The following is a 56,130-nucleotide window of genomic DNA, read 5'->3' as shown; positions in this document are numbered from 1 at the left end:
TTGAGGAACTCGCGCCAGGTCGCGGAACTCGCCCGCCATTTCTACCCGGGGCTGCACCAGCCCCCGATGCCGCACCGGGACGGGCCCGTTCCGGTGCTGATGTGGCGCCCGGAAACGCGCCGCCCTTTCGTGCGCTGGCTGGCTCACTATGCCGAGAATAATCGCACGCTCAAAATCGGTGTGGTGGTCAAACGCAGTCGCGAGCAGCGCAGCCTCCTGGGGGAGATCGAGCGGGAAAGCCCAGGCTTGCGGCCGCAAATATACGTCGGTGCCGCGGAAGACGAACGGTATCGGACAGTCGACCCGAACCGCCCCGGAATCCGGCTGGTGAACCGTGCGAGCGTCAAGGGCTTGGAGTTCGACACTGTGATCGTCCCGGACGCGCATCTGGACGCGGGTGACTCGTCCAGCGTCGAGGTGAAAATGTTGTACTACGTACTTGTCACCAGGACGCGCGGGGAACTATTCATCTCCTACTCGGGTGATCAGGAGCCACAGTTGTTCAAGGAGATTCCTAATCGGACGCTCATCCGGCGAGTGCTACCTGATTAGGTCGGGCCTGGCGTCAGGAGGTCTGTGAACAGGCCCCGGAGCTCGCGCACCTCGACCGCCCTTGACCTCGGGAAGCCACTTCAGGAGCCGACGATGGACAACGAACTACAGCTGATCAGCGACGGTGATGGAATAGCGGTCATCGGGAATGCGACGGACGTCGAACGCTTCCTCGTCTCGGAGGGACTGCCGTCGAAGGACCTCGGGCTACAACGCCTCAAGTCCGTTTCCGCCACCGGGGCTGTAGCAGCGCAGGCAGGTTCGGAGATCGCCGCCAACTCCGGCCGCTGGGTGCAGTTGACACAGGAGTCGGCGCAGGCCATCAAGAAGTACGGGCTGAGGGAAAGCTCGAAGTCGGGTCTCAGCACAGGTGTGGTGAAGGGGAACAAGGGGCAGATCGGGGGATTCGTCGAATTCGCGAAGGCCCCCAGGGCGCTGCTGACCAACCCGGCGATGCTCGCTGGTGCCGCGGGAATCATGGCGCAGATCGCGATGCAGCAGACCATGGACGAGATCACCGACTATCTCGTTACGATCGACGAGAAGGTCGACGACGTGCTGCGCGCCCAGAAGGACGCGGTGCTGGCCCGCATGATCGGAGTGGGCTTTGTCATCGAGGAGTCCATGACCATCCGAGAGAAGAGGGGCCGGGTCGACGAGGTCACGTGGTCGAAGGTGCAGACTGCTCCAGCGACCATCGCGGAAACCCAGGCCTACGCATTGCGGCAACTCGACGCACTCGCCGAGAAGATGGAGCGCAAGACCAAGATCGGGGATCTTGCCGCGACGGTCAAAGAGGCCGAGTCCGTGGTCCGGGAGTGGCTCGCTGTTCTGGCCCGCTGCTTCCAACTGCAGGACGCGATCGCCGTGCTCGAACTCGACCGGGTGCTGGACGCCTCTCCGGAGGAACTGGACGGGCATCGCCTCGGATTGAAGGCTGCCCGCCAGGACCGACTGGAACTGATCTCACGGTGCACCGAGCGTCTAGTGGCCCGGATGGATGCGGCTGCCGGCACAGCCAACGCGAAGGTGCTGCTGCACCCGACCAAGTCCCCGGCGGTAGTACAGGCGAGCAACCACGTAGCGGCCGGCGTCCACGACTTCCAGGGACGGCTTGGGATCGAGTCCGGTCGGCGGTCAGCGGAGGCGAGACGATGGGCGCACGCGGCCGCGGAAGTGAGGGACAAGGCGCTCGAGACAGGAGCGAAGGGCGTCGATGCGGCCAGGAGTCACGGGAACGAGACCCTCAACAGAGCCAACTCGGTCAAGGACAAACTCTCCAGTGAGATCGCCGAGCGAGCGCGTCGTCTGCGCGGGGACGAGGAAAAACGTGTTGAGAAGGCCGAGTGAGCCCTGAGCGTCAGCGGCGTTCGAAGCCCGTTCTCAACGACGGTCGAAATCTGGCTCTGGCACACATTCCGTGAAGAGGCTGGTCTGGTAGGTCACGGTCCAGAGGGTTCTGGCCGGTAGCCGGTGTCGTGACCGCGAGCATAGCCGTGTGTCGATCAAGGAACGGGTGACCGTGCTCTTTCCCCATCTGGCTCGCGTGTGCGTGCAGTAGACGCTGCGACCTGCGGTGATGCCGAGCAGAAGACGAGACAGTGCAGGCATTCTGGCCGGTCCACCGCACGAATCATCCCGTGGTTAGCGGGCTCAACCGCTAACCACCGTTCCGACCTTCACCGTTCTGACCGGCCGCTGCTGATGCCGCTCGGCCGCCTCTTGAACGGCTTGGGCGGCGTCTGGGATGGAACCTCCGGAGCCGGCCCGACCTAGGATCCGGCACGCCGGGTTCTGATGTCGCGGTAGCAGAACGCCGCGGTGATCAGGGCGGCGAACCGCAAATTGAACGTCCAGGACGTGTACGCGAACAGGACGGCGGGCAGGACGAAACGCTCCAATGTTTCGCGGACTACGCCTGCGGACAGGCCGCCCAAGTGCGCAGGTGTAGTCGACGATGGTGTGTCCGATCGGGTGGGGGCAGACGAAGCCGCGTCTGGCGTTGTGAGGGGCCGGGTTCGGCTGCCCGGCGGATTCTGCGGCCCGGGTGCTCGCTCCTGGGCGAGCTGGAGGAGTTCGGCGTGCAGCCGGTCGGTGGTCGGGCGGTGCGCCGGGTCGCGGTGCAGCAATGCTTTGAGCATCGGTTCCAGAGGTCCGGCGTGCACGGGCGGAGCGGGATCCTCGGTGGCGATGGCGACGAAGAGCGCTCCGGTGTTCGCCCCCTGGAACGGTGCGTGCCCTTCCACCGCGGTGTAGAGGGTGGCGCCGAGCGACCACAGGTCGGAGGCGGGCGTGGCATCTTGGCCGCGTACCTGCTCGGGCGCCATGTAGGCGGGGGTGCCCAGGATCGCGCCCGAGGCGGTCAAAGTCGCGTCGCCCTCGACGGCCGCGATGCCGAAGTCGGTCAAGACGACGCGGTCGTCCTCCAACAGGACGTTGGCGGGCTTGATGTCGCGGTGGGTGATGCCCGCCCGGTGCGCCGTGCGCAGGGCGTCCAGCATCTGCAGCCCGATCTGCGCGACCTGTTGGGGCGGCAGTGGCCCCTCGGTCTTCAGCAGGTCGGCCAGGGACTGTCCGCGCACCAGTTCCATGACGATCCATGGGCGCCCGTCCTCGCCGGTGACGCGGTCGTGCACAGTGACGATGCCGGGGTGCTTCAGCCGGGCGGCGGCACGCGCCTCCCGGTCCAGCCGCGCGATCCAACTCCGCCGCTGCGCGTCGTCCAGCGGCTCGGGCAGGCGCAGTTCCTTGACCGCCACCTCACGGTCGAGGTGCTCGTCGCGGGCCTGCCAGACCGCCCCCATGCCGCCCCGGCCCAGCAGACCGGTCAGCCTGTACCGGCCCGCCAGCAGCCGCCATACGCCACCTGGCGCGCCGCCTCCTGCTCCAGCGGTTCCAAGGCCCACCCCTCAGAGAAACATTCGTGTCTGACCGAGTCAGATGATCTCAAAGGGCGATCAACCATGTCTCCATCCCAGAGAACGGCTTTGTGCTGAACAGCACGGGGAGCGCACCCGGGGCCCCGGCGCTGTCGGGAAACGTTCGTTTCTCAACTCTCGCCGATTACCACGTGGCGGCGAAGGACGGGGAGCGGATCGGGTGCGCCGAACGGAGCGGCACGGCCCGGTCGAGGACGGTCGGTTCATGACCGGGAGGGGGAGCGGCTGCAGGGCAGGATCAGTAAGCGGCAAGGGCGGTCGCCGAACTGGTGCGCTGACACCGCGAGCGCACACCCGCTGGCACCGTCGCCCTGGCCGTCCGTTCCGGCTACGACACCGACGAGAGCGGGCGCCTCCACACCTGGTTCGAGCTCACCTAACGGCCAAGGGCACGCTGGCCTGCATGCGGGAATCAGGCTTGGGCCACCCAAGCCATGTGTCTCGCCCGCGCCTCCGAGGCAAGGATTTCTCTGAGCTGCTCGCCCGTTCGACCTCTAGTCTTGATTGCGTGGCAGTTGGGGCAGAGAGCGACCATCTGGATAGGGTGGTCGCGCCCCCACGTGGCTCGATCCTGGACGTGATCTACCTCAAGAATTGGGCCACCGTTCTTGGTCACGTCATTAGGCTGACCGGTGCACAGCGGGTTCTCGCAGTGACCGTCGCTTCGGATCAGCACAGCTTTGGTGGCGGCCGTAGAGCGTACAGGCTGCTCACGGGCAGTGGTTGAAGTGCGGTCGTGGTCGCCACGTTCTTCAGCGGCCTCTACAGTCCGACAGAGACGCAGATAGGCCTCCAGCTGATCCGACCCAGTAGGCGATGATACGTCAGCGCGTTCTCGGTGCAGGCCGATTTGCATCAGCAGCGCCTCTGGAGGGGCACCTTCGAAAAAACGCGTGCCGAGTGTCGTGATGGCTTCTGTCCGGGTCGATTCGCTAGACGCAATGATCTCATACACCCAAGCCATGAGGCCACAGTAGGGATCTTGTTCTTCAAGCCAGCTGATCGGTTTGCCGTGTGCGGCTGGAATGGCTCCAACATGGCCCGGCAACTCCCACAGCGCTGTATGTGCCAGCGCAACGATGGGAAACTCAGGGGTCGGCCTCGAACTCGGCTGGCCGTACTCGCGCATTAGGTAGCGCAGCTCGGCATGGGCATCTCGCCAGGGCACAAGGCGCGGACGGCGGTGTGCTGCCCTTCCGAACGCCCAGAGGAGGGTAATCGGCTGATGTCGGGCGGGTCCATCAGCGGTGCTGGCGATCCGTAGCGTCTCAAGGATCTCAATCAGGCGCCGTCGAGGTGCGATCGGCTCATCGTTGGCCACCTCGAAGCCCAGGCGTGTGAGGAGCCGGACGACTGTCTGGCGACCGCCGGAAAACTGATCGGCGGTCAGTGGCCGACCTGTCACGTGGCGGTACGCCACTCCCACTATGGCCTTGGAGTCGTAGTAGACACCATCGTGGTATAGGAAATACTGGCGGGCTGGTGCGAAACCGTAGCGGTCTAGGAAACGGTGACGTCCAAGCTCATCACACTCGGCGATCGTGTGGAGGACGGCCTCGCGTGTGATCACCTGCAGATCCATGGGGTCATGATATGCCCGATTTGGGAAAAATTCCCAGTAGGTCCCCTGGCTCCCGGCAGGCGACGAGAATCGACGAGTCGGCTCATTGGTTGCTGACTGCCCAGCAAGTGGTCTGTGCTGTAGCGAGCTTGGACCGCTGCCCGGTGTTCAGGCATGGCCGGAAGTGGTTCCTGCTCTCGAAGCACGACGGCCGGCATGGCTAACTGATGCCGCTGTCCTCAACTCAAGAGCTAAGACTCACCCCTATGCGACGAGCATTGGCGAGTTGCGCGGCGCTTTACGGTCGAGAGGGATAGTCTGCTGACAGCCTCTCGGGGAGCTGAATTCTCCATAACTCTGCGGCACGCCCCGACCCGCCGCGACAGCATAAAGGATCGAGGGTCACGTGCTGGTTGGGTTTGGCTGCCGTACTGCTTAGAGGCTGCAAGGTAGGACCGTGTCGCGACACGTTGCGGATTCGCGGGAATCCGCCGCACACACTTCCTGTGGTCGGGACTGGGCGCGGTCCAGTACGAGTCGATCGGAGGTGGAGCGACGAGCGGCGAACAGGTCAACCAGCCACGCAAACTGCAGCGACGTTCCCAGCTTGGCGGAGGACGTCGGCGGGATCGGGAGATGAGGTTCCGAGTCAGCGACCAGGAGTACACGGAAATCCGCGCGGCAGCCCAACGAGCAGGAGCTGCCTACGGAACATTCATCGTCCACACCGTCCAGGCAGCCACTCGCCAGCAGAGATTTGGATACCAGCCGACCGCGGAACTCTGCGAAGAACTGCGCGGCATCGCTCGACAGTTAAACCGAATCGGCGTGAACCTCAATCAGCTGGCGCGCATCGCGAACGCGACGGGACAGGTGCCCGGCGAACTGCTTGCTGCATTGTCGTATCTGGAGAACGTCCTCCGTAGAGTGGACGCTTCGTCCGTCGAGATCGGTCGGCTCCTACGTTGATCGGCAAAGTCACCCGCGGCCAGGGCATCGCAAGGCTGCTGTCCTACCTCTACGGCCCTGGCCGCCGCAACGAGCACATTGATCCCCACATCGTCGCGGGTTTCCGACTCCCCATGACCCTGGAACCTGGCCTCGACGCGAGAGGCGATCGGGACTTCCGCCACCTGGTCGGTGTCCTGACATCCCCACTCGACACCCTCCGGCACACACCCCTGGCGTTGCCGATCTGGCAGTGCTCGATCCGAGCGGCCCCAGAGGACCGAACCTTGTCCGACGACGAATGGGCCGACATCGCCGAAGAGGTGATGCACCAAACCGGATTCGCCCCCCGAGGTGACGACCAGGCATGCCGCTGGATCGCAGTACGGCACGCCGACGACCACATCCACCTCGCTGTCGTCCTGGCCCGCGAGGACGGACGCAACCCCAACGTCCACCGCGACTACTACAAGGTCGCCAACGCCTGCCACATCGCCGAGGAACGCTACGGCCTCACCCGAACCGCGCCCGCCGACCGCACAGCAGCACCCCGACCGACCCGAGCCGAGACAGAACTCGCCCATCGCCAGAACTGGCCAGAGCCGCCTCGCACAACCCTCCGCCGGCACGTAGCCACCGCAGCCGCCGGAGCCGAAACCGAGGACGACTTCTTCGCCGCCCTCGAAGATGCTGGAGTGCTGATCAAGACCCGTGAGAGCGCCCGCACTCCTGGAGAGATCACCGGTTACGCGGTCGCGCTTCCACACCACACCAACCAAGAAGGCCAACCGGTCTGGTTCTCCGGAGGAAAGCTCGCCGCCAACCTCACCCTCCCCAAACTCCGCCACCGTTGGTCAGCTCCACACGGAACTATCCCCTTTGACCAGCGCGCCTACAGCCGCAGCATCGAGCTGACTCACCAGGAACGATCTGCGGCCTACCAGCAGGCTGCCCGAGCCGCCGCCGCGGCGACCTGGCAGATGCGCCACATTCAGGACCCGGCCGTCCGCGCTGACGTGGCCGCCGCGACCTCCGACGTCCTACACGTGACCGCAGCAATCACCGGCAACAGAGAACTCGCACGCACTGCCGACTGCTACGACCGCGCAGCTCGCGAACCCTACGGATACCAGCCACCACCGACGCCCTACGGCGCGAACCTTCGCAAGGTTGCCCGAGCCCTAGCTTATTCCGAAATCCGAGGACGACGCGGTCGCCCTCCGGACCTTGTGAGTGTCCTCTCTGATCTCATCCTGCAACTCGCCGCCCTGATCGAGGCGATCGCAGAGTCCAGGCAGCTCCAGCACCGTGCCGCACAAGCAGCAGCCGCACGCAAAGCTGCTGCGCAACTCACCAGACTCGGCCGGCCAGATCCACGACCGCCGTCCCCGACGTTGCCTCGGATGCCAGCGCACCTCACTGCGGAGCACAACGCTGCACGACTCGCGGCCGCCGCGTTCCCCGTCCCCCTCAGCCATCATCTGACAGAAAGCCCGTATCAATCCACCGGACCCGCACCTCCGCAACCCGGCCCGCACCGCCGCCGCGGCCCATCGCGGTAGCTCGACCAGCAAGACTCCCACGCCACGCCACGCCGCGCGGGGTCGTGGCGTAATGATCAGAGCGAGCGCATACTAACGGAGCGCAAACAACGCTAACGATGCGCAACCTATGCACCGGTGCAGTGCTCGGAAGGACGAACCTGCGCTACCTCGTCCCCACCAGACAGAGAGGCGAAGCCATGATCGACCACAGCTCCCACGCGAGACCCGCACCCACAAGGACATCCCTACATGACCGACTACACGCCAGCTCCTGGTGCCGCTGGTAACGACGACGAGACCGCTCAGCTAGCGGCCAACCTGTACGAACATGTCCGCCAGCTCAACTACGCCACGGCTGGCCCACCGAGCCTCACCCTCCCCTCCACCGCGTACACCATCCTCGGCAACCTCAGCGCAGCCACCTACGGTCTCGATCAACTCCTCGACCAGATCAACCGCTTCTTCCTGCGCGAACTTCAAGCCGACCGCCTCGGTCACGACGAGGGCGAAGACCTCACCGACGTCCTGAGCCGCCACGGCCAAGCCTTGGCCAATGCAAGGCACCACGCCCAAGCGCTCTCCACAGCCCTCAATGAGGCACACGGCGCCATCAATGCCGTCCACTCGCGCCCCGTCCTAGAACGAGGATCGGCCTCCACGCCCCAACACCGGGCAAGCGATCAAGGTGCCGGCGTAGCCGCGGCGGCCGAAGACTTTCCGAGACCGATCAGCGATCCCGCGCTCATTGCACGGCCTCCGACCAGCGAACGGCACAGCCCGATCCGCTCCTATCGTACGAACACCCCGGAGGCCTGATCGTGGAACCGATGAGCCACGAGGAACTCGCCGCCCTCCCCACTACAACCACCATCGAAACCGCCGCCCGTGCTCTCGGCCTTGGCCGAACCCGCGCCTACCAGCTAGCCCGCGAGAACCACTTCCCCTGCAAGGTCATCCGGATCGGCACCACCTACCGAGTGGTGACCGCTGACCTTTACCGTCTGCTTACCGTGCACGAGTAATCGTGACTCGGCTCGGCCAAAGCCGCGCGAGCGTCCCATCTTCAAGGGAGACGCTTGCACGACGACGGTAGAAACCGCCGCCGTTCCTGCAAGCGACAGACAGCAGCTCGAACAACCTTATTGATCGTCCCAGAGACGCCTGTTCGCGCGAAAAGGTGCATGACGTAATATACCGTTTCGCGCGAACGGGCACTTTCGGCCTTCAGAGCCCGACATCAGCCCTTGAGCTTAGGGGGTAAAGCTATCGGTTCACGTGCTGCAGCGACGACATGGATGCCGTCGCATATCTTTAGCCTGCTCTTTCGGCCAGTGAAAAACTTTTTCGGCGCTGTTCAAACCCGGACAACTTTTAGAGGTGTGATAGTCGTGACCTGTGCGTGCGACCAGAACTAAATCTCCACAACGCTGAGCTTCTTTATATAGATGGTCGGAAATTTCCCTCGCTGACTTTGCAAGTCGCAAAATTTCTTCTGCATTCATATCTGAAAAATTCATATCAGAGGACCTCCTTGATTATTGGTGCGTCTCCGCAGCCTGCTGAAGGCTGGAGTATGACCCATCATGCGGCCCTGTGCAACCCTTGTAGACGAGCTTTTAGGGTTGACTCGGTTGCCGCCGGGCGGGCGATGTTGAGGTAGGGGCGGTGGGTCTGCCTATCTGCCTGCTTTTCCGCCGTGCAGTCGTCGCCGCCTTGATCCTTGGGCGGCTTGTTAACGAGTTCCTCGGACACAGCTGGGTTGCGCGGCTCTCGACGATTTGGTTGCGAGCATCCCACGGGTTGGCAGACAAACCTCAAGTCTAAGGACGGTGAGCCCGGATGATTAGGGTTCCCACATGGTTCGGGGTAGCGGCTGGTTGGACGTGGGCTGCCACCTTGGTGAATTCGTGTTCTTCAAGGATGGTTGTCCAAGTGTCTGGTTCGTAAGACCAGCGGTAGAGCCAGACTTGGGGGCCGGTGAAGCCGGCGCCGTAGATGCCTTGGACGCCGTAGGAGCCGGGGACAGCAGGGGCGTGGGAGAAGACCAGCTTGCCGCCCGGGTTCAGGCGGGCGTGGATGAGCGGGAGCAGGTCGTCGGGGTTGGTGAACCAGACCGCGCCCCAGATGGAGTAGATGGCATCCCAGTGCTGGTCCGTGGCGGTGAGATAGTCGATGACGTCGGCTTGTTCGAAGCGGGCTGAGGGGAGGTGGCCCCAGCGGCTTCGGGCGCGCTGGCACTGGGTCCCGGAGATGTCGATCCCGGTGGCTGTGATGCCCTTGGTTGCCAGGGCCGCTACGGCGACGCCTTGGCCTGAGCCGAGTTCTAGGGCGGTGAGCGGGTCGCCGAGTAGTTCGTCACCTGGACCGTGGCTGGGGTACTGCGTCCAGCCGAAGGCGTTCTTGAGGGCTTCTTCTGGCGCTTCGTCGGTGACGCCCTCGGCGTAGTGATCCCAGTAGCTGGTGCAGTCGTTGACGCTGGTCAACATAGGTGCGGGCCCCTGAGGAGTGGGTGGTGGGACCCGTGTCACGGTAGCCGCGGAGCGGGAAGAACACTGCTTGTTCGTCTTCAAAATGCAGCGAGGGGTCTGCGGCGTCGGCCCCTCGGTGGGATGTGGTCAGTGGCAGTTGCTGCCGGGGTAGCACGGAGTGCACTTGGCCCCCACTTCTCCAACGCGGGGATGAGGTAGGCGACGGCCTGCCCGTACAGACGCCCGGCCATCACGGTGTCGAAGGGGTAGTCGCGGACGAGGAGGGCGATCTGCCGCGCCCAGACGTGCGTGTCGACGTATGACTTGGGGTCTCTGGGCTGATGCCCGTGCGGTCGACGTGCTGAACGGTTTTGGTGGTCATGGTGGGCCTCCTGGAGCGAGTGACCTGCCGTGAGTTCGGCGGTCCTTGGCATCACTGTCGGCTGGTTGGGGCCAGGCCTTGCGGCTCTGAGGACCTTCGGCCGGACAGCAGGAGGCTGGTCACCAAGCCGCGGGCTGCGGGTGGGCAGGGAGCCCTTGTCTGAGGATGATGTTGGAGAGCGACCAGCCTCCGGCTTAGGAGAGAAGCATGGACGAACGCGAGCGCGAGTTCCATCGGGCCATGGTGGCGATCTATCAGACGGCCAAGCGAGAGCTGGGCTACAACGCCACTCGGTTCCTGCAGATGGTCAGCAACGAAGGCGGGTTGGCCGCAGCCAAGCAACTCCTCTGGTCCGACACGCCCTCGGACGGGTTCACAACCCTCTGGGACCACGGCCGGCTAGATCTCACCGTGGAAGCTCACGTCCTGCGCCCAGAGTATGAGGAGCTCTTCACCGATGCGGACCGCCAGAAGGCGCGCGAGCGGCTTGAGCAGTACGGCTGGGTAGAACGATCGACCTGACGGCCACGTCGACACGGCGCTCACCACAAGCCCGCCGTCTGACCCAACCAGCACACCGAGGGTAGCGACCCAGGAGAGATCTACCCCCACCAAGGAGGCTTGGTCTGTGGCGGTATGGCGGCCGCTTCGGGTCGGTCATGGCTTGGAGGCCGATGCGTCGAGCAGCTGTGAGTACGTCCGGACGGGGCACCTGGGCCAGGCGAACGGGCCGCGGATCTGAACACGGGGGCGGTGGAGCAAGTCCGCGCGGTGCTGGTCCGGGGCGGACGGTGTCCGTGGGTGGCGGCGGAGTTCGCGGACAAATGGCGGACAAAAGATCTTGAGGCCGGTCTCCGTGGTGGAGATCCGGCCTCTGACCTGGCGTTTTCTGTCGGGGTGGCGGGATTTGAACCCACGGCCTCTTCGTCCCGAACGAAGCGCGCTGCCAAGCTGCGCTACACCCCGGTGGTGGCTGCCCGGGAGTCGTACGTTCTCCCGGCGCCTTGTCCACCTTAGCGGATGGCGGGGAGTGGTGCGTCCCTATTTACGGGCTGTGAAGCCGGTCACGGCGCCGGATCGGGTGAGGTCGATGTCGGTCAGGCCGGCGGAGGTCAGCCAGGTTCGGAGGTCGGTTGCCGTGCCGGACGGGCCGAAGGCGCCCAGGCGCTGCATGAGGGAGTAGAGGCGGTCTCGGGAGGTGCCTCGGGTCAGGGTCGTGCCTCGGAGGGTGCCGCCGGGGCGTAGGACCCGGGTCAGTTCGGCGATGGCCAGGGCGGGGTTTTCGAGGCAGTGCAGGCCGTTGTAGGTGAGGACGGCGTCGAAGGTGGCGGGGCCGAAGGGGAGGGCGTAGATGTCGGCCTGGAGGAGGGTTCTCGTCCTGCGGCGGGCTCTCTTGAGCATGGTTCGGGAGAGGTCGGCTGCTACGTGGCGGGGGTTGTCGCCTACCGCCAGGCCGCCGCCGCAGGGGATGTCGAGGGTCAGGGCCGTGGGGTCTTGGGCTGCAATCGTCTCGCGGAGGTGGGTTATGTCGTAGTTCCAGAGGGCGCGCGCTCCCAGGCGGGAAAGGGTGCGGTTCTGGACGGCGTAGTCGTAGAGCGCGGCCGGGAGGGTCGCGGTCTGCCAGTTCACCGGGGGACGAGAGTCAGGAGGGTCGCCTCGGGTGGGCAGCAGAAGCGCACGGGGGCCTTGGGGGACGTGCCCAGGCCCGCGGAGACGTGGAGCCAGGAGCCGCGGTGTTTGTGGAGGCCCTTGACCCGGGGGCGGTCGATGCCGCAGTTGGTGGCCAGGGCGCCGTAGAAGGGGACGCAGACCTGGCCGCCGTGGGTGTGGCCGGCCAGGAGGAGGTCGTAGCCGTCGGCGGTGAAGCGGTCGAGGTTGCGGGGTTCGGGGGAGTGCATGACGCCGAGGTGGACGTCGGCCTGGGGGTCGACGGGGCCGGCGATCTTGTCGTAGTGGTCGCGGTCGATGTGGGAGTCGTCGATGCCGCCGAACTCGATGTCGAGTTCGCCTACTTTGAGGCGGCCGATGCGGTTGTTGAGGTCGAGCCAGCCGGCGGCCTGGAGGGACGAGGCGAGCTCGCGGTAGGGGAGGTCGGGTTCGCGGCTCGTGCGGTCGTAGTCGGACTTGCTCGTCCGCCAGATGTAGCGCAGGGGGTTCTTGAGGACGGGGGAGAAGAAGTCGTTGGAGCCGTAGACGAAGACGCCCGGACGGTCGAGGAGGGGGCCGAGGGCGTCCAGGAAGGGGCCGATCGCGTCGCGGTGGGAGAGGGAGTCGCCGGTGTTGACGACGAGGTCGGGCTCCAGGGCGTCCAGGGAGCGGACCCAGCGGATGAGGCGGGCTCGGCCGGGTGTGAGGTGCGTGTCGGAGATGTGCAGGATCTTCACCGGAGGGCGGCCGGGGGGCAGCACCGGCACCTCGATGCGGCGGAGGCGGAACCAGTTCCGCTCGATCACCGAGGCGTACCCGAAGGTCGCGGCGCCCGCGCCCAGCAGCCCCAGGGGCACGGCGTAGATCTTTCGCACGGCTCTCCTTTCCCAGGGTTCCATGCTTCCAGAGATGGGCACCGCGCGGTAATCCCGATGAGCTTCCGTTGCCGTGCGGGCATGATGTGACCATGACCTTGAAGGAGAAGCTGGAGACCGATCTTTCGACCGCGATGAAGGCGCGTGACGAGGTGCGCATCCGCACGCTGCGGATGGCGCTGACGGCGGTGAAGAACGAGGAGGTCGCCGGCAAGCGGTCGCGTGAGCTGTCCGACGACGACGTCGTGAAGGTTCTCACCCGGGAGGCGAAGAAGCGCCGCGAGGCCGCGGCGGCGTTCGGGGACGCGGGGCGCGAGGAGCAGGCGCAGGCGGAGCGGGACGAGGGCGTGGTGCTGGAGGCGTACCTTCCGGCGCCGCTCACCGATGAGGAGCTGACCGCGCTGGTCGCCGACGCGATCGCCGGGACGGGTGCGGCGGGGCCGCGCGCGATGGGGCAGGTCATGAAGGCCGTGAACCCGAAGGTGGCCGGTCGGGCCGAGGGGGGACGGGTCGCGGCCGAGGTGAAGCGGCAGCTCGCGGAGTGACGGGGGCGGTGCCGCCGGGTGGTCCGGCGGCACCGCTTCGTCAGTCGTCCGGGCGCTCGCGTTCCGGGCCGGCGCTCACGTAGAGGATGACGGTGGTGCCGGGCGGGACTTCGCTGCCGGCGCCCGGGGAGGTGGAGACGACCGTCCCCTTGGGCTGGTCGGACTCGACGGACCCCGACGCGACCCTGACCTTGAGGTCGGCGCCCTGGAGCCGGGCGGTCGCGGATTCGACGGTCCGGCCCTGCACGTCCGGGACGCCGACGGTGTCGCCGAAGTTGTTGGACGGGGTCCGGAAGCCGGTGGCGGGCTCGCCGCGGAGGGCCCGCTGCATGGACGCCTGCCAGATTCCGCCGGGGATGCCGGCGCCGTAGACGCCGTAGACCTTGTACTTCCAGGGGCCGCGGAAGTCCCAGTAGGCGGTGGCGGCGGCGAGGTCGGGGGTGAATCCGGCGAACACGGCGCAGGTGAACTCTTCACAAGTGCCGGTCTTGCCGGCGGAGGGACGGCCGATGCTGCGGCCCCGCGCCGTCCCCTTGGTGATGACGCCCTGGAGGATGGAGTTCACCTTGTCGGCGACGTCCTCGTCCAGGACCTGCTTGCACTTGTGCTTGGGGAGTTCCAGCCGCTTGCCCTCGGCGTCGATGACCTCCGTGACCGAGATCGGAGGGCAGTACTTGCCGCGGGCGGCGAAGCCGGCGTAGGCGGCGGCGAGGTGCACCATGTCGACGTCGTTGACGCCGAGGACCTGGGACGGGGTCGGGATCAGCGGGTTGCCGTTGCCCTGCCTCATGCCGAACTTCTCGGCCATCTTCACGGCGTTGCAGACGCCGACGCGCTTCTCGAGGACGGCGTAGAAGGTGTTGACCGAGTGCCAGGTGCCGGTCTTGAGGTTGAAGTTGCCCTTCTCGCTGTCGCCGGCGTTGGACACCGTCCAGGGCGCACCGCCGCCGACCAGGTCGTTCTCGTATTTCTTGCCTTGGATCGTGCCGGTGTACCGGCACGGCTGGAAGCCGCCGACCGTCGTCGTCTCCGGGGAGTTGATCGTGGTGTTGACCGGGATGCCCTGGTCGAGTGCGGCGGCGAGTGTGAAGACCTTGAACGTCGAGCCCGCCGAGACGCCGGTGCCGCCGCCGTGGGCCGTGTCCGCGGGGAGGTTGATGGTCGTCTTGCCCTTGCCGGGGCCGAACTCCTTGCTCAGCCCGATCGCCCTGATCTTGCCCGTGCCGGGCTCGACCATCGCTTCGGCGGCGACGCGGTTGCCGCGGGGGCGGACGGTCGAGCGCAGGGTCTTGTCGACGGCGCGCTGGTCCTTCGCGTCGAGGGTCGTGCGGATGGTGTAGCCGCCGCGGTTGAGGTCGTTGACGATGCCCTGCTGCTCTTTCGGCTCAAGGCTCCAGTACTTGCCGTCCGACAGGATGTTGAGCACGTCGTACTTCACGTACTCGCAGAAGTACGACACCTTGCTGACCTGGCAGCCGCCGACGGGGTCGGTGCGGTTCAGCTCGATCGGCTTGGCGGCCTCCGCGTCGGCCTGGGCCTGGGTGATGTGGCCGAGCTGGGCCATCCGCTGGAGGACGACGTCGCGCCTGTGCCGCGCGTCCTTCGGGTTGCGGATGGGGTCGTAGGCCGCGGGGTTCTGGGTGATGCCGGCGAGGAGCGCGGCCTGCCCGAGGCTGAGGTCGGACGCGGGGACGCTGAAGTAGCGCTTGGCCGCGGCCTGGACCCCGTACGCGCCGGCGCCGAAGTAGGCGATGTTCAGGTAGCCCTCGAGGATCTGGTTCTTCGTCAGCCGCTGCTCGATGTCGAGCGCGTAGCGGAGTTCGCGGAGTTTGCGGCCGACGGTGGGCGCGGTGGCCTCGCGGTACTCCTCCTGCGTCCTGGCGGCGTCGACCAGCAGGTTCTTGACGTACTGCTGGGTGAGGGTGGAGCCGCCCTGCGTCTGCTCGGAGTCGACGTTGGACGCCAGCGCGCGGATCGTGCCCTTGAGGTCGAGGGCGCCGTGCTCGTAGAACCGGGAGTCCTCGATGTCGATGATCGCCTTCCGCATGACGGGCGCGACCTGGTCGAGGCGGACGGACTCGCGGTACTTGTCGAAGAACGTGGCGATCTGCTTGCCGTCGGAGTCGTACACCACCGTCTTCTCGGACGGAGGTGTCGTCTCCAGGCGGCCGTCCATGTCCTCGAAGTTGTTCGCGGCGTCGCGTGCGGTCAGGCCGGCGCTGCCGACGGCTGGCAGGGCGATGAAGGCGACGAGGACGCCGGCGACGACCCCTGCCCCGAGCAGCCTGAACAGCGTGGATACCGTCTTGACCCGATCCGTATTCGCAACGCGCACGTGGACTAGGGTACGCGGGACGAGCAGTGCATCTGGGACACGTCTCCCGTAACTCCCGCTTTCCGGCGCCGTCGGCCGGGACGTTCGTCCGGTATGCCCTCATCATGACAACCGGCGCCGTGTCTGGCGCGTCTACTACAGGTAACTAGTCCGTTCCGGCGATATGGCCCCGGTGGGCTATATCGAGAATGGGCCCTCCGGGGACTGTTGAAACGTCCCTCGCTTCCGTAAGTTCTTCCCCACGGCTTTCGTTTGGCGGCCTGACGTCCGCGCCCGTCTGGCCAAGGAGCGCAAATCGACACAGACCCTAGGGGAGTGGGGCCAAGATGTGGATCACGGATTGGACCGCCCGCGCCGCCTGCCGTAACGCGGATCCGGACGCCCTGTTCGTGCAGGGAGCAGCGCAGAACCGAGCCAAGCTCATCTGCCGCGGCTGCCCAGTGCGGACGGAGTGTCTCGCCGATGCCCTCGACAACCGGATCGAATTCGGTGTCTGGGGCGGGATGACCGAGCGGGAGCGTCGAGCTCTGCTGCGGCGTCGGCCGGATGTGCGATCGTGGCGCGCGCTGCTGGAGACCGCGAAGGAAGAGTACGAGCGGTCGGTCGATGTCGACGAGGAAGAACTAGTCGCCAGCTGAACCGGCCCGTCCGAGCGGCTCGTCCGGCAGAGGTTCAAGGACCGGCAAGGTCCAATAAGAAGCGTGGCAGCGGGCCCGCACCGATTTCCGGTGCGGGCCTGCCGCCGCGTCTGCCCTCTGCCGCGTCTGCCCTCTGCCGCATCCCACCCGTGCCGGATGGGCGGGGGTGGGAGGGTCAGGCGGCGGTCGGGGTCGTGGTGGGGGCGGCCAGGTCCTCGCCCACCTGGCGCAGGCCGTCGAGGTCGTGGACGTCCTCCGGCTGCGCGGGGACGGCCGTGACCGGGACGGTCGGGTGGGTGGACGCGAAGTGGTCGCGGAGGCGTTCCTCCCGGGCCGCGAGCTGCATGCGGTCGGTGTGGAGGCGCAGCAGCGCGGCGGTCAGCGGGTGCTCGCCGCGTTCCTCCAGGGTCTCGGCGGCGGCCTGGCTGCGGGCGGCGGACAGGGCGTCGTCGGCTTCGTGGACGCGGTTGACGACGAGTCCGGCGAGCGGCATGCGTTCCTCGGCGAGACGTTCGACGAAGTAGGACGCCTCGCGCAGCGCGTCGGGCTCCGGGGCGGCGACGACAAGGAACGCGGTGCCGGGCGTCTGCAGAAGCCGGAACGTCTTCTCGGCGCGTTCGCGGAACCCGCCGAACATGGTGTCGAACGCGGCGACGAACGTCTGCACGTCCCGCAGCAGCTGGACGCCGAGGACCTTGTTGATGACGCCGGTGAACATCCCGAACCCGGCGCTGATGACCTTGACGCCGAAGCGGCCGCCGGTCTTGGCGGGGGCGGCGAGGATCTTCATGAAGCGGCCGTCGAGGAAGCGGCCCATGCGTTCGGGGGCGTCCAGGAAGTCCAGGGCGTTGCGGGACGGCGGGGTGTCCACGATGATCAGGTCCCAGGCGCCGGAGCGGTGCAGCTGGCCGAGCTTCTCCATCGCCATGTACTCCTGCGTGCCGGACAGGCTGGACGACAGCGACTGGTAGAAGGGGTTGGCGAGGATCTGCTTGGCCCGGTCCGGGTCGGCGTGCGCTTCGACGATCTCGTCGAAGGTGCGCTTCATGTCGAGCATCATGGCGTGGAGTTCGCCGTCGCCCTCGATGTCGATCCTGCGCGGGTTGTTGTCCAGCTCCGACAGGCCCATCGACTGGGCGAGCCGGCGGGCCGGGTCGACGGTGAGGACGACGACGTCCCGGCCGCGCTCGGCGGCGCGGATGCCGAGGGCCGCGGCGGTGGTGGTCTTGCCGACGCCGCCGGACCCGCAGCACACGATGATCTTCGTGCGCAGGTCGTCGAGCAGCGCGTCGACGTCGAGCGCGGGCGGGGTCTTGCCGGTCGTCATCGCGTCCCCTCGGGGGTCATGCGGCGCCTTGGGCGCGCAGTGCGGCGGCCAGGTCGTACAGGCCGGCGAGGTCCATGCCGTCCGACAGCAGCGGCAGCGTGTAGCGGGGACGGTCGATCGACTCCAGGCGTTCCTTCTCGCGGCGCTGGAGTGCGGTGCGGCGGGCGTGGTCGGTGGCCTCGGCGGCGAGGCCGGCGGCGATCGACTCGGATTCGTGTTCGAGGCCGGCGGCCTTCACTCCGCGGACGATCTCGTCGGTGTCGAGGGTGCCGGCGGCGGCCGCGGCGAGGTCGTCCTCGGCGAGGACGGGCGGGTGCTCCATGTTGACGACGACGCCGCCGATGGGCAGGCCGACGTCGGTGAGGTCGCGGATCCCGTCCATCGTCTCCTGGACGGGCATCTCCTCAAGGAGCGTCACGAAGTGCACGGCCGTCTCCGGGCTGCGCACGACCTTCATGACGGTGTCGGCGTGGTTGCGGACCGGTCCGACCTTCGCGAGCCCCGACACCTCGTCGTTGACGTTCAGGAACTTCGTGATGCGGCCGGTGGGCGGGGCGTCCATGACGACGGCGTCGTAGATGAAGGAGCCGTCCTTCTTCTTGCGGCGCACCGACTCGCTGGTCTTGCCGGTGAGGATGACGTCGCGCAGGCCGGGGGCGATGGTGGTGACGAAGTCGACGATGCCGAGCTTGGTCATCGCCTTCCCGGCGCGCTTGAGGTTGTAGAACAACTCGAGGTACTCGATGAGCGCCTCTTCGGTGTCGATGGCGAGCGCGTACACGTCCCCGCCGTCGGGGGCGACGGCGACGCGGCGTTCCTCGTACGGCAGCGGCGGGCAGTCGAAGAGCTGGGCGATGCCCTGGCGTCCCTCGACCTCGACGAGCAGGACCTTGCGGCCCCCGGCGGCCAGGGCAAGGGCGAGTGCGGCCGCGACGGTCGTCTTGCCCGTGCCGCCCTTGCCGGTGACCACATGGAGGCGTACGCCGTCCCAGTCGGTGTCTTTCGCGCTCACCCGATCGACCATATCGTTCGCTCGTCAAACACTTCAGAGTGCGCCCGCCCTCATGCAAGTGATCCCTGACACGATGAGTCCGAGGTGCGGAGATCGTTCGCGGACATTGTTTCCGGCCTGCCCGCGGGGTTAGCTGGGAAACGTGAACCTGCCGCGGCCGGTCGCCTGAATCTTCACGGGTTCAGAGCCCGAGGCTCCGGGGACCGGTCCGGCCCGCCCGGCCGTCCACGCGAGAGAGGTGCCCGTGATGGAAGCAGTAGCGCTCGTCATCTTGCTCATCGTCATCGTCGGCGGACTGCTGGTCCTGTCGTCGTCCATACGTGTCGTGCAGCAGTTCGAGCACGGGATCGTGTTCAGGTTCGGCCAGGTGCAGCGGGGCGGGCAGTTGCGCCCCGGCGCGGTCCGCTCCCCCGGGCTGACGGCGATCGTGCCGATCATGGAGCGGATGCAGAAGGTCAGCCGGCAGACGATCACCATGGACGTCCCGGGCCAGGACGGCATCACGCAGGACAACGTGAGCGTCCGCGTCGACGCCGTCGTGTACTTCCGGGTGATCGACCCGGTGAAGGCGATCGTCAACGTCCACAACTACGGGTACGCGGTGTCGCAGATCGCGCAGACGTCCCTGCGGTCGGTCATCGGGCAGGCGGACATGCAGGAGCTGCTCGGTGAGCGCGCGAAGATCAACGCGCACCTCCGGTCGATCATTGACGAGATCACCGAGGGCCCGTGGGGCATCATGATCGAGCGGGTCGAGATCAAGGACGTCTCGCTGCCCGAGGGGATGAAGCGGTCGATGGCCCGGCAGGCCGAGGCCGAGCGGGAGCGCCGCGCCCGGATCATCACCGCGGACGGCGAGTTCCAGGCGTCCAAGCGGCTCGCCGCCGCCGGCGAGATCATGTCGCAGGACCCGGCGGCCCTCCAGCTGCGGCTGCTGCAGACGGTCGTGGAGGTCTCCGCCGAGAAGAACAGCACGCTGATCATGCCGCTGCCGGTCGAGATCCTGCGGTTCTTCGACCGTGCCGCTGGTGCCGTCCGGCCGGAGGGCGAGGAGGCCGAAGCCGGGGAGGGCAAGCCCGGCCTGGCGGAGCGGCTCGCCAAGGCCGAGGAGGAGCTGGCGAAGGCGGCGGAGACGTCCCCGACGCTGGGGTCGCCCGAGGACGTCCCGCCGGTCATCGGCCTGGACGAGCCGAAGCGCGACGAGCCGGAGTCGCCCGGCCTGCCCGGACCGCAGGACGACCGGCAGCGCGGCATCGCGGGCGCCGACGGTGCGGACGCTCCGGGTTCCCGGCCGCAGGGCGGCGAGCAGCCCCCGCCCCAGCGCTGACCCACACCCCGGTGGTCCTCTGCAGTGTCGGGTTCGAAGGGGGTTCGGGTTGGGCGATCGCTAGGGTGAGGCGCATGAAGAAGTGGGAGTACGCGACCGTTCCGCTGCTGGTGCACGCCACCAAGCAGATCCTTGACAACTGGGGCCAGGACGGGTGGGAGCTCGTCACCGTCCTGCCGGGTCCGAACCCGGAGAACCTTGTGGCCTACTTCAAACGCGAAGTGCAGTCCTAGCAACGGGCACCGAGCAACGAGCAAGGAACGAGCAGCGCCTCAACGAGGAGGAATCGCCCATGAGCACGCCTGAAGAGCGGATCCGCGAGCTGGGGCTCGAGTTGCCGGAGGTCGTCCCGCCGGTCGCGTCGTACGTCCCCACGGCCCGGACGGGGTCGCTCGTCTACACGTCGGGGCAGGTCCCGCTGGTCAAGGGTGAGCTGGGCCTCACCGGGAAGGTGGGCGCGGAGGTCGGCGCCGACGAGGCCGCTCGGCAGGCCCGGATCTGCGCGCTGAACTGCATCGCCGCGCTCAAGGCGGAGCTCGGGGATCTGTCCCGGGTCGTGCGGATCGTCAAGGTGGTCGGTTTCGTCGCCAGCGCGCCCGGCTTCCACGGCCAGCCCCAGGTCGTCAACGGGGCGAGCGACCTGCTGGCGGAGGTGTTCGGGGACGCGGGCAAGCACGCGCGCAGTGCCGTCGGCGTCGCCGTCCTGCCGCTCGACGTTCCCGTCGAGGTCGAGCTGATCGCCGAGGTCTCCTGAGCCGCCCGCCCTGCTCCGGGCGCCGCACGAACCAGGCGCCGGGCGGGGCGGACTCCGGCGGCGGCCCTTGACGGAATGACGTTCGGTATGTCCGAATTAGCCGCCATGGGGATAGAGATGCGCCGAGCGGAGCCCGTCCGTTGATCGGTCATGGGCGGGGGCTGGATGACGGCGGGGCTGGAGGACGATGGTGAACGGGCTCAAACTGCCGGCGGAGTACCGGGATCAGGTCGAGGGCATCCTGGCCGGCCGGGCCGAACCCGTTCCCGCGCGTCCCGCGGCCACGGTCGTCGTGCTCCGCGATCACGACCGGCACGGGCTGCAGGCGTTCATGCTGCGCCGCGTCCGGTCCATGGCGTTCGCGCCCGGCGCCTACGTGTTCCCGGGCGGGTCGGTCGACCCGCGCGACGGTGAGGCGTCGCTGGCGTGGTCCGGTCCGCCGCCCGCCGAGTGGGGTTCGGCGTTCAATGCGGATGAGACGCTCGCCCGGGAGCTGGTGTGCGCGGCCGTCCGGGAGACGTTCGAGGAGACCCTCGTGCTGCTGGCGGGCCCGACCGGGCGGACGGTCGTGGACGACACGCGCGGCGACGAGTGGGAGGCCGGCCGGCAGGCCCTGCTCGACCGTTCGCAGTCGTTCCGCGAGTTCCTCGACGGGCGCGGCCTCGTGCTGCGTTCGGACCTGCTCCGCCCGTGGGCGCACTGGATCACCCCGAAGATCGAGCCGAAGCGCTACGACACCCGGTTCTTCGTCGCCGCGATGCCGGAGGGGCAGCGGGCCCGGGACGTCAGCACCGAGGCGGACCAGGTGGCGTGGGTGCGTCCGGCGGAGGCCGCCGAGCGCGCGGTCAAGGGCGAGTGGATGATGCTTCCGCCGACCCTCGCGACGCTGGCCGAGCTCGCCGCGTACGAGACGGTCGCGGACGTGCTGGCCGCGCGCCGCGAGATCGTCGTCCACGAGCCCACGGCGGAGATCATCGACGGGGAGGCATACCTCGTCCTGCCGGAGTCCGTCAAGCGCCACTACACGGGCGGGTGAGCGCGCCGTGCGCGGCGGGCGGTCGTTCATGTGGCGGCTGGTGGGCACGTCGGCGCTGCGGCATCTCGACCGGCTCGGCTGGAACCCGGTCCGGCACCCCGATCGAGCCTCGGGCAGGATGGGGGATATGACGGAGATCGACGGGATGGGCACCGAACGGGCGACATGTGTGCTAGCCCAGAACCCGTCCGCCATGACCCTGGACGGCACCAACACCTGGATCATCGCGGAGCCCGGCGCCGAAGAGGCCGTCGTCGTCGACCCGGGCCCCAAGGACGGCAAGCACCTGCGGCGCGTCCTGGAGACCGTCGAGGAACAGGGACGCCGCGTCGGCCTCATCCTGCTCACCCACGGCCACCCCGACCACTCCGCCGGTGCGGGGAAGTTCGCGAAGCTGGCCGGGGGGCCCGTCAAGGTGCGGGCGCTGGACTCCCGGCACCGGCTCGGCGACGAAGGGCTCTCGGAAGGGGACGTCGTCACGACCGGCGGCCTGGAGCTGCGGATCATGGAGACGCCCGGCCACAGCGACGACTCGCTCACGTTCTGGCTGCCGGCGGACCGTGCCGTCCTGACCGGCGACACCGTCCTCGGATATGGGACGACCGTCCTTGAGGGCAAACTCGGCGACTACCTCGGCTCGCTCGACCGGCTCCGCGCGTTCTCCGCCGACGTCGAGGCCGCCACCATCCTCCCGGGCCACGGGCCCAAGCTGGACGATCCGATCGCCGCCCTCGATTACTACCTCGACCATCGCCGCGAGCGCCTCGCCCAGGTCGAGGCCGCGGTCGCGGCGGGCGCGCAGACCCCGCGCGAAGTCGTCGAACGCGTCTACGCCGACGTCGACAAGTCGCTCTGGCCCGCCGCCGAAGCGTCCGTCCAGTCCCAGCTCGACTACCTGAACGGCCGCTGAGCGGACGGACCGGGACCGCTACTTCGAGCGCTTGCGGAGGCGCTCGATGTCGAGGATGACGACGGCGCGGGCCTCTATGCGCAGCCAGTTCCGCTGAGCGAAGTCGGCGAGCGCCTTGTTGACCGTCTCGCGGGACGCGCCGACGAGCTGCGCCAGCTCCTCCTGGGTGAGGTCGTGGTGAACGTGCAGGCCCGCCTCCGACGGCTGGCCGAACCGCTCCGCGAGGTCGAGCAGCGCCTTGGCGACCCGCCCGGGGACGTCGGTGAACACCAGGTCGGCCATGACGTCGTTGGTCTTGCGCAGCCGCTGCGCGAGCGCGCGAAGCAACTGGACGGCCACTTCGGGGTGCCCCGTCAGCCAGGGGCGCAGATCATCGTGGCCCAGCCCTGCCAGGCGGACCTCCGTCACCGCTATGGCGCTCGCCGTCCTGGGGCGCGGATCGAACAGCGACAGCTCGCCGAACATCTCGCTGGGGCCGAGCACGCTCAGCAGGTTCTCCCGGCCGTCGGGCGAGGTCCGGGTCAGCTTGATCTTGCCTTCGAGAACGACGTACAGCCGGTCTCCGGTCTCGCCCTCGTTGAACAGCGTCTGACCGCGGGCGAGACGCACCTCGGTCACGTTGGCGCGCAGCGCCTTGGCGCCCTGCTCGTCGAGGGCCTCGAAGAGCGGGGCTCTGCTCAGAACGTCCACGTCGCGATCGGTCACGCTTCTCCTCCTCGAACACCTACATGCATAGTGTGACGTACGTCCCACCGCGTACGTGAAGGCAGGGTCACGGCGCGCCGAAACGCGGGACCGGGCGTGTCCGGCCTCGCCGGGCCGCCGCGGTCCCGTTCGCCCAGTGTACGGACCTCTGCGTGAATGGCATCACACCGGTCTCATCCCCCCTTACCGGACGGTCCCGGAGGCGTAGCGCCGGTGCCCTAATCTGAGCGGATGGCCCAGTCCTTGCCGCGCAGGCTCCCACGGGGGCGTCACGCGTTGTCCCGCCCGGAGGTCGACCGGGTGCACCGCGACCGCCTCTGCGCGGCCATGGCGGCGGCGATGACGGAGAAGGGCTACGTGGGCACGTCGGTCGAGGACGTGCTGAGACGGGCCCGGGTCTCCCGGCAGAGCTTCTACGGACTGTTCTCGTCCAAGCTCGACTGCTTCATGGCGGCGTTCGACAAGGCGAGCGCGCTGCTGCGGCGTCAACTGGAGGGCGCCGCGGAGGGCGGCGGCACCCCGGCGGCCCGGTTCGAGCGTGCCTTCACCGCCTACCTGGAGGCGCTCGCGTCGGAACCGGGTTACGCGCGGCTCTTCCTGGTGGAGGTGTACGCGGCCGGGCCGGAGGCCATTCAGCGGCGTTCCGAGATCCAGCACGACCTCGCCGGGGCTCTCGCGCAGATGATGGGGCTGCGCGGTGAGGCCGCCGCGTTCGCGTGCCAGATCGTCGTGTCGGCGGTGGGTGCGATGGTGACGCCGGCGGTCGCGGCGGGCGACATGGAGGCGCTGCGCGCGGTCGGCCCGCCGGTCGTCGAACATGTGCGCCTCCTCCTGCGGTCGGGTGCCCTGGACGCCTGACGCGCCGGAGAAGCGGCGATGCTCAGCGGTGCTCGTCGGGCTGGATGCGCAGCGCCGTGATCACGGTGGCGAGCATCTCGTAGTGGCCGGCGAGCACGGTCAGCTCGACGCACTCGCCCTCGGTGAGGTGGGTGCGGAGCCGCTTCCAGACGTCGTCGTCGAGGTCGCGCCGGTCGTGGAGCTGGTCGGCCGCGGTGAGGATCGCCCGCTCGCGCGGGTTCCAGCCGTCCGCGTCCGGGCCTTCCTTGAGGCGCTCGACGTCGCGTTCGCGGACGCCGGCGCGGCGGGCGATGCGGACGTGGTGGTCGAACTCGTAGCGGCAGTCGCGCAGATGGGCGACGCGGAGGATCACCAGTTCGGTCTCCCGGCGCGGCAGGGTGCCGCCGGGCATGAGACGTCCGGCGAACCACAGCCAGCCGCGGAAGAGGCCGCGGCGGCGCGCCAGGGTCAGGAACAGGTTGGGCGGCCCCGTCCCGGTGGCCCTGCCCGCGATCCGGCAGGCGAGCCAGTTCACCACTCCCACGTCGCGGATCCGGCCGGGAGTGGTGCGGGGTGCCGTCACCGGTCGGACTCCGGCTGCGGCGTGGTCAGCTCGACCTGCTCCGTTCGCGCGATGTCGAGGATCTGGCCGAGGCCGCGCTGGACGGCGTGGTCGACGACCGGCTGGGCGATCATCCTGACGGGCAGGATCCCGCCGACCCACCAGGGCGCGACGACGCGCTTGGACCGGCGGGCGATTCCGCGTTCCAGCGCGTCGATCCCCACGCGCAGCGGCGCGACGCTCGACAGGAGGCTGCTGCTCGGTCCCGCGTTCATGAGGGCGGACGCCGCCTTGGTGTCGAACCCTCGCCGCGTCATGTCGGTGTCGAGTTCGGCGAAGTAGGCGACACCGGCCTTCGCGCCGGACGGGCGCAGCTCGGCCCTCAGCGTGTTGCCCAGCGCCTCCACCGCGGCCTTGGACGCGCTGTAGGCGCCCAGCAGGGGTGCGTGCACGGCCGCCGCGAGCGACGCCACGGCCAGCGCGTAGCCGCGTTCGTGGCTGATGTGGGGCCCGGCCGCCCGGAGGGTGTTGTGGACGCCCAGGACGTTCACGCGCAGGCTCTGTTCCAGGATGGCCGGGTCGCCGTGGATGATCGGCATCTGCGCGGCCACACCGGCGTTGGCCACGACCACGTCCAGGCCGCCCAGTGCGCGCACGGCGTCGTTCACGACTTCCTCGACCCCGCCGCGGTCGGTAACGTCGCAGGACCACCATGGGGCCTGCCCGCATTCGGCGGCGACGGCGGCGAGCTGGTCGGGCTCCAGGCCGGTGAGCGCGACCCGTGCGCCGCGTTCGTGCAGCCTGGTGGCCAGGGCGGCGCCGATGCCCCGGGCGGCGCCCGTGATCAGCACGCGCCGTCCGGCGAGGGTCGCCGTCCACCGGGAGGAGTCGAAAATCATGCGGGAGACCCTAACATAAAAGAACATGCTTGTCTTTTTAAGGAAGGCTCTACCCTGGCGGCATGGCGACCAATGCGGCCCCGGAGGCCGGGCGCACCCCGCGGCGCGGTGCGGGACGCAAGCCCGAGACCCGGCTCGCGCTCGTGCGGCGGGCGCGCCGGATCAACCGGATCCTGGCCGAGACCTACCCCGACGCCCACTGCGAGCTGAACTTCGGCACCCCGTTCCAGCTCCTCGTCGCGACCGTGCTGTCGGCGCAGACCACCGACATGCGGGTGAACCTGACCACGCCGGGCCTGTTCGCCAAGTACCCCACCCCGGAGGACCTGGCCGCCGCCGACCCCGAGGACGTCGAGGCGATCCTGAAACCCACCGGGTTCTTCCGCGCCAAGACCAAGTCGGTCATGGGGCTGTCCGCCGCACTGCGCGACAAGTTCGACGGTGAGGTCCCAGGGCGCCTCGACGACCTCGTCACCCTGCCCGGTGTCGGACGCAAGACGGCCAACGTCGTCCTGGGGAACGCGTTCGACGTCCCCGGGATCACCGTCGACACCCACTTCGGCCGCCTGGCGCGCCGGTTCGCCTGGACGGCCGAAGACGACCCGGTGAAGGTCGAACAGGAGATCGGCGAACTCATACCGCGCAAGGACTGGACGATGCTGTCGCACAGGCTGATCTGGCACGGCCGCCGCATCTGCCACGCGCGCCGTCCCGCCTGCGGCGCATGTCCCCTCGCACGGCTGTGCCCGTCGTTCGGCGAAGGCCCGACCGACGAGGAGACCGCGCGGAAGCTCGTCAAACCCGGGCCGTTCTCGTGACGCGGGCACCGGGCCCGGGAAGGAACGCGGGCGCGGCGGAGTTGGAACGGACGTGACCGAGACCGCCCCCAGTTGCCCGCCATGGCTCGAACGCTTCCGCGCCGAAGGCCCCCGGATGCAGGTGCCGCCGATGTTCCGGCACGGCTCCGCCGCCCGCGCGGCCGCCGTCCTGATCCTGTTCGGCGAGGGACCGGACGGCCCCGACGTGCTGCTCACCGAACGCGCGGCGACGCTCAACAAGCACGCCGGCCAGCCCGCCTTCCCGGGCGGCCGCATCGACCCGGGGGACGACGGACCCGTCGCGGCGGCGCTGCGCGAGGCGTGGGAGGAGGCCGGCGTCGAACCCGCCGGCGTGGACGTCCTCTGCTCCCTGCCCGAGCTGTACCTGTCGCGCAGCGAGCACCGGGTCACGCCCGTCGCCGGCTGGTGGCGGGAGCCGTCGGACGTCGCCCCCGGCCACCCCGGCGAGGTCGCGGCGGTCGCACGCGTCCCCATCGGCGAACTGACCGACCCGGAGAACCGGATGATGGTCCGGCACCCGTCCGGGATCAAGCTCGGCCCGGCGTTCCACGTCCGGGACATGCTCGTGTGGGGGTTCACGGCGGCGCTGCTCACCCAGGTCCTGGACGCCGGCGGCTGGAACCGCCCCTGGGACACCGGCCGCGTCGAGGACCTGCCGCCGGAGGTCCTGAACCTCGCGTCCCGCGGCTGAGCACCTCCCCGGAACCGGGGCGGTGACCGTCCGCACCCGTCGCCCCGAGCGGAACCGCAGGTCAGGCGGATGATCTCACTCCGGGCGCCTACGGTGACGAACGTGCATCACACCCGACGGCTACACAACGCACCCGAATCTGGTACATCGAGGGGACGTTAACGGGGTGTGCGTACCTATACGGTGAAGCGGTGCTGCACGACCACATTCTCGATCTGATCCTGCTCGTGCTCGTCGTGCTGTTCGGAGTCTCGGGCTACCGGCAGGGCTTCATCGTGAGCCTGCTGAGCTTCGCCGGCTTCGTCGGCGGCGGCGTCGCCGGGGTGCTGATCGCACCGCCCATCGCGGACGCCACGGTGGAGGGCGCCGCGCAGCAGGTCCTCCTCGCCATCGTCATCGCGTTCCTCGCCGCCACGTTCGGGCAGCTGCTCGCGTCCTCCCTCGGCGCCGTCCTGCGCAACCGGGTGACCGGCTTGAACGCCCGCACGGCCGACGCGGTCGGCGGCGCCTTCGTCAGCGCCATGTCGCTGCTGATCGTCGCCTGGTTCTTCGGCAGCCTGTTCGCCAACTCCGGGTTCAAGCCCGTCCGGACACAGGTCAAGAGCTCCACCGTCATCGGCGGCATCAACGACGTGATGCCGCCGCAGGCGCAGGCCTGGTTCACCTCGTTCCAGGGCTTCGTGAAGAGCAGCGAGTTCCCGCAGGTCTTCAACGGACTCGGCGGCGAGTCCGTGGTGCAGGTGCCGCCGCCGGACGAGTCCGTCCTGAGCACCAGGGGACTGAAGGCCGCCCGCGCCAGCATCGTGAAGATCGTCAGCACGGCGCCGCAGTGCCAGCGCCGGATCGAGGGCACCGGGTTCGTGTTCGCGCCGCAGCACATCATGACCAACGCGCACGTCGTCGCCGGGGCCCGCGGCCAGTCGAAGGTGGCCACCGTCAACGGCGAGACCGGCCGCGGACGCGTCGTCCTGTACGACCCCAAACGCGACATCGCCGTCCTGTACGTGCCGGGGCTGCGCGCGCCCGCGCTGAAGTTCGCCGACGAGGCCCGCGTCCGCGACGACGCCATCATCGCCGGTTTCCCGAAGAACCAGCCGTTCACCGCGGGCGCCGCCCGGATCCGCGCCCGGCAGACGGCGCGCGGCCCGGACATCTACCACTCCGGCCAGGTCAGCCGCGAGATCTACGCCATCCGCGGCAAGGTCGAGCCCGGCAACTCCGGTGGCCCGCTGCTGACCACCGACGGCCGCGTCTACGGCGTCATCTTCGCCGCCGCCCTGGACACGCCGTCGACCGGCTACGCCCTCACCGCGAACGAGGTCGCCCCGGACGTGCGCGCGGGGCAGAACGCCACGGCGCCGGTGTCCACGCAGCGGTGCTCCGACTGAGTCACGCCTTCGTGAGGCGGACGGTGATCGGGCCGTCCTCCGGACCGCCGGCGGCCAGGGCACGTGTGCGTTGAACGACCCCTTGGACGTCGACGCCGTGCGGTGGGACGGCCGCGTACGGGACAAGGCGGTCGGCGGCTCGGCTCAGGAGTGCCTCGGCGCCGCGAGCGTTTCCGCGGCGCAGATGGGTGATCCCCACCGCGACCTGTGCCAGACCCCTCCACAGCTCCCGTTCGGGCTCTGGGGCCGCCTTCCAGACCGCTTCCAGTACCTCGTGCGCATGGAACGGACGGTCTTCGTCAAGGAGACGCTGGGCCTCGACCAAGGCCTCGGCGGGTGGCAGGTCGAGGTCTTCGGGCATCGTCGGTATGCCGGACGCGCCGTGAGGAAGAGGACGTCCGTACGCGTCGCGTGGCCGTGCGTTGCGTGGGCGTCCAGCCCCGTCCCGATCCCGCATCCCTCCACGGTACGCGCCCACCCCCCACCACCGGCTTCGCGGGGGGTTCGCGGTCAGTGTTCGGGCTCGGGGTCGGCCAGCCAGCCGAGAAGCTGTGCGTCGAACGCTCGGGGACGTTCCTGATGAGGAAAATGACCGGCCCCGTCGATGAGCTTCCAGCGGTAAGGGGCCGCCACGTAGCGGCCGGAGCCTTGGGCACTGCCCGGGAGGGTGCATGTGTCGAGCGCGCCGTGCAACTGGAGCGTGGGGACGTGGATGGGGGCGCGCATACGGTGCGCGTAGCGGATACCGTCCGGGCGGGCCACGGAACGAATGAGCCAGCGGTGGTACTCAAGCGCACTGTGCGCCGCCCCCGGAATCTGCACGGCCTTCCTGACGAGCTGCTCGGTGCGTTCGTCCGGCCAGCCCGGGGCGGACCAGTCGTGCAGAAGCCTCCCCGCAAGCGCCGCGTCGTCGCGGACAAGTCGCCGCTCGGGCCACAGCGGCAACTGGAAACCGAACGTGTGGCGCGCCGCCCACCCCTGCCCGCGCGGGTCACCGGTGATGGACTGCCGCAGCCGCAGCGGATGCGGGGCGCTCACCGCGGCCAGCCGCTGGACGACCTTCGGGTGGTAGACGCCCATCGTCCAGGCCAGCAGCCCGCCCCAGTCATGGCCGACGACGATCGCGTTGGCCTCCCCCAGTGCGCGGACGAGCCCGGCGGCGTCCCCGGCCAGAGTGACCAGGTCGTAGCCGCGCGGCGGTTTGTCGCTGCCGCCGTACCCGCGCAGATCGACCGCCGCCGCCCGGTAGCCGGCCGCGGGCAGCGACACGAGCTGGTTGTGCCACGACCACCAGAACTCCGGGAAACCGTGCAGAAACAGGACCAGAGGTCCCTCACCGGCTTCGGCGACGTGGAACCGCGTCCCGCCGGCGCTGACCTGCCGGTGGGTCCACGGCCCGTCGACCTCGATGAGTGATGCCTCGTTCCCGGACATGGCGTGATTCAGGCCGTCAGCTCGGGGGTATCGGAGTCGCCGCGGCGCCGCAGCGTGGCCAGGTCGTTCTTGAGCGTCTTGCGGGTCCGCTTCGCCCCTTCGATCTTCTTGATGAACCGCTTGGCGATGAGCATCAGGAGGAGCGCGAGCGCCACGTACACGATCGCGACGATGAGGAACGCGAGCCAGTGCCAGATGCCGAGCGCCACCAGGCCGTACGCGAACGACATCGACAGCAGGATGACGACGAGCCCGCCCATCACGGCCGCGATGGTGAACATCACGCTGCTGAGCGCGGCCTTCTTGGCGTCGGCCTTGAGCTCCAGCTTGGCCAGGTCCATCTCCGCCCTGACGAGGTTGGAGACGTTCTTGGACGCCAGCGCGACCAGCTCGCCGACGGACCTGTCCTCGACGCGCTCACCGGGTAGGGCCTCCGACATATCGATTTCTCCTTAGTCCGGGCGCGCGCGCAGACGCACCCTTCTCCGGAAGACGACGGCCGCGGCCGCCGAGGCGGGAATGCTCGCGATCAGAACCGCAGTCGTCACTCTCTCGAATTGTGACGGGTCGGTATAGGCCAAACCGCCGATCAGCAGCGAAACGGTGGAACCCGCCCCGTGAAGACCCCCTGAACCTACCGACCATGGCGGCGGCCCGCGCCCGGTGGGTTGTTCCACCGGACGCGGGCCGTGTCGTTCCGCGGTCGGTCGTGCGTCGGTCGTGCGTCAGTGTCCGTCAGTCGTCGGACTTGGCGCTCGGCAGTTTCTCGGAGATGAGGTCCATGACCGTGCTGTCGGCGAGCGTGGTGACGTCACCGATGCTGCGGTTCTCGGCGACGTCCCGCAGCAGCCGCCGCATGATCTTGCCGGAGCGGGTCTTGGGCAGCTCCGGCACCATCATGATCTGCCGGGGCTTCGCGATCGGGCCGAGCACCTTGGCGACGTGGTCGCGCAGTTCCTTCAGGAACTCCTCGCCCTCCACGTCCCCGCCGGCGTCGCCGCGCGGGATGACGAACGCGACGATGGCCTGCCCGGTGACCGGGTCCGTCGCGCCCACGACCGCCGCCTCGGCGACCTTCGGGTGCGCGACCAGGGCCGACTCCACCTCCGTCGTGGAGATGTTGTGCCCGGACACGAGCATGACGTCGTCCACGCGGCCGAGCAGCCACATGTCGCCGTCCGTGTCCTTCTTGGCGCCGTCGCCCGCGAAGTACAGGCCCTCGAAACGCGACCAGTACGTCTTGACGTACCGCTCGTCGTCGCCCCAGATCGTCCGCAGCATGCCGGGCCACGGCTCCCTGACCACCATGAAGCCGCCGCCGCCGTTCGGCACCGACCGGCCCTGGTCGTCCACCACGTCGGCGGCGATGCCGGGCAGCGGACGCATCGCCGCACCCGGCTTGCACTCCGTGACGCCGGGCAGCGGGCTGATCATGATGGCGCCGGTCTCGGTCTGCCACCACGTGTCCACCACCGGGGTGCGGTCACCGCCGATGTGCTTGCGGTACCAGACGTAGGCCTCGGGGTTGATCGGCTCACCGACGGACCCCAGTACGCGCAGGGACGACAGGTCGTACTGCGCGGGAATGTCGTCGCCCCACTTCATGAACGTGCGGATCGCCGTGGGCGCGGTGTAGAAGATGGACACCTTGTACTTCTGGATGATGTCCCACCAGCGGCCCTTGTCGGGCGTGTCGGGCGTCCCCTCGTAGATGACGCTGGTCGCGCCGTTGGCGAGAGGCCCGTACACGATGTAGGAGTGCCCGGTGACCCAGCCGATGTCGGCCGAGCACCAGAAGATGTCCTTCTCCGGCTTCAGGTCGAACACCGCCCAGTGGGTGTACGCGCACTGGGTCAGATAGCCGCCCGTGGTGTGCAGGATCCCCTTCGGCTTTCCGGTCGTCCCGGACGTGTACAGGATGTACAGCGGGTGCTCCGCGTCCATGGGCTCGGCGGTGTGCTGGTCACTCTGCCGTTCCACGACGTCGTGCCACCACAGGTCGCGGTCGTTCTCGGTCACCTGCCCGCCGGTGCGGCGCACGACGACGACGTGCTCGATCGTCGGCGTCTGCGCGACGGCCTCGTCCACGATCCCCTTCAGGTCGGACGGCTTGCCGCGCCGGAACCCGCCGTCCGCGGTGATGACGAGCTTGGCCTGCGCGTCGTCGATGCGGGTCCGGAGCGCCGCGGACGAGAAACCGCCGAACACGACGGAGTGGGTGGCGCCGATGCGTGCGCACGCCAGCATCGAGATCGGCAACTCGGGGATCATCGGCAGGTAGATCGCGACCCTGTCGCCTTTGCGGACGCCCAGTTCCAGCAGGGCGTTCGCGGTCTTGTTCACCTCGCGCTGGAGATCGGCGTAGGTCAGGGTCCGGGAGTCGCCGGGCTCGCCCTCCCAGTGGAACGCGACCTTGGCGCCGCGTCCGGCCTCGACGTGGCGGTCGACGCAGTTGTAGGCGACGTTCAGCTCACCGCCGACGAACCACTTGGCGAACGGTGGGTTACTCCAGTCCAGGACGTCGTCCCAGCGCTTCGTCCAGGTGAGCCTGTCAGCCTGCTCCGCCCAGAATGCCAGGCTGTCCTCCGCCGCCTGCTCGTACGCCTCGGCCTTGACGTTGGCCGACTCGGCGAGCTCTGCGGGTGGGGAGAAGCGCCTGGTCTCCTGAAGAAGGTTCGACAGTGTTTCTTGGCTCTGGCTCAACGCGCACTCCTTGCTAGCTGAAGCGGGGTCGCCCGGTATCCCCACTTCACCAGGAAGGCGCCGGTCCCCACAAGGCCGCCCCCGGATGTCGGAGATGAGCGCGACCGGTTGCCGTGACTCCGGATCGTGTGCCGAAGCTCGGCACAGCAGCCCTTCCCCAGTCTGCCGCGCCGAAATCGCTTTCGTCGCACGCGTCCGTGGGGCGTTGCATGGGCGTTGTGGGTGACCGCATAGGGTCGGGCCGTGACCGATGCCCTTGCTGATGTAGCGAACCTGCCCGGCGTCGCCGACGCCGTCGATGACGCGCGTTCCGCCGTGGACCGGCTGCTCGGCCACCGCATCCTGCGGCGCCGCAGCGCCGAGGTGTCCACCGAGTCCGCGCTGCGTGGTGCGCGGGCCTCGGCCGTCCTCGAAGGCGCATCGGTGACGCTGGACGAGCTGCGCACCACCGAGAACCCGTCCGATCCGGTCGTCCAGGGCTCCCTGCGTGTATCCGCTGAGCTGGGGACGTTGACGGACACGTGGCGGAAGGCCCCCCGACAGGCCCTCGCAAGACTTCACGTCCTCGCTGCGGCGGATGCGGTCGACAACGCCGATCTCGGACGTCCGCGCTCTGAAGACGGGAGCGTGAAGGACGTGCTGGGCCTCGGTGAGCCGCCATCGCCGTCCGAAGTGGCCGTCCGCCTGGACAGTCTCAGCGGATTGCTGATCGAGTCGACGAAGGCGCCGGCGCTGGTGGTCGGGGCCATCGTGCACGGCGAGCTGATGACCCTGCGTCCGTTCGGCTGGGGAGACGGGCTTGTCGCCCGTGCCGCCCAGCGGCTCACCTTCGTCGCCCGCGGCCTGGACCCCAAGTCGCTTGCCGCACCAGAGGTCGGGCACCTGGAACTCGCCGACGACTACGCCGAAGCGCTCCGCGCCTACGCGTCCGGCACTTCCGAGGGCGTCGCGCAGTGGATCGCGCACTGCTCGGCGGCTGTGGCGGCGGCCGCACGCGACTCCCAGGCCATCTGCGAAGCCTTCATGCGCGGCTGATCCTGTCGGCCGGGGGCGAGGAAGTCCGCGACTGGGCCGCCGTGCCCGGCGGCCCTGAAGCGAAGCGAACGGCGCCCCTCTGCGGGACGCCGCCGCCAGTCACGTCACACCGGGTTACCAGGCGTGCACCTCAAATTCGTCGGACCGGGTCAAGCCCGTCTCGACGCGCCTCCCGCGGCTGGTCGCGCGTGGGTGCCCGGCTGCCGTGCTCGGACACGTGGTCCGTATGACCTGTCTACGCCTCATTTGACCTGCTGACAAGCTCTCCATTCGGGAATTGTGCACGGCGGGCGGACATCGCGCCGGACGGGACATGGGTGCACTGTGAGGTCAAGAGGGGATGGAACGCGCTATTCCGGACTATCCGTAACTATCTATCAGGACTCGGAATTGATCACTCACCGTGATCGTTTCTATTTCGTCCCGGATCCGGTGGGGCGGCCGGAAAGATCTTTAGTTCTCCTGTACGCTCCGACTCCCGTCCCAATGCACTCCATGTGCGTGGGAACGGGGTGCCTGCCGAGGGCGGGGCGGCGCCTCGCGCACACCGTCGCGCCGCATGCCGAGGGCATCATCCCGACCTGGTGCGAAAAACCGTCACCTGGGAGGGTGGATTGCGTCTCGACGAAACTCTCGACCATCGGGCAGCATATGTTGTATATGCCTAGACTGGAGACAGTAAGTTCGCCTCTGCCATAGGGCGGACTTGCGCACGGCTTACGCCGAACTCCCCCGAGACTTTCTTGGGAAAGCGGGCCGGCTCTACCCCCCCGGAGCCGGACCGCCCGGCGACCCCCGCTCTCCCCCCCCCCGGCGGGGGTCGCCCAGCCGTGAAGCGGCCGGGCGGTGGCGCCAGACGCACGAGCGCCACCGCCCCGCCGCCTCCCGAGCCCCACGCCGGGCGAAGTTATCCACAGTTCACGGAACGTCTTCAGCGTCGTCACTCCGCGTCGCAAGGTGGATCCCACCGAACGTCGAAGGAGTATCGATGAACCTCGCGGCACTGATCGTGACGGGCGACCCCGCCCTCGCCGACGGCCTGCTCCGGCTCGCGGCCGCCGCCGACGCCCACGCCGAAGTCGCCCACGGCGCCGACGAGGCCAGGGCCGCCTGGACGTGGCCGTCCCTCATCCTCGTCGGCGCCGACGCGGCCGGGGAGGTGTCGTCCGCCGGCCTCCAGCGCCGTCCGGGCGTCGTCCTGGTCACCGGCGACGGTGCCACGTCCGAAACGTACCGGCTGGCGGTCGAGGCCGGCGCGCAGGACGTCGCCGCCCTGCCCGACCACGAAGACTGGCTGATCAACGCGTTCGCCGCGGCCGGTGAACCCGAGAGCGGCTGGGCCACCACGGTCTGCGTGGTCGGTTCGCGGGGCGGCGCGGGAGCCAGCGTCCTCGCCGCCGCGCTCGGGCTCACGGCCGCGGGGCAGGGCCTGCGCACGCTGCTCGTCGACGCCGACCCGTTCGGCGGCGGCGTCGACCTCATGCTCGGGCTGGAGGAACACGAGGGTGTCCGCTGGCACGACCTCGCCGAGCGGCGGGGCAGGCTGAACACCGCCACCCTGCGCGAGACACTGCCGCGCTCCGGTGACCTGTCCATCCTGTCCTGGCGGCGCGGCGAACCGGTCCCGGTCTCCGACGACGCCGTCCGGTCCCTGTTCGACGCGGCCGTCCGCGGCTTCGACCTGGTCATCGTGGACGTCCCCCGCTACCCCGGCGACATCGGACGCGCCGCCCTGCGCTCCGCCGACGTCACGTTCCTGCTCGTCCCGGCCGAGGTCCGCGCGACCGTCGCCGCCGACGGTCTCGCCGCCGCCCTGCGCCGCAACACCGCCGACGTGCGGCTCATCGTCCAGGGCCCGGCGCCCGGCGGGCTCACCGCGGACGCGGTCACGCGCGCGCTCGACATCCCGTCCGCCGGCGCCTTCGAACGCGACCGCCGCCTGCCCACCGCCGTCGACGAGGGCGGCCTCGAACGGGCCTGCCGCCGAGGGCCGCTCGCCGAGTTCTGCGCCGGCGTCCTCGCCGACCTCGCCCTCCAGCCCTACGCATACCGGGAGGAGGCGGCATGACCAGGCTGTCCGATGCCATCCGGGACAGGCTGGCCGACTCCGGCGGCGAGCCGACCACCGGCCGGGTCGCCGCGGCGCTGCGTGCGGAGGGACGGCTGCTCGGCGACCGCGAAGTGCTGACGCTCGCCGACGAACTGCACGCCGAGTTCGTCGGCGCCGGGCCTCTGGAGCCGCTCCTGCGTTCACCGGACGTGACCGATGTCCTCGTGAACGGCCCGGACGAGGTCTGGGTCGACGCGGGCTCCGGTCTCGTCCGCACCGCGTTGCGGTTCCCGGACGAGCCGTCCCTCCGCCGCCTGGCACAGCGCCTCACCGCCGCCGCCGGGCGCCGCCTCGACTCCGCCGCCCCCTACGCCGACGCCCGCCTCCCGGGCGGAGTGCGGCTCCATGCCGTCCTCCCGCCCGTGGCCGCGACCGGGACCTGCCTGTCCCTCCGGCTCCCTCGCCGCCGCGCCTTCACCCTGGACGAGCTCATCGCCGCGAGCACCGTCCCGCCCGAGGGCGCCGAACTGCTCGCCGCACTGATCCGATCCCGGGCCGCCTTCCTGGTCACCGGCGGAACGGGAACCGGCAAGACGACGCTTCTGAGCTCGCTCCTGTCACTGGCGGATCCCGCCGAACGGCTCCTCCTGGTGGAGGACTCCGCCGAACTGAAACCGTCCCACCCGCACGTGGTCAGGCTGGAAGCACGGCCGCCCAACATGGAGGGCGCCGGGGGCGTGACGTTGAACGACCTCGTCCGCCAGGCCCTCCGCATGCGCCCCGACCGTCTGGTGGTGGGCGAGGTCAGAGGCCCGGAGGTCGTCGTCCTGCTGCAGGCCTTGAACACGGGCCACGAAGGCGGCTGCGGAACCCTCCACGCCAACACGGCCGGGGATGTGCCCGCCCGCCTCGAAGCCTTGGCCTGTGCGGCTGGCCTGACCCGGGAGGCCGTGCACAGCCAGCTGGCCGCGGCCTTGGACATCGTCGTCCATCTGGTCCGCGAACCGGGCGGAGGACGCCGCCGCGTGGCGGAGATCTGCCTCCTCCGCCGAGCTCCCGACGGCTTGGTCGGCGTCGTCCCCGCGGTCTCGTTCACCGCGTCCGGCGAGGTCATCCGGTCCCCGGGTGCCGAGTCCCTCGCCACCCGGCTGCGAGAAAGCCCATGATCAGCGCCTTGGCGATTCTCTGCTCGGCCGCCGCCGTCTGGACGTTTCTGACCCCCGCTCCCGCCGTCCTCCGGCTGGACCGCCTCGTCACCCGCCCGTCCGGCAACCCGCTCATCCGCGTCAAAGACAGAGTCGACGCGTTGCGAGAACGCAGAACCCGGCCCCATCGCCGGCGCACGGCCGTCATCGAACTCTGCGATGCCATGGCCGCCGAACTCGCCGCGGGCCGCACCCCTGACGAGGCGTTCACAGCGGCCGCCACCGTCCTCGACCCGCACGTCTCGAAGGAACTGCTCAGCGTCCCCAGTCCACCGTCCGAACACCTGGGGGAACTGGCGGCCCGGCCGGGCGCCGAGGGTCTCCGGCTCCTGGCGGCCTGCTGGCGAGTCGGCTCCGAACGCGGCGGCACCCTCGCCACCGTCCTGGACGGACTGGCCGTCGCCCTCCGCGACGAAGAGTCCCAGCGCCAGGACGTCTCCGTCCAATTGGCCGGCCCTCGGGCGATGGCTCGCCTTCTCGCCGCACTACCCGTCCTGGGCCTGGCCATGGCCGCGGCCCTGGGCGCCCACCCGATCCCCTTCCTCTTCACCACTCTTCTGGGCGCGGCGTGCCTGACCTCAGGTGCGGCCCTCAACCTGACCGGCCTCTACTGGACCCGCCACCTGGCCAGATCCGCGGAGTCCATCCGCTGACGCCTGCCAGGGGCCACCCACCTTGAAGGAGCTCTGATGACGGCGTTGATGGCCGTGCTGTGCGCGGCAGTGTCGGCCTTCCTTCTTCCCAGAAGCACGAATCCGGCCGTGAACAGGTTGCGGAACCAGTTCCGGAGACCCGTACGCCCCGCACCACGGCGGAACCCGGACCAGGGAAAGCGCGGCGACCAGGGTCGGCGCGAACCTCATCACGCCCTCCGGCCCCGGAGTATCGCGACGATGCCGGAACACAGGCCAGGCAAGGCGGGAGCCGAAGCCGGGCGACGTGACGCCGTCCTCCGCCGGCTGGCTGCGGGCATGGCGGGAGTGCTGTGCATGGTGACGCTGGGCGGGCCGACCGGCACCGTGATCGGTGTCCTGGTCGCGGTGGCCGTCTGGTTCTCGTTCGGCCGCCTGGGGAACGCGGAACGAAGACGCAGGCGGGCGCGCCTCGTCGCGGACCTGCCCGTGGCAGTGGATCTCCTCGCGGCCTGCCTGCGCGGCGGCGCTCCCTGGCACGACGCGGTCACCGCTGTCGCCGACGCGGTGGGCGGCCCGCTTGGGGACGAACTGCAAGCCGTCTCCATCCAGATCCGGTTGGGAGCCGACCCGGCCGAAGCATGGCTCACGCTCGCGAAAGAGCCGATGCTCGCCCCGCTGGCTCGCACGACCGTCAGGGCGGCGTCCACCGGTGCCGCACTGGCCCCGTCCCTGAGCCGCCTCGCCCGAGACCAGCGGCGCGTGGCGCGCTCGGCCGCGGCGGAGCGGGCACGGTCGGCGGGCATCCGCGCACTCGCCCCACTCGGCCTGTGCTTCCTTCCCGCCTTCGTCCTGCTCGGCGTCGTCCCGGCCGTCGCCGGGATCGCCTCGACCATCCTCCTGCCGCGGTGACCGGGTTATCCACAGTGCGCCGTTCACCCGGCGCCCCGCCCCGCGACTCGGCAGCCTCTGAACGGAACGACCACGAGGGAAACGACCACGAGGGAAAGGAGCCCCATGCGGGCGATGCAGATGGCAGTGCGGCGATGGCCCCGCCTGCACGGCGACCGGGGAATGTCCACGGCCGAGTACGCGGTCGGCACCATCGCCGCGGCGGCGTTCGCCGGCCTGCTGTTCAAGATCGTGACCAGTCCCCAGGTGAAGGAGCTGCTCTTACAGATCATCGAGAAGGCGCTCAAGCTGGCCGGCTGAGGGATCGCGGGATGGCCACGGCGGAGATCGCCGTGGCACTCCCCACCCTGGTCCTGGTGACCGCGATGGCGCTGTGGGGCCTGACCGCCGCGTCCGTCCAGCTCACCTGCACGGACGCAGCTCGAGCCGGTGCTCGTGCGGCGGCCAGGGGCGAGTCCCTCACCGCCGTGCGCGAACTGGTGGTGAAGGCCGTCCCCAAGGGAGCCGCCGTGCGGGTGAGCCGAGACGAAGCCACCGTCCACGTGGACGTCTCCGCCCCCGTCAAGCCCCCGGCGGCAGCCGGCCTGCCGCCCTTGATCGTCCACGTCCACGTGGCCGCCGCGACAGAACCAGGCGTCCCACCGGCGGCGCCTGGTCCGGGTGGCGGTACCGAGGGGGGTGGCGGTAGTGAGAGGTAGGTGTGGTGGCCGGAGCTGGTGAACGAGTACGGGTGTCGCCCGGGGCGGATCGTGGGTCGGGGACGATCTGGGTCCTGGCCTTCGCCGCCGTGATCTGGATCGGCGGGATGGCCGCGGTGGCGGTCGGCGGGGTGCGTGGTGCCCGGCATCGGGCGGATGCGGCGGCTGATCTGGCGGCGCTGGCCGGTGCGGCCCGGGCGGCGGAGGGCGGAGCGGACGTCTGCGGGCGGGCGAAGACGATCGCGATGAAGTCCGGGGCGCGGTTGGTGCGGTGCCGGGTCGCGGACGACGTCGTCGAGGTGTCGGTCGCGTTGGATCTGGTGGTGCCCATGGGGCTTGGGGCTGTGCGAGTCCTATCCCGGGCAAGGGCTGGCCCTGTGAAGCAGGAGGGCGTACCCTGACGCGACACAGCTCTTTGCACTGAGTGTCAATAGGCAGGGGAGTCGAGTCGCGGACGATGAAACGCATGTGTCTTTGTCATCGTCCTGTGACTTCTGCTACCCGGTGGTGCGTTACGCTTCTGTAAGCGTGCAGTTATCGCACGGGACGGTGTGCCCCCGCGAGGCCCTCGGCGGGATGAGACGAGCAGAACGCTGTCGAAGGGATTGAGGCCGTGACCATCATTCGCAGGATCGGTGCAGTCGCGCTGGCGGCCCCCCTTGCGATGAGCTTCCCGGTACTCGCCGCACTCCCCGCGCAGGCGGCCGCCACGACGAGCGTCATCACCCCGGAGGACGGCGCGGTCATCACGAGCGGTTCGGAGCTGACCGCCAAAGCCCACTTCGACTTCGCGATCAGCATGCAGCTGTGGGTCGACGGCCCCGGGATCGGCAACACGTTCCTCAAGGAGGGGGGCCTCGCCGGCGACCTGTCCGGGACGTTCTCGATTCGCCGGAACGGCCGCTACAAGGCCTACCTCAAGGGCAAGCAGACCGGGCACATCTACGACTCCAACACCTTCACCGTGCGCATCGCGCCGGCAGCGCCCACCGGTGTGTCCGCCCGGGTGTCCGGCGGCAAACTCGTCGTGAAGTGGAACCGCGGCCTTGAAGACGACCTGAGCGGCTACGCGCTCTCGGGTTCCGGCGTGAAGTCCAAGTCCGGTTCGGTGGGCTCGCTCTGCCAGGGGACGAGCTGCTCGGCCGCCCTTTCGCTGACCCGGTCGAGCGGTTCGGTGTCCGTGGGCGTCCAGGCGCAGCGTCCCACCGGGACGGGCGGATCGCTGTCCTCGCGTACCGCCACCGCCAACGCCACGGTGAGCAGTGGTTCGGCATCGCTGCCCGGCGGCTCCGCGCCGTCCCTCCCGACGGGTGGGGCGCCCAGCGCCGGGACCCCGCTGACGCCGTTCAACAACGAGTCGCCGGTGACCCTGCCGTCCGTTCAGCCCGACGGTGCCGCACCCGGGCTGACCTACCCCGCGCCGCAGATCGCCACCGACCCGCCGAGGGCCCAGAACATCGCGGCCACGGACCGGCTCCAGTGGGGCAAGAGCGTCGGTATCGCGATGGTCCTCCTGATCGTCGCCGCGCACCTCGGGACCTGGACGCGCCGCCTGCGCGTCGCCCAGGCGGGAACGAGCACCAAGGGCATGGCGGCCCGCATCGCGCGCAGCGGCACCGGCCGCAGGCGCGTCAGCAAGACCCGCGAGCAGATCGCACGCGCCGAGGCTCTCGCCAAGACGGCCCCGGTCCTGGCGGTCGGCGGCAGAGGCAAGAAGGGCGGCTCGGGCCGGAAGCCGCGCTCAGGTGACACGATGGTCATGACTCCGCCGTCGGCCAAGGCGAAGCCCGCGCGCCGTCCCGCGACGCTCGGCAAGGGGGCGAGCGGTGTGGACGTCAGCATCGCTTCCAAGTCCGGCTCGAAGTCCAGGCGCTCTCGCCGCAAGTAACCGGCCAAGAACCCGGACCCGGGCCGGGGCACCCGGACGTCGGGTCGCCGCCCCGCCCCGCCCCGGCGCACGCGCTGCCGCTGGTGGGCTGGGCGCGCATCGTTCCGGGACGTGGGTACAAAACCCACTCCTGGACCACTGTTTGTGAACGGTCTAGGCTGCCTGCCGGGTGGATCACCCGGGTCGTCCGGTAATGCGTCCATGTCGTCCGAAACCACGGTCCGTGCCGTTCGAGAGGCGGGGGCCTGAGGGAAGGAGACCCTCCGCATGATCATCCTGGGGCTGATCGTCGCGCTCGCCGCCATCGTGGCCGCCGTCGTCGTGGTGCTGGACAACACGGGCGCCGCGGAGATGACCATGTTCGGCGACGCCGTTCCAGGGATCACGGAGCAGTGGCACGTCTTCATGGCCGGAGCCGTGGTCGCCATCGTCTTCATGGCCGGCATGGTGGTCGCGGCGCTGGGCTTCAAGCGTGCGGTCGGCATGCGCCGGGAGCTGCGGGACCTGCGGGACGAGCACGAGGAGTCCCTGCAGACGCTTGAGATAGAGCGGCGGAAGCTGCAGCAGGCCCTGGCGCAGGCGCGGCGCGGCGGCCACGATCAGCCGTCGGTGCCGGCGCAGCGCGTCGCCCCGAACTGACGCCTGCGGTCACGGGGCCGTGTACTGCGTACCCTGCACACCTGAGTCCGTCGACGCTCCGTCACCGCCTGCCGAAGCCCTCGGCGCCGACGGGTTCGCCTGGCCGGCGGTGCCGGGGTCAGGCCGGGGCCTGGGCCAGGAGGATGGCGAGGAGGTCCAGGGCGCCTCGTTTGTCCAACGGGTCGTTGCCGTTGCCGCATTTGGGGGACTGGATGCAGGACGGGCAGCCGGAGTCGCATTCGCAGGACGCGATCGCGTCGCGGGTGGCGTGGAGCCATTCGGCGGCGTCCGCGTAGCCGCGTTCGGCGAAGCCCGCACCGCCCTCGTGTCCGTCGTAGACGAAGACGGTGAGGAGCCCGGTGTCGGGGTGGACGGCGGTGGACACGCCGCCGATGTCCCAGCGGTCGCACGTCGCGAAGAGGGGGAGCAGGCCGATCGAGGCGTGTTCGGCGGCGTGGGCGGCGCCGGCCAGGTCGAGCCTGTCCAGTGAGGAGATCTGGGCGTCGGAGAGCGTCCACCAGACGGCGCGGGTGCGGAGGGTCCGGGCCGGGAGGTCGAGGGGTTTCTCGCCGAGCATCTCGCCTGTCTGCAGGCGGCGCATCTGGTAGGCGACCACCTGGCGCGTCACTTCGACGGTTCCGAAGCAGAGGGTGGCCTCGCCCCACGACGTGGAGCGGAGCCGTTCGACGATGGTGATGTCGGTGACGTCGCGGGCGGTCGTCGAGTAGTCGGGGTCGGCCGATTCGACGAGCGCCACCGAGTCGTCCAGGTCGAGGGTCTGGACGATGAACGAGTCGCCCTGGTGGATGTAGACGGCGCCCTCGTGGACGGTGGTGTGCGCGGACGCCTCGTCGACCGTTCCGAGGAGGCGTCCGGTGCCCAGTTCGACGACCTGGATGGGTTCACCGCCCGCTCCCCGGATATCCGCCAGGGCGGCGGCCTTGTCGCGGCGCGTCCAGTACCAGCCGGCGGGGCGGCGGCGGAGAAGGCCCCGGCGGACGAGGTCGGGCAGCAGGTCGGCGGTGGAGGGGCCGAAGAGCGGGAGATCGTCCTCGGTGAGCGGCATCTCGGATGCCGCGGCGCAAAGGTGGGGTTCAAGGACGTACGGGTTGTCGGGGTCGAGCACGGTGGCCTCGACCGGCGTCCCGAAGATCGCCTCGGGGTGGTGGACGAGGAACGTGTCGAGCGGGTCGTCGCGTGCCACCAGAACCGAGAGTGCCGCCTGGCCGGACCGCCCGGCGCGTCCGGACTGCTGCCACAGGGACGCGCGGGTGCCGGGCCAGCCGCAGACCAGGACGGCGTCGAGCCCGGAGACGTCCACGCCGAGTTCCAGGGCGTTCGTGCTCGCCAGGCCGATGATCGAACGGGAGCGGAGTGCGGCTTCCAGTGCGCGTCGTTCCTCGGGGAGGTAGCCGGCGCGGTAGGCGGCGACCTGCTCGGCCAAGGCGGGGGTGACCTCGTGCAAGGCGCGCTTGGCGCTGAGCGCGACCGACTCCGCACCGCGCCTGGAGCGGACGAACGCGAGCGTCTGGACGCCTTCGACGACGAGGTCCGCCAGGAGGTCGCCGGCTTCGGCGGTGGCTGTGCGGCGGATCGGGGCGCCGCGTTCGCCGCGCAGTTCGGTGAGGGGCGGTTCCCAGAGCGCGAACGTCGCCGGGCCGCGCGGTGAGGCGTCGTCGTCGACGGCGACGACGTCCAGTCCGGTGAGGCGGGACGCGGTGGCCGCGGGCTCGGACGTGGTGGCCGAGGCCAGGACGAAGGTCGGGTCGGCGTGGTAGCGGGCGCACAGGCGGCGCAGGCGGCGCAGGACGTGCGCGACGTGCGATCCGAAGACGCCGCGGTAGCCGTGCGCCTCGTCGATGACGACATAGCGGAGGCGGCGCAGGAACGACGCCCATCGGGAGTGGCTCGGCAGGATCGACCGGTGCAGCATGTCCGGGTTCGTCAGCACGTAGTTCGCGTGTTGCCGGACCCAGGTTCGCTCGTCCTGCGGCGTGTCGCCGTCGTAGGTCGCCGCGCGGACACGCGTGAGGCGCAGGGAGCGCAGGGCGCGGAGTTGGTCGGCGGCGAGGGCCTTGGTCGGCGCCAGGTAGAGGATCGTCCCCTCGTGGCGAGGATTCTCATCCTCCGCGTAGATCGCCTCGATGGAAGGCAGCAGGTAGGCCAGGGATTTCCCGGACGCCGTCCCTGTGGCGATGATCACAGAGCGGCCCGCGCGGGCGTGTTCGGCGGCGGCGGCCTGGTGCTGCCAGGGTGCCTCGATCCCGGTCGCGGCCAGCCGCTCGACCAGCAGCGGCGGCGACCAGGCGGGCCAGTCGGCTCGACGGCCCTGACGTGCGGGAACGCTCTCCACATGGGTGATGCGTTCGCGCCGTGCGGGGTCGGCGAGCAGCCGGTCGAGGGGGGATGAAGATCTTTGGGCGCCCATCAGGTTTTCAGTCTGCCAGCCGGGGCAAAACTACGGGAACGCCCCGGCGCCGGTGTGCCCGTCCCCCTGTCCTGGCCACTGGATCAGCAGGTCAGACGGGATGGCGCGAACTTTCGCCCGTGTGGGCGATAACGTGCGTGCACGACGCCGGAGCGTGGTTGAATCACGGCGAACTCTCGATGGCCGAATCGCCGCCCCGGCTGGCTCGGTCGATCGAGATCAGATAGTGCTGCACGGCGCGCTGGAGGATCTGTGGACCTGAAGGTGAACGACTACACCACTGACGATGGCCTCACCGTCATCAACGTGGAGGGCGAGATCGACGTCTACACGGCGCCGAAGCTTCGCGAGAAGCTCATCGACCTGGTCAACAAGGGTAAGTTCCACCTGCTCGTGGACATGGAGAAGGTGGAGTTCCTCGACTCCACCGGCCTCGGTGTCCTCGTCGGCGGGTTGAAGCGGGTGCGCGCCCACGACGGTTCGCTGGAACTGGTGTGCACCCAGGAGCGCATCCTCAAGATCTTCCGGATCACGGGGCTGACCAAGGTCTTCGGCATCCATGACTCGATCGCCGAGGCCGAGGAGAAGCGCAAGGGCGCCAGGTAGGCGGCCTGTAGCTGAGATGTCGACCGTTGAACTGTCCTTCAGTGCGCTCCCCGTCCATGTCCGGACCGCCCGGCTGATCGTCACCGCCGTGGCCCGCCGCAGCGGTGTGGCCGAGCCGTTGCTGGACGAGGTCAGGCTCGCGGTGGGCGAGGCGTGCTCGCGGGCCGTGGAGGCGCATCGCCGGCACTGCCCGGACGAGCCCGTCCGCCTGGAGTTGAGCGGCGCCGACCGCCGCTTCGAGGTGACCGTCAGCGACACCGTCTCCGAGGACGCGGCGGGGGGCCTCCCCACGGCCCCGGACGCGGAGGAGTTCGATTACGCCCTGGGCGAGGGCACCGCGGAGCTGGGGCTGGCCGTCATCGCCGGGCTCGCCGACGACGTGGAGATCGCCGCCACGCCCAAGGGGGTCCAGATACGGATGAGCTGGCCGGCCGAGGCGGAGGCGACCATCTGACACGCGCCCGTCCCACCGACGTCCGAAGGCCCCGCCGACCCCGGCGGGGCCTTCGCCGTCTCTTGGCGGGTCGGGTGTCCGGTTTGGGACGCGTGGGGCCGATGGGTTTCAGGGTGTGAGATTCTCTGGGGGATGATCTCGGTTCGGATCGATTTGGGTCTGGACTTATTTCGTGTTAATGGCTAGCTTAAATGAGGACGCCGGTGGCCTCGCCGATGCGCCCGTGACGTGCTGCGCACGCCAATGTGGCCGCGAGGTAATAAAGAGCTAACCCAGGCTGACCTGGGCACATGCCGCCTGGCCAGCCTTATCAGGGAAATTCCGGCGTACCGTTCATTGCATTTTGGCGACATCCGCTTCCAGGGCCCTTCGGCCTTAACATTCGACCTACGCGTGCGTAGACTCCCGGCACCCGCGTTGCCGTGCGAGGGCGTTCGAAATCATGACTCGCGGGGTACGCGGTAAAGATCGTCTTTTGACGGTCGAGATCGCAACACCCCTGTCGAGGAGGACGGATGTCTGGGCTTTCCCTGTCAAGCCCGGCCAGCGCAGACGTGGATCTCGGCGGCGGCGACCTCTCATTGGTCGTCGTCGTCGCCGTGGTCGCACTGCTGGCACTGGCCGTCGCCGCGGGTCTCGTACGTGATGTCCTGGCCGCGGGCCAGGGCACGGACAAGATGCAAGAGATCGCGCGGGCCGTTCAGGTAGGAGCGAGCGCCTACCTGAAACGCCAGTTCCGAACGGTCGCGGTCTTCGTGGTCCTGATCCCGCTCGTACTGCTGCTGCTACCCGCCGACTCGACCGGGGAACGGATCGGACGGTCGGTCTTCTTCATCGTCGGTGCGCTGTTCTCGGCCGTCACCGGGTTCGTCGGCATGTGGCTGGCGGTCCGGGGCAACGTCCGGGTCGCCGCGGCCGCCCGCGAGGAGGGCGGCGAGAAGACGGCGATGCGCATCGCCTTCCGTACGGGCGGCGTCGCCGGAATGTTCACCGTCGGCCTCGGCCTGTTCGGCGCGGCGGTCGTCGTACTGGCCTACCAGGGCGACGCGCCGAAGGTCCTGGAGGGCTTCGGTTTCGGCGCCGCGCTGCTCGCCATGTTCATGAGGGTCGGCGGCGGCATCTTCACCAAGGCCGCCGACGTGGGCGCCGACCTGGTCGGCAAGGTCGAGCAGGGGATTCCCGAGGACGACCCCCGCAACGCCGCGACCATCGCCGACAACGTGGGCGACAACGTCGGTGACTGCGCCGGCATGGCCGCCGACCTGTTCGAGTCGTACGCGGTCATGCTCGTCGCGGCGCTGATCCTGGGCACCGCGGCGTTCGGCACCGAGGGCCTGGTGTTCCCGCTGATCGTGCCGATGATCGGCGTGATCACCGCGGTGATCGGCATCTTCGCGGTGACGCCCCGGTCCGGTGACCGGTCCGGGATGACGGCGATCAACCGTGGCTTCTTCATCTCGGCGGGGATCTCGGCGATCCTCGTCGCGATCGCCGCGTTCGCGTACCTGCCCTCGTCGTTCGCGGACCTGACCGGGGTCACCGACACGGCGATCCAGAACCTGGACGCCAACCCGCGCTGGGTCGCGATCGGCGCGGTGCTCATCGGCATCGTGCTGGCCAGCGCGATCCAGCTGCTGACCGGCTACTTCACCGAGACGAACCGCAAGCCCGTCCAGGAGGTCACCAACAGCGCCCGCACGGGGCCCGCGACCGTCATCCTGTCCGGCATCTCGCTCGGCCTGGAGTCGGCCGTCTACACCGCGCTCGTCATCGGCGGCGCCGTGTACGGGGCGTTCCTGCTCGGCTTCGGCAACACCACCGTGGCGCTGTTCGCGGTGGCGATGGCCGGCACCGGCCTGCTGACCACCGTCGGCGTGATCGTCTCGATGGACACGTTCGGTCCCGTCTCCGACAACGCCCAGGGCATCGCCGAGATGTCCGGGGACGTCCAGGGTGAGGCCGCGTCCGTCCTGGAGCGGCTGGACGCGGTCGGCAACACCACCAAGGCGATCACCAAGGGCATCGCGATCGCGACGGCGGTGCTCGCCGCGACCGCGCTGTTCGGCTCGTTCCGGACGACGGTGATCTCGGCGTTGAACGACGCGTCCGACGAGGCCAAGGACGCACTCGGCGACTTCGGTGTGTTCAGCCTGTCGATCGACAACCCGAACGTGCTGATCGGGCTGATCATCGGTGCGGCCGTGGTGTTCATGTTCTCCGGCCTGGCCATCATGGCGGTCGGCCGGGCGGCCGGACGGGTCGTGGTCGAGGTGCGGGAGCAGTTCCGCACCAAGCCCGGGATCATGGACTACACCGAGAAGCCCGACTACGACCGGGTCGTGGACATCTGCACCCGGGACGCGCAGCGCGAGCTCGCCACCCCCGGACTGCTGGCGATCCTGACTCCGATCGCGGTCGGCTTCGCGCTCGGGTACGCGCCGCTGGGCGCCTACCTGGGCGGCGCGATCGCCGCCGGCGTGCTGATGGCGGTGTTCCTCGCCAACTCCGGCGGCGCCTGGGACAACGCCAAGAAGCTCGTCGAGGAGGGCCACCTCGGCGGCAAGGGCAGCCCCGCGCACGAGGCCACGATCATCGGTGACACGGTCGGCGACCCGTTCAAGGACACCGCCGGTCCGTCGATCAACCCGCTGATCAAGGTGATGAACCTGGTCGCGCTGCTGATCGCGGACGCGGTCGTCACGTACGCGGGCAACACCCTGCTGCGCGTCGTGGTGACCGTGGTGTCCGTCGGCGTCGTGGTGGCCGCCATCGTGATCTCCAAGCGGCGCGCCGACCCGATCGCCGAGCCGGCCGTCGAAGGCGGCGCACCCGGCCCGGCCGCCACGGAGGGCGGCGAGGCCGAGGGCGGCGCCGTCGAGGAGGGCTCCCCGGAGGAGGCGGCCGTCGGCGCCGACTCGGGCGGCGCCACGGCCGAGTCCGGCAACGAGGAGTCGTCCGCCAAGAACGGCTGACCGTTCGGGCGGACCCGCCTGTCGGGGCGGAGGGGCCGGTGGCGACGAGCCGCCGGCCCTTCCGCATGCCCGGGGTCCTGTCACGTCCGCCCGGGACCGGCCATACGCTGTACGTACCGGAGTGGACCGAAAGCGGGAGGCGCTGTGGCGAGCGGCGGCAAGTCGACGATGTCGGGGGCCAAGGGCTTCGCCATCGTGCTCGGCGGGATGCTCGGCATCATGCTGGTGCTCTGGGCCCTGGCGGCCATGGTCGCCCCGTAGCCCCCACCCGCACCCCGCGGGCGTGCGATCGGCGAGGGCTAGGCTGATCGGTATGCCGACGCTCATCTTGCTACGCCATGCCAAGGCCGTCGCGGGGCTGGGGATCGCCGATTTCGACCGCACCCTCAACGACCGCGGCCGGCGGGACGCCGCGGCGGCGGGGGATTGGCTCCGCGCGAACGACCTCGTCCCCGGACTGGTGCTGTGCTCCACGTCGGCGCGGACGCGGGAGACGCTGGCCCTGCTGGACGTCGACGCCGAGGTGAGTTTCGAGTCCGGGATCTACGGCAACGACCCCGGCGGGATCCTCACACTGGTGAACCAGACCCCGGACGACGTCGGACGGCTGCTGCTGGTGGGGCACAACCCGTCCGTGCACCAGCTCGTCCACGACCTGACCGGAAGCGCGCCGGACAGCTTCCCGACATGCGCGTTCGCCGTGATCGAACTGCCGGGCGCGTGGACGGACGTCCGTCACGGCGCGGGGACGCTCCGCGCCACCCACACCCCGAAGGACTGACGTCAGCGGCGGGATCCGGCGGCGGTCAGCGACGACTCGATGACCGTCCCGGCGTCCTCGCGCAGCATCCGGATCGTGTGCCGGGTGCCGGACACCTGGAGCAGGGCGTGCCGGAGCGGGGTGAACTCGTCCCGTCCGACACCCGAGGTGATCTCGGCGCGGCGCCGCCGGGTGAGCTTGGACAGGTGGGTGTCGAGGTCGGCGAGTTCCTCGCTCATCTCCTCCGCCGGCGTGGCGGCCTCCGGGTCGGGCGGCTCCGGATCCTCCAGCAGTCCCGCGGTCTCCTCCAGCTGGTCGGCGAGGCGGTCGAGGATCTCGGGGATCGGCCCGGTGTCGACGGCCTCCTCGCGGGACAGCTTCGCGACCGTGATCAGGCGGTCGCGGGTGCGGTGCGCGGCGTCAACGACGGTCTCCAGCTCGGCGATCAGCTCGGTGTCGGGTACCCGTTCGTGGCCGAGCCGCGTCCGGGTCGCGGCGACGGCCTCGGCGGACCGTTCCGCGGTGACGATCGTGTCGTGGGGCAGCCGGACGCGTTCACCGGCGAGGACGTCCGCCGTCGCGCGGACGAGGCCGGCGTGCCGGTCGAGGAGCCGGCCGAGCTGCACGGGCAGGCGTTCGAGGTGCCCGGCGGGCCACAGCAGCCGGACGGCGAGATACGCGATGATCGTCCCGGCGAACGTCAGCAGGATCCGCTCGCCGGCGGTGACCCAGTCGGCGGGCGTGGAGAAGTCCAGCAGCATCATCGCGAGCGGCGTCCCGAACAGGGCCCAGTAGGCGAAGTTCACCGCGCGCATCGCGAAACCCGCCACCGCGAAGCAGAAGACGATCACCGCGATGGCCGGCGGCCCCGGCGCGAGCGTCAGGATGACGGCTGCGACGGCCGACCCGGCGGCGGTGCCGCCGACCCGCTGGACGAGCCGTTCGACGGTTTCGCCGTAGGTGGCGCGCAGGCTCAGCATCGCGGTGATCGTCATCCAGTGCCCGTAGCCGAGGTCCAGCGCGGCGGCCAGCGCCATCGTCACCAGGGCCGTCAGGAAGACGCGCGACACCTGCCGGAACATCGGCGAGCGGGTGGCGACGGCGCGGCGGAGCCGCGCCCAGACCGGCGCCGGGTCGAACTCGGGGAGCCGGGGCGGGCCGAGCCCGAACCGGAGCCCGCCCGCGACGAGGCGGCGGGTGGAGGCGACCTCGCCGGTGATGCGGTCGATCGACCGGCGCACCTGCCCGATCAGCGCGACCGCGACGAGGTCCTCGTCCCCGGCGAGACCCGCGCGCCTGATGTGTTCGGCGGCCCGTCCCATCCGGCGGACGGCGGCGGACTCCTCCCGGCCGAGCGGCGCCTCGCCCGCGCTCGCGACCGCGCCGGACAGCAGCCGCAGCCGCGCCGCGAGCGCCGAGATCGCGGTCTGCGTCTCCTCCTGCCATTCGCGGTCCGGCGGATAGTTCTTCGCGGCCTCCAGGACGGCCTGGAGCGTCACCGTCTCGTGCAGGACGCGTCCGAGCGCCTCGATGAGCCGTTCGGGCCTTGTGGGCTCCGTCCGCCCGCGTCCGGACCGGTACAGCGCGTAGGTGGCGCGTGCCGCGGTCAGCGACTCCGACGCCGCCCGCCGCTTGGCCTCCCAGTCGGGGATGCGGGTGACGGCCAGCAGATCGGGGTCGGTCAGCTCGACGTCGTCGAGCGGGCTGCCGTCCGGTGCCGCGACGTCCTGCGCCACGGCGTCCAGTGCCTCCGCGACGGCGTCCGCCGTCTCGCTCAGCGCCGCCCGCAGCGGACGCAGCCGCCGCGCGGGCCACGGCGCCAGCAGCAGCCCGGCGATGATCAGCCCGCCGATCAGCTCCAGTATCCCGATGAGGATGACGTCGGACGGCGGCCGGACCGCGCTGAGCAGCACCGCCAGCCCCGCCGTCGAACCGATCCGCGGGACGGCGACGCCCAGCGCGATCAGCGGCGGGACGACGAAGACGGGCAGCCACGCGGTCTCGCTCAGCAGCCCGCCGAACGCCGACCCGACCGCCACCACGAGCACGCCGACCGCGAGGTCGCGGGCCCGCGCCCCGTACGGTCCCTCCGGCGCCCGCAACGCGACCAGATACGCGCCGAGCGCGATCATCGACCCCTGCGCGCCGTGCCCGGTCACCGCCCCGACGAACAGCGGCACCGCCATGGCGAGCGCCGCGGCGAACCCGTACATCGGCGCCGCCCGCCCACCGATCCGGGCGTAAGCCTCCCCGGCCCGCTGCAGCACCGATCGCCCGCCTCTTCCTCGACACTTCAGGCGGCCCGCAACCCCGCCCTCCCACCTGTACCCAGGTGATCGCCCACTAAGGCCGAACGTGGATCAACACTCGTCGGCGGCGTCGGCGGCTTCCACTTCTTCGCGGGAGATGCCCAGGAGGAAGACGATCGTGTCGAGGTAGGGGACGTTGACGGCGGTGTCGGCGGCCTCGCGGACGACGGGTTTGGCGTTGTAGGCGATGCCGAGGCCGGCGGCCTGGAGCATGTCGAGGTCGTTGGCGCCGTCGCCGATCGCGACGGTCTGGCTGATCGGGATGCCGGCTTCCTTGGCGAAGTGCTCAAGGGCGGCGGCCTTGCCGGCGCGGTCGATGACCGGGCCGGAGACCCGGCCGGTGATCTTGCCGTTCTCGATCTCCAGGGTGTTGGCGGCGGAGTAGTCGATGCCGAGATCGTCGACCAGGCCGTCGGTGACCTGGGTGAAGCCTCCGCTGACGATGGCGAACTTGTAGTCGAGCCGCTTCAGGGTGCGGACCATCGTGCGGGCGCCGGCGGCGAGGCGGAGCTCGTCGCGGACGTCGTCGATGGCGGACGCGTCGAGCCCGGCGAGGAGCGCGACCCGTTCGCGGAGGGAGCCCTCGAAGTCGAGTTCGCCGCGCATGGCGGCCTCGGTGACCTTGGCGACCTCGTCGAGGCAGCCGGCGTGCTCGGCGAGCAGTTCGATGACCTCGCCCTGGATGAGGGTGGAGTCGACGTCCATGACGATCAGCCGTTTGGCGCGGCGGTGCAGGCCGCTCTGCTGGACGGCGACGTCCACTTCCTGCTCGGCGGCCTCGGCGGTGAGGGCGGCGCGGAGGGCGTCGGGGTCGGCGCCGGAGACGTCCATCTCGATGCAGGTGACGGGGTTCTGCGCGAGCCGTTCGATGCGGTCGATGTTGGCGCCGTGCGCGGAGATCCGCCCGGCCATGCCGGCCATGGCGGCGGGCTTCAGCGGGGCGCCGAGGACGGTGACGTGGAGGCGGCCGCTGCGCTTCGGCATCCGCTTGTTGCGGCCCGTGGACAGCTCGATCTCCATGTCGAGGTCGTTGGCGACGCGTTCGGCGGCGTTCCACACCCGGCCGATGTCGGCGCCTTCGCTGTAGGCGAGCAGGACGCCGAGGACGAGCCGCCCGCGGATCACGACCTGTTCGACGTCGGCGACGGTGAGCGGGAACTCCGCGAGTGTCCGGAAGAGACGCGACGTCACGCCGGGGCGGTCGCGTCCGGTGAGTGTGATGAGGAGCGTGCGCTGTGCTGACCCGTCCATAACTGTTCACCACGTTACCGGCCGCGACGCGGGGAACGTGCGCCAGGTCCAGCATGCAAGACGGCGGGGCTAGTCGGGCAGCAGGAGATTGACGTCTCCGAACTCGTGCCAGAGATAGCGTCCGGCCAGGGCGGCCTTGTAGGTCGAGGCGAGCAGGCCGGGTCCCGCGATGGCGGTGAGCATCATCAGGTGGGACGACCGGGGCTCGTGCAGGCCGGTGAGGAGGCCGTCGACGGCCTGTACGCCGTGCTCGGGGGTCACGACGTGCTCGGTCCACCCCTGGGATGCCCGGACGTGCCCGGCGGCGTCCGCGGACGTCTCCAGGGCGCGAACGGCGGTGGTGCCGACGGCGATCACCCGGTGGCCGCGGGCGCGGACGTGCTCGACCAGCGCGGCCGTCGGTTCGGGGACCTCGTAGCGTTCGGCGTACGGGGGTTCGTGGGCCCCGGGGGCCGCGACGCCCGTGTGCAGGGTGATCGGGGCGATGAGGACGCCGCGCGAGACGAGCCGGGTCACCAGTTCGGGGGTGAAGGGCCGTGCGGCGCTCGGCATTTCGGCGCCGCCGGTCGTCCGGTCGTGGGCGAACGCGGTCTGGTACGCGGCGGCCGGCCAGTCGCAGCGGACGTACCCGTACCGGATCGGTGTCCCGTGGCGCCGCAGATACGGGACGACATCGGTGCTGAGCCTGGCCTCCCAGAGACGCTCCGACGTGCTGCGGGGGGACGACTCCCCACGCCCCCCGGAACCGCCTTTGTGCCGCCCCACCAGGGTGAGGGTGGCGCCACCGGGCAGCGGGATCCATTCGCCGGGGCGGCCCCCCGGGTAGGGGCTGCTGGACTTGCCGGTGAGGCGCCGCAGTTCGACGAGCCACACCCGGTCGCCGCCGCCGGGCACCGGGGTGGAGAAGTGGACGCTGATCCGGTCGAGCCGGACGGCGGCCGGCAGCGTGGCCGAGGTGTTGACGACGAGCAGGTCGCCCGGGTCGAGCAGCGCGGGCAGGTCGCGGAACTCGTGGTGGGCGACCTCTCCGGTGGCGCGGCGTGAGACGAGGAGCCGGACGCCGTCGCGGGTCCGGCCGCGCGCTTCGGGAGGCTCGTGGGCCTCCAGGGACGGGGGGAGGGTGAAGTCGACGGTCATGCGCGGGCCTCCAGCCGGAGTGCGGCGATCACGCCGAGGGCGGCGATCACGGCGAACAGCGCCCCGGCGACGGCCAGGCCCGTGTCGAGCCGTGCGCCTCCGAAGCCGGCGACCAGCGCGCCCGCGACGCCGACCACGAGGGAGGAGCCGAGGGTGTCGCTGATCTGCAGCGAGGACGAGTTGACGCCCTGCTCGCCCTCGGGGGACAGGTCGAGGAGCAGGACGGAGAGGCTGCTGATCGCGAACCCCATCCCGGCGCCGCCGATGATCCACGCGGGGACGGCGAGCCAGCCGGAGAGCTGGAGCGCGATGACGGTGAGGATGATCCCGGCGGTGACGAGCACGGCGCCGAGGCGGGTGAAGAACGCGCGGGAACGCTTGGACTTGGCCTGGATCTGGGCCGACGCCGACCAGCCGAGCGCGCCGACCGTCAGCACGATCCCCGCCTGCGTGGCGCTGAAGCCGTGCAGCCGGGTCAGCGCCAGGGGGATGAACACGTCGGTGCCGAAGAACGCGCCGGACAGCAGGCCCCGGACGAGGATGACGCTCGGCAGCCCGCGGCGGAGGCGCAGCGTCCCGGCGGGCAGGAGTTTCGGCAGACCGTACGCGAGGCCCGCGACCCCCGCGGCGACGGCGGCCGCCATCGTCCAGCCGGGGGCGTCCAGGCCGTACAGGAGGATTCCGGCGCCCGCCGACACGGTGATCGCGGCGAGATAACGGCCCTTGCCGGCGGCGGGAGCGGCGTCCACGGCCCGGATGCCGCGCAGTGCCGGGACGAGCAGCAGCGTCGTCGGGATCACCAGCGGGATCATCCCGAGGAACACCCATCGCCAGCCGGCGTGCTCGGCGACGACGCCGCCGACCGCGGGGCCGATCAGCGACGGCAGCACCCACGCCGCGGCGAGCATCCCGAACACGCGGGAGCGCTGATCCTCCGGGTAGACGCGGGCGATCACGACGTACATCGCGACGATCGCGACGCCCGAGCCGAGGCCCTGCACCGCGCGCCCGGCCACGAACAGCCACATGGACGGCGCCGCGCCCGCGATCACCAGCCCGGCGACGAACGTCCCGAGGCCGATCATGAACGGCCGAACGGGGCCGGCCCGGTCGATCCAGCCGCCCGCCAGGACGGTGGACAGCAGGCTCGTGATCAGGGTGGCGCTGAAGCCCCACGCGTACAGCGACAGGCCGTCCAGGTCGCCGGCGACCACCGGCATGACCGTGCCGACGGCCATGGCCTCGAACGCCAGCAGCGTGACGACCAGGACGATTCCCAGCGTCGTGGCCCGGAGCCCGGCTTCCCGCGGCTTGGTCCCGGTGCCGGGCGGCGGTGCCGGATGATCGGATTGGAGCACGGTGGTCATCGTGCACCGGCCAGGTCCCGGCCGAGCCCGCGGGAGGCCCCGGTGATCAGTGCCGTGTTCGCCGTGCTCGCTGCGGTCATGCCTTCGACGGTAGGAATCCGCGCAGCTCATGGCATCGGCCGGCGGGTCCTGCGGCGGGTGGTCAGATGGTCCTAGGACCAGGGTCCCGGACGCCCTGCCGAGACGGCCGGAGACGTCCGTTCCGGGGCCGGGGCCGCAGGTGTGGCGGAGGATGTGCGGGGTCCCTCCACGTGGGGCGAGCGAGAAGACCCGGGCACCGAGTACGGTCTTCACATGTGAGTGCCGGAAGGCGCTCGGCCACGGGCGACGAGAGGCCGGGATGGAGACCGAGGACGGCTGCCGCGGCGACCAGGGCGCGACCCTGCACGCCGTGAGTTCCGCGGTGCTCGCGGTGACCCGGCACCTGTCCGTCCACGAGGTGCTCCAGGTGATCGTCCGGGCGGCGGCGCAGCTCCTGGACGCGCGGTACGCGGCGCTCGGCGTCCCGGACGACGAGGGCTCGTTCGCCGAGTTCGTCGTCGAGGGCATCTCGGAGGAGGAGTGGGAGCGGATCGGCCCGCTGCCCCGCCAGCACGGCATGCTCGCCGCGATGCTGCACGGCGACACGCCGAAGCGCCTCACCGACATCCGCAAGGAACCGGAGTTCGAAGGCTGGCCGGTCGCGCATCCCGTCCTGAAGGACTTCCTGGGCGTGCCGATCCTGGACGGCGAGGACGTCCTCGGCATCATCTTCCTGGCCAACAAGCAGCGTCCCGGCGGATTCACCGAGGGCGACGAAGACCTCCTCACCCTGTTCGCCGCGCACGCCGCGATCGCCATCGCGAACGCCCGGCTGCACGAGCACAACCGTGAGCTGACGGTCGTCGCCGAACGCAACCGCATGGCCCGCGAGCTGCACGACGCCGTCG

55 protein-coding genes and 1 tRNA gene (2 of these 56 cut by a window edge) are annotated in these 56,130 nt (G+C 69.8%); 33 read left to right on the top strand and 23 right to left on the bottom strand.

The features are described 5' to 3' along the window. A protein-coding gene (locus ACGFK0_RS27475; protein WP_392909778.1) for an AAA family ATPase crosses the window boundary here: on the top strand, positions 1-552 show its final stretch. The gene continues 555 nt to the left of window position 1, outside the view; 552 of the gene's 1,107 nt are visible here — the last part of the coding sequence; its start codon lies beyond the left edge, outside the window; its stop codon occupies positions 550-552. A 93-nt stretch (positions 553-645) separates the two neighbouring features. Continuing rightward, complete coding sequence (locus ACGFK0_RS27470) at positions 646-1,902, top strand: hypothetical protein (RefSeq protein WP_392909776.1); 1,257 nt, start codon at positions 646-648, stop codon at positions 1,900-1,902. A gap of 422 nt (positions 1,903-2,324) precedes the next feature. Here the strand turns inward: ACGFK0_RS27470 and ACGFK0_RS27465 are convergent, their stop codons facing one another. Further along, positions 2,325-3,458, bottom strand: coding sequence for a serine/threonine-protein kinase (locus ACGFK0_RS27465; RefSeq protein WP_392909774.1), 1,134 nt, complete (start codon positions 3,456-3,458; stop codon positions 2,325-2,327). Between the two features lie 445 nt (positions 3,459-3,903). Then, complete coding sequence (locus ACGFK0_RS27460; RefSeq protein ID WP_392909772.1) at positions 3,904-5,073, bottom strand: HNH endonuclease signature motif containing protein; 1,170 nt, start codon at positions 5,071-5,073, stop codon at positions 3,904-3,906. A 465-nt stretch (positions 5,074-5,538) separates the two neighbouring features. Between ACGFK0_RS27460 and ACGFK0_RS27455 the strand changes: the two genes are divergently transcribed. The 4 genes from ACGFK0_RS27455 to ACGFK0_RS27440 all read left to right on the top strand — a co-directional run bounded on the left by ACGFK0_RS27455 (position 5,539) and on the right by ACGFK0_RS27440 (position 8,566). Further along, a complete protein-coding gene (locus ACGFK0_RS27455) occupies positions 5,539-6,021 on the top strand; it encodes a MobC family plasmid mobilization relaxosome protein (RefSeq protein ID WP_392909799.1) in 483 nt (160 codons plus the stop codon). Further along, the gene (locus ACGFK0_RS27450; protein WP_392909770.1) at positions 6,018-7,562 is read left to right on the top strand and encodes a relaxase/mobilization nuclease domain-containing protein; all 1,545 of its coding nucleotides are present in this window, start codon (positions 6,018-6,020) and stop codon (positions 7,560-7,562) included. Before ACGFK0_RS27455 ends, ACGFK0_RS27450 begins: the two co-directional genes overlap by 4 nt. A 231-nt stretch (positions 7,563-7,793) precedes the next feature. After that, a complete protein-coding gene (locus ACGFK0_RS27445; protein WP_392909768.1) occupies positions 7,794-8,360 on the top strand; it encodes a hypothetical protein in 567 nt (188 codons plus the stop codon). 11 nt (positions 8,361-8,371) lie between these two features. After that, positions 8,372-8,566: a DNA-binding protein gene (locus ACGFK0_RS27440; protein WP_392909766.1), complete on the top strand. Its 195-nt coding sequence runs from the start codon at positions 8,372-8,374 to the stop codon at positions 8,564-8,566. 249 nt (positions 8,567-8,815) lie between these two features. On the opposite strand, the gene ACGFK0_RS27435 is transcribed toward ACGFK0_RS27440, so the two are convergent. Together ACGFK0_RS27435 and ACGFK0_RS27430 are read right to left on the bottom strand one after the other, a co-directional pair. Then, on the bottom strand, positions 8,816-9,061 hold the full coding sequence (locus ACGFK0_RS27435) for a hypothetical protein (protein ID WP_392909764.1): 246 nt from the start codon (positions 9,059-9,061) through the stop codon (positions 8,816-8,818). Positions 9,062-9,364: 303 nt separating this feature from the next. Continuing rightward, entirely contained in the window at positions 9,365-10,030 is a 666-nt protein-coding gene (locus ACGFK0_RS27430; protein WP_392909762.1) for a class I SAM-dependent methyltransferase, read from the bottom strand. 571 nt (positions 10,031-10,601) lie between these two features. Between ACGFK0_RS27430 and ACGFK0_RS27425 the strand changes: the two genes are divergently transcribed. Then, positions 10,602-10,916: a hypothetical protein gene (locus ACGFK0_RS27425; RefSeq protein ID WP_176405530.1), complete on the top strand. Its 315-nt coding sequence runs from the start codon at positions 10,602-10,604 to the stop codon at positions 10,914-10,916. 370 nt (positions 10,917-11,286) lie between these two features. Here ACGFK0_RS27425 and ACGFK0_RS27420 read toward each other — a convergent pair. The 3 genes from ACGFK0_RS27420 to ACGFK0_RS27410 all read right to left on the bottom strand — a co-directional run bounded on the left by ACGFK0_RS27420 (position 11,287) and on the right by ACGFK0_RS27410 (position 12,916). Continuing rightward, a tRNA-Pro gene (locus tag ACGFK0_RS27420) sits at positions 11,287-11,360 on the bottom strand. Between the two features lie 75 nt (positions 11,361-11,435). Then, on the bottom strand, positions 11,436-12,023 hold the full coding sequence (locus tag ACGFK0_RS27415; RefSeq protein WP_392909759.1) for a class I SAM-dependent methyltransferase: 588 nt from the start codon (positions 12,021-12,023) through the stop codon (positions 11,436-11,438). Further along, positions 12,020-12,916, bottom strand: a complete 897-nt coding sequence (locus ACGFK0_RS27410; protein ID WP_392909757.1) for a metallophosphoesterase — start codon at positions 12,914-12,916, stop codon at positions 12,020-12,022. The genes ACGFK0_RS27415 and ACGFK0_RS27410 overlap by 4 nt, the downstream gene beginning before the upstream one ends. A gap of 92 nt (positions 12,917-13,008) precedes the next feature. On the opposite strand from ACGFK0_RS27410, the gene ACGFK0_RS27405 reads away from it, so the two are divergent. Then, on the top strand, positions 13,009-13,461 hold the full coding sequence (locus ACGFK0_RS27405; RefSeq protein ID WP_392909754.1) for a GatB/YqeY domain-containing protein: 453 nt from the start codon (positions 13,009-13,011) through the stop codon (positions 13,459-13,461). Between the two features lie 40 nt (positions 13,462-13,501). On the opposite strand, the gene ACGFK0_RS27400 is transcribed toward ACGFK0_RS27405, so the two are convergent. Then, complete coding sequence (locus tag ACGFK0_RS27400) at positions 13,502-15,796, bottom strand: penicillin-binding protein (RefSeq protein WP_392909752.1); 2,295 nt, start codon at positions 15,794-15,796, stop codon at positions 13,502-13,504. A gap of 326 nt (positions 15,797-16,122) precedes the next feature. Here ACGFK0_RS27400 and ACGFK0_RS27395 point away from each other — a divergent pair, with 326 nt between their 5' ends. Continuing rightward, the gene (locus ACGFK0_RS27395; protein ID WP_131881865.1) at positions 16,123-16,434 is read left to right on the top strand and encodes a WhiB family transcriptional regulator; all 312 of its coding nucleotides are present in this window, start codon (positions 16,123-16,125) and stop codon (positions 16,432-16,434) included. Positions 16,435-16,609: 175 nt separating this feature from the next. On the opposite strand, the gene ACGFK0_RS27390 is transcribed toward ACGFK0_RS27395, so the two are convergent. Together ACGFK0_RS27390 and ACGFK0_RS27385 are read right to left on the bottom strand one after the other, a co-directional pair. Next, positions 16,610-17,761, bottom strand: coding sequence for an ArsA family ATPase (locus ACGFK0_RS27390; protein WP_392909749.1), 1,152 nt, complete (start codon positions 17,759-17,761; stop codon positions 16,610-16,612). 16 nt (positions 17,762-17,777) lie between these two features. Further along, complete coding sequence (locus tag ACGFK0_RS27385) at positions 17,778-18,773, bottom strand: ArsA-related P-loop ATPase (RefSeq protein WP_392909746.1); 996 nt, start codon at positions 18,771-18,773, stop codon at positions 17,778-17,780. 247 nt (positions 18,774-19,020) lie between these two features. On the opposite strand from ACGFK0_RS27385, the gene ACGFK0_RS27380 reads away from it, so the two are divergent. From ACGFK0_RS27380 to ACGFK0_RS27360, 5 genes are all read left to right on the top strand, one after another. Continuing rightward, entirely contained in the window at positions 19,021-20,100 is a 1,080-nt protein-coding gene (locus tag ACGFK0_RS27380) for an SPFH domain-containing protein (RefSeq protein ID WP_392909744.1), read from the top strand. Positions 20,101-20,174: 74 nt separating this feature from the next. Continuing rightward, positions 20,175-20,333 carry a DUF4177 domain-containing protein gene (locus ACGFK0_RS27375; protein WP_021591512.1) on the top strand — a complete coding sequence of 53 codons (159 nt, stop codon included), beginning with the start codon at positions 20,175-20,177 and terminating at the stop codon, positions 20,331-20,333. A 59-nt stretch (positions 20,334-20,392) separates the two neighbouring features. Further along, positions 20,393-20,854: a RidA family protein gene (locus tag ACGFK0_RS27370; protein ID WP_392909742.1), complete on the top strand. Its 462-nt coding sequence runs from the start codon at positions 20,393-20,395 to the stop codon at positions 20,852-20,854. Positions 20,855-21,041: 187 nt separating this feature from the next. Further along, complete coding sequence (locus tag ACGFK0_RS27365) at positions 21,042-21,890, top strand: NUDIX hydrolase (RefSeq protein ID WP_392909739.1); 849 nt, start codon at positions 21,042-21,044, stop codon at positions 21,888-21,890. A gap of 118 nt (positions 21,891-22,008) precedes the next feature. Next, entirely contained in the window at positions 22,009-22,800 is a 792-nt protein-coding gene (locus ACGFK0_RS27360) for an MBL fold metallo-hydrolase (RefSeq protein WP_392909797.1), read from the top strand. 18 nt (positions 22,801-22,818) lie between these two features. Here ACGFK0_RS27360 and ACGFK0_RS27355 read toward each other — a convergent pair whose 3' ends face one another. Next, positions 22,819-23,505: a Crp/Fnr family transcriptional regulator gene (locus tag ACGFK0_RS27355; protein ID WP_131951889.1), complete on the bottom strand. Its 687-nt coding sequence runs from the start codon at positions 23,503-23,505 to the stop codon at positions 22,819-22,821. A gap of 231 nt (positions 23,506-23,736) precedes the next feature. Between ACGFK0_RS27355 and ACGFK0_RS27350 the strand changes: the two genes are divergently transcribed. Then, a complete protein-coding gene (locus ACGFK0_RS27350) occupies positions 23,737-24,363 on the top strand; it encodes a TetR/AcrR family transcriptional regulator (protein WP_392909737.1) in 627 nt (208 codons plus the stop codon). A gap of 22 nt (positions 24,364-24,385) precedes the next feature. On the opposite strand, the gene ACGFK0_RS27345 is transcribed toward ACGFK0_RS27350, so the two are convergent. Together ACGFK0_RS27345 and ACGFK0_RS27340 are read right to left on the bottom strand one after the other, a co-directional pair. Next, positions 24,386-24,925 (bottom strand): carboxymuconolactone decarboxylase family protein, encoded by a 540-nt coding sequence (locus tag ACGFK0_RS27345; RefSeq protein WP_392909735.1) that lies wholly within the window; start codon positions 24,923-24,925, stop codon positions 24,386-24,388. After that, positions 24,922-25,803 (bottom strand): SDR family NAD(P)-dependent oxidoreductase, encoded by an 882-nt coding sequence (locus ACGFK0_RS27340; RefSeq protein ID WP_392909733.1) that lies wholly within the window; start codon positions 25,801-25,803, stop codon positions 24,922-24,924. Before ACGFK0_RS27340 ends, ACGFK0_RS27345 begins: the two co-directional genes overlap by 4 nt. A gap of 62 nt (positions 25,804-25,865) precedes the next feature. On the opposite strand from ACGFK0_RS27340, the gene nth reads away from it, so the two are divergent. From nth to ACGFK0_RS27325, 3 genes are all read left to right on the top strand, one after another. Beyond that, complete coding sequence (gene nth / locus ACGFK0_RS27335; protein WP_392909731.1) at positions 25,866-26,621, top strand: endonuclease III; 756 nt, start codon at positions 25,866-25,868, stop codon at positions 26,619-26,621. A gap of 52 nt (positions 26,622-26,673) precedes the next feature. Beyond that, on the top strand, positions 26,674-27,333 hold the full coding sequence (locus ACGFK0_RS27330; protein ID WP_392909729.1) for an NUDIX hydrolase: 660 nt from the start codon (positions 26,674-26,676) through the stop codon (positions 27,331-27,333). A gap of 191 nt (positions 27,334-27,524) precedes the next feature. Beyond that, on the top strand, positions 27,525-28,721 hold the full coding sequence (locus ACGFK0_RS27325) for a MarP family serine protease (RefSeq protein WP_392909725.1): 1,197 nt from the start codon (positions 27,525-27,527) through the stop codon (positions 28,719-28,721). Between the two features lies 1 nt (position 28,722). On the opposite strand, the gene ACGFK0_RS27320 is transcribed toward ACGFK0_RS27325, so the two are convergent. The 5 genes from ACGFK0_RS27320 to acs form a co-directional block, all read right to left on the bottom strand. Beyond that, positions 28,723-29,082, bottom strand: a complete 360-nt coding sequence (locus ACGFK0_RS27320) for a DUF309 domain-containing protein (protein ID WP_392909720.1) — start codon at positions 29,080-29,082, stop codon at positions 28,723-28,725. Positions 29,083-29,231: 149 nt separating this feature from the next. Then, positions 29,232-30,155: an alpha/beta fold hydrolase gene (locus tag ACGFK0_RS27315; RefSeq protein ID WP_392909716.1), complete on the bottom strand. Its 924-nt coding sequence runs from the start codon at positions 30,153-30,155 to the stop codon at positions 29,232-29,234. An 8-nt stretch (positions 30,156-30,163) separates the two neighbouring features. After that, positions 30,164-30,595 carry a phage holin family protein gene (locus ACGFK0_RS27310; protein ID WP_392909712.1) on the bottom strand — a complete coding sequence of 144 codons (432 nt, stop codon included), beginning with the start codon at positions 30,593-30,595 and terminating at the stop codon, positions 30,164-30,166. A gap of 12 nt (positions 30,596-30,607) precedes the next feature. Beyond that, a complete protein-coding gene (locus tag ACGFK0_RS27305) occupies positions 30,608-30,832 on the bottom strand; it encodes a Na+/H+ antiporter NhaA (RefSeq protein WP_392909708.1) in 225 nt (74 codons plus the stop codon). A gap of 58 nt (positions 30,833-30,890) precedes the next feature. Continuing rightward, positions 30,891-32,858: an acetate--CoA ligase gene (acs, locus tag ACGFK0_RS27300; RefSeq protein WP_392909704.1), complete on the bottom strand. Its 1,968-nt coding sequence runs from the start codon at positions 32,856-32,858 to the stop codon at positions 30,891-30,893. A gap of 243 nt (positions 32,859-33,101) precedes the next feature. Between acs and ACGFK0_RS27295 the strand changes: the two genes are divergently transcribed. The 10 genes from ACGFK0_RS27295 to ACGFK0_RS27250 all read left to right on the top strand — a co-directional run bounded on the left by ACGFK0_RS27295 (position 33,102) and on the right by ACGFK0_RS27250 (position 41,917). Next, positions 33,102-33,893, top strand: coding sequence for an oxidoreductase (locus tag ACGFK0_RS27295; protein ID WP_392909700.1), 792 nt, complete (start codon positions 33,102-33,104; stop codon positions 33,891-33,893). A 988-nt stretch (positions 33,894-34,881) separates the two neighbouring features. Continuing rightward, positions 34,882-35,961 (top strand): septum site-determining protein Ssd, encoded by a 1,080-nt coding sequence (ssd, locus tag ACGFK0_RS27290; protein WP_392909696.1) that lies wholly within the window; start codon positions 34,882-34,884, stop codon positions 35,959-35,961. Continuing rightward, on the top strand, positions 35,958-37,109 hold the full coding sequence (locus ACGFK0_RS27285) for a TadA family conjugal transfer-associated ATPase (protein ID WP_392909692.1): 1,152 nt from the start codon (positions 35,958-35,960) through the stop codon (positions 37,107-37,109). Before ssd ends, ACGFK0_RS27285 begins: the two co-directional genes overlap by 4 nt. Further along, positions 37,106-37,801, top strand: a complete 696-nt coding sequence (locus ACGFK0_RS27280; RefSeq protein ID WP_392909687.1) for a type II secretion system F family protein — start codon at positions 37,106-37,108, stop codon at positions 37,799-37,801. The genes ACGFK0_RS27285 and ACGFK0_RS27280 overlap by 4 nt, the downstream gene beginning before the upstream one ends. Before the next feature lie 240 nt (positions 37,802-38,041). Continuing rightward, complete coding sequence (locus ACGFK0_RS27275) at positions 38,042-38,692, top strand: type II secretion system F family protein (RefSeq protein WP_392909682.1); 651 nt, start codon at positions 38,042-38,044, stop codon at positions 38,690-38,692. Positions 38,693-38,806: 114 nt separating this feature from the next. Further along, positions 38,807-38,992, top strand: coding sequence for a DUF4244 domain-containing protein (locus ACGFK0_RS27270; RefSeq protein WP_392909678.1), 186 nt, complete (start codon positions 38,807-38,809; stop codon positions 38,990-38,992). An 11-nt stretch (positions 38,993-39,003) separates the two neighbouring features. After that, positions 39,004-39,390, top strand: a complete 387-nt coding sequence (locus ACGFK0_RS27265; RefSeq protein WP_392909674.1) for a TadE family type IV pilus minor pilin — start codon at positions 39,004-39,006, stop codon at positions 39,388-39,390. Positions 39,391-39,392: 2 nt separating this feature from the next. After that, entirely contained in the window at positions 39,393-39,791 is a 399-nt protein-coding gene (locus tag ACGFK0_RS27260; protein WP_392909671.1) for an Rv3654c family TadE-like protein, read from the top strand. A 212-nt stretch (positions 39,792-40,003) separates the two neighbouring features. Further along, positions 40,004-41,278: a hypothetical protein gene (locus tag ACGFK0_RS27255; protein WP_392909667.1), complete on the top strand. Its 1,275-nt coding sequence runs from the start codon at positions 40,004-40,006 to the stop codon at positions 41,276-41,278. Between the two features lie 267 nt (positions 41,279-41,545). Then, positions 41,546-41,917 carry a hypothetical protein gene (locus ACGFK0_RS27250; protein WP_392909663.1) on the top strand — a complete coding sequence of 124 codons (372 nt, stop codon included), beginning with the start codon at positions 41,546-41,548 and terminating at the stop codon, positions 41,915-41,917. A 118-nt stretch (positions 41,918-42,035) separates the two neighbouring features. Here the strand turns inward: ACGFK0_RS27250 and ACGFK0_RS27245 are convergent, their stop codons facing one another. Beyond that, the gene (locus ACGFK0_RS27245; RefSeq protein ID WP_392909659.1) at positions 42,036-44,345 is read right to left on the bottom strand and encodes a DEAD/DEAH box helicase; all 2,310 of its coding nucleotides are present in this window, start codon (positions 44,343-44,345) and stop codon (positions 42,036-42,038) included. A 252-nt stretch (positions 44,346-44,597) separates the two neighbouring features. Here ACGFK0_RS27245 and ACGFK0_RS27240 point away from each other — a divergent pair, with 252 nt between their 5' ends. The 4 genes from ACGFK0_RS27240 (at position 44,598) to ACGFK0_RS27225 (ending at position 49,158) form a co-directional block, all read left to right on the top strand. Beyond that, the gene (locus ACGFK0_RS27240) at positions 44,598-44,951 is read left to right on the top strand and encodes an STAS domain-containing protein (RefSeq protein ID WP_392909654.1); all 354 of its coding nucleotides are present in this window, start codon (positions 44,598-44,600) and stop codon (positions 44,949-44,951) included. A gap of 16 nt (positions 44,952-44,967) precedes the next feature. After that, positions 44,968-45,405, top strand: a complete 438-nt coding sequence (locus ACGFK0_RS27235) for an ATP-binding protein (protein ID WP_392909650.1) — start codon at positions 44,968-44,970, stop codon at positions 45,403-45,405. A gap of 515 nt (positions 45,406-45,920) precedes the next feature. Continuing rightward, positions 45,921-48,377 (top strand): sodium-translocating pyrophosphatase, encoded by a 2,457-nt coding sequence (locus ACGFK0_RS27230; protein WP_392909645.1) that lies wholly within the window; start codon positions 45,921-45,923, stop codon positions 48,375-48,377. Between the two features lie 313 nt (positions 48,378-48,690). After that, positions 48,691-49,158: a SixA phosphatase family protein gene (locus ACGFK0_RS27225; RefSeq protein ID WP_392909641.1), complete on the top strand. Its 468-nt coding sequence runs from the start codon at positions 48,691-48,693 to the stop codon at positions 49,156-49,158. Positions 49,159-49,160: 2 nt separating this feature from the next. Here ACGFK0_RS27225 and ACGFK0_RS27220 read toward each other — a convergent pair whose 3' ends face one another. The 4 genes from ACGFK0_RS27220 to ACGFK0_RS27205 all read right to left on the bottom strand — a co-directional run bounded on the left by ACGFK0_RS27220 (position 49,161) and on the right by ACGFK0_RS27205 (position 55,201). Continuing rightward, complete coding sequence (locus ACGFK0_RS27220; protein WP_392909637.1) at positions 49,161-51,404, bottom strand: FUSC family protein; 2,244 nt, start codon at positions 51,402-51,404, stop codon at positions 49,161-49,163. A 93-nt stretch (positions 51,405-51,497) separates the two neighbouring features. Further along, a complete protein-coding gene (serB, locus tag ACGFK0_RS27215) occupies positions 51,498-52,697 on the bottom strand; it encodes a phosphoserine phosphatase SerB (RefSeq protein ID WP_392909633.1) in 1,200 nt (399 codons plus the stop codon). Positions 52,698-52,766: 69 nt separating this feature from the next. Then, positions 52,767-53,834, bottom strand: coding sequence for an S-adenosylmethionine:tRNA ribosyltransferase-isomerase (locus tag ACGFK0_RS27210; protein WP_392909629.1), 1,068 nt, complete (start codon positions 53,832-53,834; stop codon positions 52,767-52,769). Then, the gene (locus ACGFK0_RS27205; protein ID WP_392909624.1) at positions 53,831-55,201 is read right to left on the bottom strand and encodes an MFS transporter; all 1,371 of its coding nucleotides are present in this window, start codon (positions 55,199-55,201) and stop codon (positions 53,831-53,833) included. The genes ACGFK0_RS27210 and ACGFK0_RS27205 overlap by 4 nt, the downstream gene beginning before the upstream one ends. Before the next feature lie 340 nt (positions 55,202-55,541). Between ACGFK0_RS27205 and ACGFK0_RS27200 the strand changes: the two genes are divergently transcribed. Continuing rightward, positions 55,542-56,130 carry the 5' portion of a GAF domain-containing sensor histidine kinase gene (locus ACGFK0_RS27200; protein WP_392909621.1) on the top strand. 554 nt of this gene lie beyond the right edge of the window, so only the first 589 of its 1,143 coding nucleotides appear in the window; the start codon lies at positions 55,542-55,544; its stop codon lies beyond the right edge, outside the window.

Origin of the sequence: Spirillospora sp. NPDC048823, from assembly GCF_043198445.1 — a bacterium.
Classification (GTDB): Bacteria; Actinomycetota; Actinomycetes; order Streptosporangiales; family Streptosporangiaceae; genus Spirillospora.
Note: the sequence above shows the minus strand (reverse complement) of the source record. Positions and strands in the feature narration are given on the sequence as shown.

Coding starts and splice junctions, on each gene's coding strand:
- ACGFK0_RS27435 (WP_392909764.1), bottom strand. CDS start 9,061: ATGAATTTTTCAGATATGAATGCAGAAGAAATTTTGCGACTTGCAAAG.
- ACGFK0_RS27205 (WP_392909624.1), bottom strand. CDS start 55,201: ATGACCACCGTGCTCCAATCCGATCATCCGGCACCGCCGCCCGGCACC.
- ACGFK0_RS27375 (WP_021591512.1), top strand. CDS start 20,175: ATGAAGAAGTGGGAGTACGCGACCGTTCCGCTGCTGGTGCACGCCACC.
- nth (WP_392909731.1), top strand. CDS start 25,866: ATGGCGACCAATGCGGCCCCGGAGGCCGGGCGCACCCCGCGGCGCGGT.
- ACGFK0_RS27225 (WP_392909641.1), top strand. CDS start 48,691: ATGCCGACGCTCATCTTGCTACGCCATGCCAAGGCCGTCGCGGGGCTG.
- ACGFK0_RS27440 (WP_392909766.1), top strand. CDS start 8,372: ATGAGCCACGAGGAACTCGCCGCCCTCCCCACTACAACCACCATCGAA.
- ACGFK0_RS27270 (WP_392909678.1), top strand. CDS start 38,807: ATGCAGATGGCAGTGCGGCGATGGCCCCGCCTGCACGGCGACCGGGGA.
- ACGFK0_RS27395 (WP_131881865.1), top strand. CDS start 16,123: ATGTGGATCACGGATTGGACCGCCCGCGCCGCCTGCCGTAACGCGGAT.
- ACGFK0_RS27405 (WP_392909754.1), top strand. CDS start 13,009: ATGACCTTGAAGGAGAAGCTGGAGACCGATCTTTCGACCGCGATGAAG.
- ACGFK0_RS27445 (WP_392909768.1), top strand. CDS start 7,794: ATGACCGACTACACGCCAGCTCCTGGTGCCGCTGGTAACGACGACGAG.
- ssd (WP_392909696.1), top strand. CDS start 34,882: ATGAACCTCGCGGCACTGATCGTGACGGGCGACCCCGCCCTCGCCGAC.
- ACGFK0_RS27430 (WP_392909762.1), bottom strand. CDS start 10,030: ATGTTGACCAGCGTCAACGACTGCACCAGCTACTGGGATCACTACGCC.
- ACGFK0_RS27310 (WP_392909712.1), bottom strand. CDS start 30,595: ATGTCGGAGGCCCTACCCGGTGAGCGCGTCGAGGACAGGTCCGTCGGC.
- ACGFK0_RS27360 (WP_392909797.1), top strand. CDS start 22,009: ATGGGGGATATGACGGAGATCGACGGGATGGGCACCGAACGGGCGACA.
- ACGFK0_RS27285 (WP_392909692.1), top strand. CDS start 35,958: ATGACCAGGCTGTCCGATGCCATCCGGGACAGGCTGGCCGACTCCGGC.
- ACGFK0_RS27275 (WP_392909682.1), top strand. CDS start 38,042: ATGCCGGAACACAGGCCAGGCAAGGCGGGAGCCGAAGCCGGGCGACGT.
- serB (WP_392909633.1), bottom strand. CDS start 52,697: ATGGACGGGTCAGCACAGCGCACGCTCCTCATCACACTCACCGGACGC.
- ACGFK0_RS27340 (WP_392909733.1), bottom strand. CDS start 25,803: ATGATTTTCGACTCCTCCCGGTGGACGGCGACCCTCGCCGGACGGCGC.
- ACGFK0_RS27470 (WP_392909776.1), top strand. CDS start 646: ATGGACAACGAACTACAGCTGATCAGCGACGGTGATGGAATAGCGGTC.
- ACGFK0_RS27370 (WP_392909742.1), top strand. CDS start 20,393: ATGAGCACGCCTGAAGAGCGGATCCGCGAGCTGGGGCTCGAGTTGCCG.
- ACGFK0_RS27320 (WP_392909720.1), bottom strand. CDS start 29,082: ATGCCCGAAGACCTCGACCTGCCACCCGCCGAGGCCTTGGTCGAGGCC.
- ACGFK0_RS27315 (WP_392909716.1), bottom strand. CDS start 30,155: ATGTCCGGGAACGAGGCATCACTCATCGAGGTCGACGGGCCGTGGACC.
- ACGFK0_RS27460 (WP_392909772.1), bottom strand. CDS start 5,073: ATGGATCTGCAGGTGATCACACGCGAGGCCGTCCTCCACACGATCGCC.
- ACGFK0_RS27365 (WP_392909739.1), top strand. CDS start 21,042: ATGGTGAACGGGCTCAAACTGCCGGCGGAGTACCGGGATCAGGTCGAG.
- ACGFK0_RS27425 (WP_176405530.1), top strand. CDS start 10,602: ATGGACGAACGCGAGCGCGAGTTCCATCGGGCCATGGTGGCGATCTAT.
- ACGFK0_RS27380 (WP_392909744.1), top strand. CDS start 19,021: ATGGAAGCAGTAGCGCTCGTCATCTTGCTCATCGTCATCGTCGGCGGA.
- ACGFK0_RS27245 (WP_392909659.1), bottom strand. CDS start 44,345: ATGGGCGCCCAAAGATCTTCATCCCCCCTCGACCGGCTGCTCGCCGAC.
- ACGFK0_RS27230 (WP_392909645.1), top strand. CDS start 45,921: ATGTCTGGGCTTTCCCTGTCAAGCCCGGCCAGCGCAGACGTGGATCTC.
- ACGFK0_RS27250 (WP_392909663.1), top strand. CDS start 41,546: ATGATCATCCTGGGGCTGATCGTCGCGCTCGCCGCCATCGTGGCCGCC.
- ACGFK0_RS27265 (WP_392909674.1), top strand. CDS start 39,004: ATGGCCACGGCGGAGATCGCCGTGGCACTCCCCACCCTGGTCCTGGTG.
- ACGFK0_RS27210 (WP_392909629.1), bottom strand. CDS start 53,834: ATGACCGTCGACTTCACCCTCCCCCCGTCCCTGGAGGCCCACGAGCCT.
- ACGFK0_RS27390 (WP_392909749.1), bottom strand. CDS start 17,761: ATGACGACCGGCAAGACCCCGCCCGCGCTCGACGTCGACGCGCTGCTC.
- ACGFK0_RS27280 (WP_392909687.1), top strand. CDS start 37,106: ATGATCAGCGCCTTGGCGATTCTCTGCTCGGCCGCCGCCGTCTGGACG.
- ACGFK0_RS27235 (WP_392909650.1), top strand. CDS start 44,968: ATGTCGACCGTTGAACTGTCCTTCAGTGCGCTCCCCGTCCATGTCCGG.
- ACGFK0_RS27350 (WP_392909737.1), top strand. CDS start 23,737: ATGGCCCAGTCCTTGCCGCGCAGGCTCCCACGGGGGCGTCACGCGTTG.